The sequence below is a fragment of the Caballeronia zhejiangensis genome (assembly GCF_022879815.1).
Lineage (GTDB): Bacteria > Pseudomonadota > Gammaproteobacteria > Burkholderiales > Burkholderiaceae > Caballeronia > Caballeronia zhejiangensis.
This window is the reverse complement of record NZ_CP084287.1, coordinates 57,672-115,342: the sequence shown is the minus strand read 5'-3', so window position 1 is coordinate 115,342 and position 57,671 is coordinate 57,672. Positions and strand designations below refer to the sequence as shown.

Here is a 57,671-nt window from a genome sequence, read left to right as displayed (position 1 = left end):
GCGCGGTTTCATTACAACCGTCGATCACAAAAAGATCGGCTTGCGCTACATCGTGACAGCCTTCCTGTTTCTTTTGCTGGGCGGAATTGAAGCGCTTGTTATGCGGCTGCAGCTCGCACAGCCCAACCAATCACTGGTGACGCCTGGCCAGTTCGCCGAACTTTTCACGATGCACGGCGTTACGATGATCTTCTTGTACGCGCTTCCGGTGCTCAGCGGCTTCTCGAATTACCTGTGGCCGCTCATGTTGGGATCGCGCGACATGGCGTTTCCCCGTCTGAACGCGCTTTCGTATTGGGTCTTTCTCTTTGCCGGCATCTTCCTTTATGGCAGTTTTCCGTTCGGGCAGGCGCCCAACGCCGGCTGGTTCAACTATGTGCCGCTTTCATCCCTGGAGTACAGCCGGGGAATAAATATCGATGTCTATTCCCTCGGTATGGTGCTTCTGGGCATCTCGACGACCGTTGGGGCAGTGAATTTTGTGGTCACGCTTTTTCGCATGCGCGCGGTCGGCATGTCGGTGGACCGGCTGCCGATTATCGTGTGGGGCACGCTTACCATTTCGTGTGCAAATCTCTTCGCCGTGCCGTCGGTGAGTCTGGCGTTCCTGCTGCTGTGGATGGACCGAAATATCGGTACGCATTTCTTCGACGTGGCGAGCGACGGCCGGCCGCTGCTCTGGCAGCACTTGTTCTGGATGTTCGCGCATCCGTGGGTTTACGTCGTCGTGCTGCCCGCTATGGGCATCGTCTCGGATGCCCTGCCGACCTTCTGCCGTCGTCCCCTCGTCGCGTACGCGGCTGTAGCGATGGCTACTGTCGGCACGATGATTGTCGGTTTCGAAGTGTGGATCCATCACATGTTCGCAACCGGGATCACGCCCCTGGCACTGGCCTTCTTTGGCGCGGCGAGCTTGCTCATTTCGATTCCAAGCGCGGTCGCCGTATTTGCATGGGTCGCGACGATATGGACTGGACGGCCCGTTTTCGCCGTACCGTTCCTCTATTTCGCGAGTTTTGTGCTGATGTTCGTCATTGGCGGCGTCTCCGGCGTGATGACGGCCGCAGTGCCGCTCGACTGGCAGCTTACCGAGACCTACTTTGTCGTGGCGCATCTGCATTATGTGCTGCTGGGGATCAATGTTTTCCCGGTCTTCGGCGGAATCACCTACTGGTTTCCGAAGTTCACCGGACGGATGATGAATGAACGATGGGGCAAGATCGCGTTCTGGATCATCCTCGTGGGCTTCAATCTTGGCTTTTTCCCGATGCACATCTCGGGTTTGCTCGGCATGCCTCGGCGCATCTACACCTATCCTGAAGGCATGGGGTGGGATACGTCGAATCTGATCACGACAATCGGTTCCTTCATTTTTGCGTTAGGCGTGCTGCTCTTTGTGGTGAACGCACTCGTCTCGGCACGCCGCGGACGTGAAGCGCCGAAGAACCCGTGGGACGCGCCTGGGCTCGAATGGTCGACCGAGTCGCCGCCGGCGCCGTACAACTTTGCAGTCTTGCCGGTGATCGAATCGCGGCATCCGATGTGGGAGGATCGCCTTCAGCCGAAGGGGCGGCAGTCGAGCCTGGCATCGGGTTACCTGCTTCATCGGGGACGGGAAGCGCTTGGAGTACACCCTTTCAGCGGCAGCCCCGATGTCATTCTTAAGATGCCCGAAGATGCGTGGTCGCCGTTTTTCCTCGGGCTTTTTGGCGCGCTTGTTTTTCTAGGCGTGCTGCTGCGCTCGCCATCTTTCACCGTTGTGGCACTCGCGGCGGCAGGCGCAACACTCATCGCGTGGATGTGGCCGCGGCGCGCGCTTGGGCAGCGCGAGCCCCCCGAACCCGCGCAGACAGTTCCCGCGAACACAGGCAGAAGCAAGGATGCTCTGCCGGTCGGAAGTGCGGGGGAGCACTCAGGCGGATGGTGGGGTGTCTTGGCACTCGTCGCGACGGAAGCCAGTCTTTTCGGTTATCTGATCTTCTGCTACTTTTACTCGCAATCGCAGACGACCCTCCCGTGGCCGCCGGAGGGCATGCCGAAGATCGGCACCGGCGCGCTGAGCACCGGCACACTCATCTTGAGCAGCGTGTTCGCGTGGCTCTCAGAGCGAACGCTCAAGAAAAGCAAGCGCTGGCAAGCATTCGGTTGGATGTTGGTCGCTATTGCGCTGGGCATCACCTTCGCTGGCATGCAGTGGAAGGAGTGGCACGACCATCCGTACGGTATTACCGCTCATCTCTACGGTTCGCTTTACTTCACTATCACGGGCTTTCATATGGCCCACGTCGCCGTCGGGCTAGTTATTCTGGTTCTGCTCGCCGTATGGATAGCGTTAGGGTACTTCGACGCGGAGCGCAATGCGCCCATGCGAATTGGCGGACTCTACTGGCATTTCGTCGACGTCGTCTGGCTGTTCATCTTTACGTCGTTGTATGTGACGCCGTTCTGGATGCGAGGCCACTGATGCAAACACTCGTCTCCGCGGAGAAGTCTGCGCTCACCGAAAGCGAGAAGCGCCGTCTTGGCCTATGCGCGAGTGGAGGCTTTTTCTTCGCGCCCGGCGCATGGCTGCTTCAAGTGATGATCTCCGAGACGATCTCCGCCCAAGCCTGCTCCGCTGGATCGATCACGCGTGTCAAACCAGTCCTTCCGAATCTCGTCGGATGGTTGTATGGAACGTCGATCGCTGCCTTCGCCGTCGCGGCCATATGCGCCGCACTCGCCGTGTACGGCTTCGTGTTCCTAAGGCACAAGGAAAAGCGGGTCAAAGAACGGCGTTCGGATGCAGAGTCGTCCGAGGAGCCATCGCGCGATGAGGAGGAGGTGAGCCGTAAGCGGTTCGTTGCACTGTGCAGCGCGCTGATCGGCTGCGGATTTGTCGTCGGGCTGTTGTTCACGGTCCTTGCGGAAGTGTTCTTCCAATCTTGTAGCCAGTGGCATTGACATGAACGCGATCAGAACCCGAGATTGGCTTGTCAACGCGCTCATGATTGTGGCGCTAAGCGCATGTGGCGAACGCTCGACGGATCGTTTGTCCGACAACATTTCCGCGCAGTCACCGTCGACGACCGATCCGAATCTGATTGCGCGAGGCGAATATCTTGCAAAAGCCGGCGACTGCAGCGCCTGTCACGACGCTGCGGACCACACGCCGCTGGGCGGCGGCATGCCTGTGAATTCGCCTTTCGGTCCGATCTATGCGACTAATATCACACCGGACCCCGAGTTCGGTATCGGGCGCTATAGCTTGCGAGACTTCGCCGACGCTCTGCGCGAGGGCAAACGCCGCGACGGCAAGCGGCTTTATCCGGCGATGCCATATCCTTCGCTTGCGAACTTGACCGACGATGACGTGACCGCGCTGTATGCGTATTTGATGCACGGCGTCGCATCGGCCGCCAAGCGCGCGCCCGAGACGCACTTGCCGTTTCCATTCAACCAACGTTGGGGCATGCTGTTCTGGAGTCTCGCCTTCGGCAATCACGACCGGTACCAAGAGAATTCCAAACAAACCGCGCAGTGGAACCGAGGCGCATATCTCGTACAAGGACTTGGACACTGCGGTGCGTGTCACACGCCGCGAGGCCCCGCTTACAATGAACTCGGCTATAGCGAAGCGTCACCATGGTATCTGACTGGTGGCGTCAATGATCACTGGCTCGCCCCTAATCTGACCGGCGATCCAAGCAGTGGTCTCGGGCGCTGGTCGGCGGACGACATCGTTAGATTCTTGCGAACCGGCCACGGCGCGGGTGCAATCGCATTTGGCGCCATGGCCCCTGTAGTTGAGGAGAGCACGCAGCATCTGTCCGAAGCGGATCTTTATGCCATCGCACTCTACTTGAAGTCACTTCCGGCTCGACAGACCTACGGCAGTTTCTCAAACAACGCGCACGCGCGGGTGCAAACTGCACGAAGTATTCGGACCGGTGAAGTCGAGCGTCCTGGCGCCGGTGTGTATCTATCGTTTTGCGCACGATGCCACCAGGCGGACGGACGGGGTCAGCCTGGAAAAGCTGCAGCGCTCGCCGGCAATCCGCTTGTGCTAGCCGACGATCCGACATCAGTGATGCGCATCGTCATAGAAGGCAGTAAGAGTCCCAAAACCGACACGGGACCCGAACCTCAGGAGATGCCCGGTTTCCACGGCAAGCTGACGTCCGCAGAAATTGCTCAAGTGGTGAGCTTCATTCGTGGCGCTTGGGGCAATCACGCCGCACCGGTGGCGGATCGGGAAGTAGAGCGCCTGCGATCGGCGATCCACCAGTGAAGGGCGCCTGCAGTGCCGTAGAAATAGCGGAGAAAGGCATTCAAATGCTCATCGAAACATTGCAACTACGGGGGCTCCTCATCGTCCATTTGTTGGTGCGCGAATGAGATGTCTTCAGGGGTCGCAGCGCAGCATCTGGCTATCCGTGGTTGGAGGCATGCTGGCTGGCGGGGGCGTTCTGAACGTGCTGAACGAAGAACTTGCTGAGGACCGACGAAGCCGGGTTGCCTGTTGACGAGCCGCGGCAACAATTGCCTCGCGCCCACGACAACGCGCTCTGGGTTTTGCAGCTTTGCGCACGCCGGGGGGTGGGCGGGCAGAGGCGGCCACCCCTTCCTTAATGTCAACGTGACAAGAGAGCCGCCCCGCCAGCATTTGCCGTCGATATCAAGCAGCGTGGCACGACCATGGCTCAATGAACTGCAACCTTCGACTCAGTATGCTGCTTCGAGTACTTTCATCGGCGCGCCACTCGTCCTGCGCAAAGTTATCGCGGACATTCTGGATCGCCCGCGGACCGATGCGCGGCTACTCTACGCAGTGCCTTCGGACTGCGCTCCCGGTCTTCGGAACTGTCACCGGTCCGTCGGTATCTCGACCAAAACCAACGGGCACCTCGCAACATAATTCGCGATGCTGCATGTCCGGCGGCCCGGCGGGCGGTTCACCCTTGACACTTAAGCACCGACCGCGGCGCACTGTTGCAAGACGTCGAGATACTCTGATCGCCACAACCACGAAGCAATCGACGTCGCTTCGACAGCGTCGGTCACTTCTTGGAGATCGTCCGCGTCGATCCTTTTGTCTCCGTCGACATGGCGTCAGCGCCGCTCTCAAGAGTGTCGGGCGTGCCTTCTAACTGCTTGCGCGCGAGGTCCCAAAACTTTTCAACCCCGCCGGTCCGACCAAGGGCCTTGACGGCCGTATCGGTGTGCCCATTTCGCTGGGTGGCGTTTCAGTCGAGCCGGGCGATCTGGTCATCGGTGACTGTGACGGCGTCGTCGTCATCCCGCGTGCTGATGTGGACAAGGTCCTGAAGGCAGCGGAAAAGAAGCTCGAAGCAGAAGCGCAACGAATCGCCGAAATCCGTGACGGCATTCTGGTTTCGCCGTGGCTCGACGACGCACTGCGCGCCGCAGGCGTGATTGGAAAGGACGAAACACTCGAGTAATCAGCTGCGCGGTTCAAAAAACACATATTTGGAGACGATGCAATGAAACGCCGATATTGGATATACCTGTTCTTATTTTTATTGACGGTCGTGAACTACGTCGACCGCGTCGCGTTATCCATTGCGTCGTCCCAGATAAGCAAGGAGTTGTCCCTGTCGCCGGTCAATCTCGGCTACCTTTTTTCATCGTTTCTTTGGCTGTACGCTGTCGCGCTCATCCCGATGGGCATGCTGGTCGACCGGTTCGGGAGCAAACGCCTTAACGCGTGGGGCATCGGGTTCTGGTCGCTGGCGACTGCATTAACCGCTTTCACGGGCGGGTTCATTTCTTTGCTGGCGACCCGACTTTTGATGGGCCTAGGTGAATCGACTTCGTATCCCGCCGGCGGCCGAGTGATTCGCGAGTGGGCGCCTGCCTCGGAGCGCGGAATCGCAACGTCCATCTTTCACGCGGGCAGTCTCTTGGGACCGGCCATTGGCGCTATCGGACTAGGATGGGTGGTGACGACCTACGGTTGGCGCGCCGCGTTCTTGGTTGCCGCGTCAACTGGGTTTGTCTGGTTGGCCGCACGGCTGTTGTGGTTCAGACAGCCGGAGGACGTGAAGTGGCTGAGCGCGCAGGAGCGTGAGCACATCCTTTCGTCTCGAAACACCGTAGGACCTTCGAGCACGGTAGAGCCGGCGCGGCTCGGTTTCGGCGCGTTGGTTCGTTCGAAAACCATCTGGGCCATCGCTTTCACTCATGGTTGCGCCGTATATGCGACCTATCTCTTTCTCACCTGGATGCCAAGCTACCTGCAGGCGGAAAAAGGCATGAGCATCACGCGAAGCGCCCTTTTCACCGCGCTTCCTTACGCCGGTGCAGCGGTGCTTGGTGTTTTGATCGGCATGTGCAGTGACCGGTATCTGCGCGGTAAGAACATCGCCGGTGGCAGTCGCAGAGCCGTGGTCGCCATATGCTTGCTGATGTCCGCACTCATTCTGTTGGTTCCGATGGCCGACCAGCTGTGGCTCGTGATGCTTCTGCTGACTCTCTCCCTCACTGGCTGCACCGCCGCAGTCGCGTCGAACCTCTCGCTGGTGAATGACTTGTTGCCGTCTAAAAAAGATTCGGGGACGGCCATCGCGATGATTAGCGTAGGCGGCAACGGCTTCGGCCTGATGGCTCCTATCGCAACCGGCTACGTCGTATCGATGACGCATAGCTACCAGGCAGGGTTCGTTATAACTGGAGTTTTGGTGCTGGCGGCCGCTGCTGCAACGCTGGTGCTGACCCGTCGTCCTATCACTGCAACGGAGACTACGAGCGATGTTTGCATTACCCGAAACGCTTGAGGCTCAGCCGTTTGCGTGCTTGCCCGACGAGCTGCGCACCGGTAGTCAAAAAAGTGAATGGAATGCGGGCCAACCGGCTGGCCTGCACGCTTCGAGTTTCCTTGAAGGACCGTCTTTTGACCGCAACGGCGTTCTCTGGTGTGTGGATGTAGTCAACGGGCGACTGCTCAACATCGACCAAGAAGGTCACTTCTCGGTGGCAGTGGAATACGACGGCTGGCCGAACGGTCTCAAGATCCGTGAAGACGGTCTCGTATTCGTTGCCGACTACAAGCACGGCATCATGGTGCATGAGCCGGGCTCGAACGTTGTAAAGCCCTTTTTGGTTCGTGCAGGCATGGAGCGATTCAAGGCCGTCAACGACTTGTTCTTCGCGGCCAATGGGGACCTTTTCTTTACAGATCAAGGACTCACCGGCCTTCATGATCCGACCGGGCGCTTATTCCGCGTAACGCGGGACGGAAAGGTCGACTGCCTGCTGTCGAATGTCCCCAGCCCGAACGGCCTGGTGATGGACCTTGATGAACGTGCGCTGCTACTCGCGGTCACGCGAGCGAATGCGGTGTGGCGGGTGCCGATCCTCAATGGTGGTGTTGCAAAGGTCGGTACCTTCATCCAGCTTTCGGGCGGGGTTGGTCCTGATGGTCTCGCGCTGGATTCCTCGGGCGGTCTCCTGATTGCCCACGCCGGTATGGGAGCCGTCTGGGTTTTCAATGCTCGGGGTGAGCCGACTTACCGGGTAAATACGCCAGCCGGAAATCTTTCCACGAACCTCGCGTTCGGCGGGCCTGAAAACCGAGACATCTTCGTCACGGAGTCTCGAAGCGCCCAGATTTACCGAGCACGCGTCCAGGTTCCGGGCAAGGACATGGTTTCGCATCGGCCCGCGATCTAGCGACGCTGCTGTTCGTCGCGCTGATCATCGGCGGCGGCGCGGGCGCGTACATCGCGGCAAAAGTCGAGATGACGAAGATGCCCGAGCTCGTCGCGGCGATGCACTCGCTGATCGGTCTCGCGGCTGTCTGCATCGCCTATGGTGTCGTGGCGGAGCCCGCCGCGTTCGGGCTCGCACCGCTCGGCGAGCCGATTCCGTATGGCAATCGGGTCGAGTTGTTCATCGGCACGTTTGTCGGCGCGATCACGTTCTCGGGCTCGGTCATCGCGTTCGGGAAGCTCTCGGGCAAGTACAAGTTCCGGCTCTTTCAGGGCGCGCCGGTCACGTACTCGGGACAGCATCTGATCAACCTGCTGCTCGCCATCGCGATGATCGGCTTCGGCGTGATCTTCATGCTCACCGAATCGTGGCTGCCGTTCATCATCATGACGATCATCGCGTTCGCGCTGGGCGTGCTCATCATCATTCCGATCGGCGGCGCGGACATGCCCGTGGTCGTGTCGATGCTGAACTCGTACTCGGGCTGGGCGGCGGCGGGCATCGGCTTCTCGCTGAACAATCCGATGCTGATCATCGCGGGTTCGCTCGTCGGCTCGTCGGGTGCGATTCTGTCGTACATCATGTGCAAGGCAATGAACCGCTCGTTCTTCAACGTGATTCTCGGCGGCTTCGGCGGCGAGGCGGGCGGTGCGGCGGCGGGCGGATCGACGGAGCAGCGCCCCGTCAAATCCGGTTCCGCCGATGACGCCGCGTTCATGCTCGGCAACGCGGAAAGCGTGGTGATCGTGCCGGGTTACGGCCTCGCGGTCGCGCGCGCGCAGCACGCGTTGAAGGAGCTGACCGACAAGCTCGTCGAGAAAGGCATCGATGTGCGGTACGCGATTCACCCCGTCGCGGGGCGGATGCCGGGGCACATGAACGTGCTGCTGGCGGAAGCCGAAGTGCCGTACGAGATGGTTCAGGAGATGGAGGACATCAATAGCGAGTTCGGTCAGACGGACGTGGTGCTCGTGCTCGGCGCGAACGACGTCGTCAACCCGGCCGCGAAGACCGATCCGAAATCGCCGATCGCGGGGATGCCGATTCTCGAAGCGTACAAGGCTCGGACGATCATCGTGAACAAACGGTCGATGGCCGCAGGTTACGCCGGCCTCGACAACGAACTGTTCTATATGGACAAGACGATGATGGTGTTCGGGGACGCGAAGAAGGTCGTCGAGGAGATGATAAAGGCGGTGGAAGTATGATGGCGCGGACGCTTCAGCTACGGTCCTTTCTCCGTCGCGCTTTTCGCCTCCCCACGTGGCGACTTCTTCGCCTCAACGCTGCCTGCGACTTCAACGCCAGTTTACTGGCGTCGAACCTGACTTGAGTTCAGCGATTCACCACTCCGCTGCTGAGAACGGCAAGGACTCGCACATCCAGTCCCGCTCGTAAGAGGGGTCGCTCTTGACTGTCTCGCCGCGCGCGCCGGAAGTCACTAACTCGCCGCCCGTCTTTTGGTCGCGGTGAGGCAGGGCCGGTTCAGGTGCAGAAGAGTTTGCGTCACGGTCCATGATTTTCCTCCAGAAGTTGGATGCATCCAACGGACGTCTTGCGGGTCTGAAGCGCTCAGAGCAACGTATCTCTGAGCGCCAGTTGCTCAGCTAAGTGCTGCGCAAGCTCGGACGATTCGCTTACAGCCTTCGCGAATTGCCTCCTCGGACGTCGCGAACGAAAAGCGAAGGTGCGGGGACAGGCCATAAGCGCTGCCATCGAGTGTGGCGACCTTCGCCTCTTCGATCAGAAACTTGACCACGGCAACATCGCTCGCGACGACTTCGCCGGCGGGCGTAGTCCTCCCAACAAGACCAGCCACTGACGGATAGAGGTAGAACGCGCCCGTCAACTCGCCGACCTCAAACCCTTGAGCGTCCTTCAACAACTCACGCATCAGCTTGCCTCGCTGTTGGAACACTTTTCCTGCGTGATGTGGCGCGTCTTGTATTCCGCCGAACGCCTCCACCGCTGCAGCTTGACTGATTGCGCTGGGGCAAGTCGTGGTCTGCGTTATAAGCTTCGTGATGGCATCCACCAGTTGCGTCGGCCCCGCGCCGTAGCCGAGCCGCCAACCGGTCATCGAATAGCCCTTTGATGCACCGTTCACAATGAGTGAACGCTGCTGAAGGGCGGGAATCGCCGCTACCGGAGAGACGTGCGTCGCACCGTTGTAGACAAAGTGTTCATAGATTTCGTCCGACATGAGCCAGACGTGGGGATGGCGTTCGAGAAACTTGCCGAGTTCGGACAGCTCCCTGCGGCTGTAGACTGCGCCCGTCGGGTTGTTCGGCGTATTCAGAATCAGCCACTTCGTCTTGGGCGTTATCGCGGCCTCCAACTGCTGAGGGGACAGCTTAAAGCCGGACGATGCGTCGCTGGTCACGATGACGGGCACACCGTCATTCACCACGACGATATCGGGATAGGACACCGAGTATGGGGGTGACCTTGATTTCCGTGCAAATTCCGGGTTAGGGCGATCTAGCTCCGACAAGGCTTTGCGTTCTGGCGCCAAAATAAGACCTTTTTAGATCAGGGACTTACTGTCTACCCCCGAGCGTGATCCGGCGCATCGCTATGCGCGCTGAGTGGCTTCACGCGTCGCCGTACTTTGAACCAAGCTTGGAAGGAGTCTGCTTGCGTAGCGCCCAACCGGAAAAATGAAGGTTCCGCGCAGGTTGATGCCCTCCAGATGCGTCGGCGCAATCCTTCTGAGCTGTTCGGCTCCAGGCGATTCGCCTCCGGAGGCTTGCAGCGCCTCGAGCGCATGCTGCATGTGGGTCGTATTCCATGCCATCAGAATGTTCGCAAGCAGCGTCAATGCGGAAGACACGGCTGAGAGCGAATCTTCGCGCCGTGCCAATTCGACGGGGATGCGTCCAACATGAATCGCGCGTTGAACCACATGCACGGCCTCGCCCCGATTCAACACGTGCTGCAGCTCCGTCCGGAATGTCGTGTTCGTGAAGTAATCGATCAGGAAGATGCTACGGAACAGCCGACCGATGTGGACGCCTCCGTCATAGACCGGCTGCCCACGCGCTGCTGAGCCGAAGCGGGTTAGGGCTTCCACTGCAGTACATTTTCCTGAGCGAATCGATGCAGCAATCCTGACAAACTCGTCCCAGACTTCAGCGATGAGGTCAAGTCTGATGTCGCGGTCTGTCACGGCACAAAGCTCTTGCGGCACGTCCTGGCTGCGAGGAACGTGAAGCCGACGATCACGAAGATGCGACAGGCGAGGGCAGAGATCAAATCCAAGCGCGCGGGCCAGGCCCATCGCGAAATCGGTGTACCCATGCGTGTCGACAGCGAGCTGAGCGATGTCTTTCGTGGCACTCTGGCGCACGACACCTTCGATGGCCGCACCTGCTTGCCGCTCATTCAAAACGATCGGCTGATCGTAAAAGATGCCCCAACGATCGAGCACGTGTGTGTACATTCCGATGGATGCCGAGCGGCGCCGCGGATCTGCCCGAGCCTGCCATACCTTTCGTGTGGTTTCGAGTGACATCATGTCGGAAGACGCGAGATCAGAACGGCCCCAGTGAGCAGCGATAGGGTGCTCGTGCATGAACTCAAGAACTGCATCGGCGGCAAGCCCCAGCTTTCTCTCGTCCGCCAAGCGTTTCATCATTTGCCGGATCGCGTCGCCTGACACCTCGGGCACCATCCTAGAGAGTTCCGCGGCCGAGAGAGATGTTCCATGCGCGAGCACGGCGGAATAGACCATCAGCAGTTCCACTCGTGAGCGAGGTTCACGCCCGAGCAAAAGCCAACTGAATCGTGTTGCGCTATCGATCTCGAGGATGATCTCCGGTAGTTGCCCCTGCGGATGCGCCTGGTAGATCGCCTGTCGCAGGCGATCCGCTTCGTTGTCCGCCGGCTGGGCATTGAGCGGACTCAAATGCACGGCCGTATCAACTTGCACATCCCCTTGCTTCACCGCTTCGAGCAAAAGATCAAGCCTTTGATCGAGAAGTGCAAGGATCGGATCGAGAAATTCCTTGGGATCTTGCGGAAGACCCAGTTGCCCGTAAAGATTGTTGCGTTTGGCGATCCACTCGCCCATCGGAATCAACATGCGCGTTCGACTACGGAACGCGAAACTATGCTCCACATAGACGGATCCGTTGCGAAGCGCGACGCGCAGGGCGAACAACGTGGCCCATTCGAACGCCTTCATGGCTTTGATTCGGTCGAATCCGTCGATCGCTTCGCGCCACGCGCGACCCAGACGAATATTCAACCCATCGGGCAGTAAGTAAGCGTGACGGCGATAAAGATCCCGAAGCAGAACGATCGCGTCGAGTACGGGATGAGTGGAATCAGCCTCGAAGGGCAGTTGCACTATCCGCATCAATAGGTTCCGTGCCGAGTGTCGCTTGCCGATTAGATGCTGCCGCATGAGGCTGCGGCGGCTTTGCGGTGGGCAGAGAACTGTGTCGGCCAGTTCACAGAGCGCGCTACCAAGCTGTTCGCGCGACAGGGACTCGTCAATCGCCAACGCCTTCACAGCCAGGGCGAACTCGCGAAGCTGATCGTCAAGCTTGTTCTTCGCCGCGTCGAGCGCGCGAGATGCATCATTCACGACTTTCTGCACCCAGCGCCGGAGCATCGTGAGTACGTGATCGGTCGCCGTGCACAGCGAATAACGCATGAAACAGGCGGCCTCGAGCCTCCGGCTTTGCGGCGCGATCCGTTTGCTGATGGATGGAGAGCGGTTGGCACAGCGACGAGCGTAGTAGCGAACAATGGCATCGTTGCATGCGCTTGGCCATGGGGATGCGACGCCGTGCATGGTAAGGAGATTAATCTTATCCAGCACTTCACCCATCTGCTGAGTCGAACCACGGAGCGGCACAGCCCAAAGCCAGCCCTGCAGGCTCACGTACTCCTTGTGTGGCTGGGGTAAAAGGCGTGCCCAGCTGTCCAATTTCTCCGGGCCGAAGGTTCGCTGAAATTCCTCGTGGAGCGAACTCTCGATATCGCGAACTGCTTGGACGATGAACTGTCGGATTGTCCGTTCGTTGGGTATGACGATCCGATGTTCGTAGAACCATTGCTTCAGGTCGTTGCCCAATTGGCCGCGCTCTGGGCGACCCGTCAATTGTTCTTTCAGCCAACGGATCACGTATCGACGTTGGTGCTCTGAGATCGTGCGGAAGTTCGCGATGATTTGAGCAAATCGTTGATGGTCGGACAGCGTATCGAAGCGTCCGTCGTAGATCGAGCGCAGCGTTCCGAGATCGGGCGGCTGGACATGCAATTGTCGACCGAGGTGCCGCCACAGCATCGCAGGTATCTGGCGATAGGAATCCAGCGATCGGCCGGACATTCGTATGAACCCGACGTGCAACGCAACGGCGAGACGATATAGATCAGATCGCCGCGTCTTGATGAGCGCGATCTCTTGCTTCGAGAACGTGAAGAAAGTGTTGAGTTCAAACTCGCTCAGATCGCGGGGTACTTGACGGATCCCAAGATAGCCTGTTCGCCAGCTTTCCATCGTCTGTGCTCCGCGGCGATCACGAAACGATCCAGCCTAGCGGCGCAAAATCGGCGGCGCTACGGTACAAATCGGGATGCCGACCTGGCATCGGCTGTCCAGCCGACAGCACCTGCGGCGATTCGTTTGAATTGACATAATGTGACGCGTAACGAGGCTAGTCAGCAGACGGTCCTTGACATAAGGCCTCTCGAAATTAAAATGCGATAACTACGGTTATGTAAAATGCCGGGCGTCTCGTAGGTCATTTGCGGGCTGCTACGCAATTCACAAATGAAATGTGCCCCTGAGCCGACCGAAGTAAGCGTCCGCCCCTCACCATCACCCGCGCGACAATTTCAGCGCTGCTTGTACACCGTTCTCAAGGATTTCCTCCGCGAAACGCGGATCAGACACGGCCCGTGCGACTTGAACGGTACCGACCATCAGGGCAAAAATAGCAGCTGCCTGCCGTCGACTTTTGCGGGAACGAGGATCGGGGAGGAAGCTCGCCAGGCCGTCAACATACAAACGATAGGCTTCCTCGTACATCTTTTTTGTGGGCTCGGGCTGGCGGCTGATCTCTGGCAGTAATGCCGCGGACGGACATCCCTCTGCGCATCCGAGCAAATGAGACATGTTTAGATAGCGCCGAATCGCGTCCTCGATGGAAACCGCCCCTGTCTCATCGTCGGTCAACGCGCATTGCTGGTCCTGCAAAGCACTCGAAAGTGCCTCCTTAACCAATGTGTCCTTGGAGTCAAAATGAGGATAGAACGCTCCGTTCGTCAGCCCAGACTCAGCCATGATGCCGGCCAGGCCAGATGCTGCAATCCCGTCCCGCCGGAACCGCTTCGCAGCGACGTCGATGATGCGTCTGCGCGTATTTTCCTTGTGGCCTTTTTCGAAACGCATAAGCTTTATTAAAAATCGAACATTGCAGTAGTGGCGCAGAGGGCTGATTCTGCGCCTTCTGCGCCTAGTCTACGTCACGACGCTGCCTCTTCCAGCACCGCGCGAAGGTCCTTGTCCAGTTGCACGGCAACTTTGTCGATCTCAGCGCTACCGAATTGCCCGAACGTTGACACGGGGCGGTCGTACTCGAAAGACACGACGCCGTCGACATCTTCGCTAAGTAGGACGCGAATTGGGGCGTACAAGCCTGCAGCGATGTCATGTCGTGTCATTTTAGAGGCTGTCAGCGGATTTCCGATGTCATATTGAATCGCATGCCGACGCGGACCCGCAATTCCCAGCAACGCCCCGTGATCTCTGAACCCGAAGATGGATAAAGCAGGCAACGCTTCTAGTTCTTTCAGAGCGCGCACCGTTTCGCCATAACGCAGCAATGTAAAGATGCCGTCGTCAATGCGCGTCACCAATCGCTCAAGTTTGCTTTTCACGGAGGCGAATGCTTGATTGGAACGGATGGTGACGTGCTCGACGGCGATTGTCTTCGTCTCAAAAACCGGATGAACCATTTCTGCTCCCAATATGTATCGCTGTGACGGACTGCGAAGTCGTGAATCGGACTCTCTGAATCTTGCTCAGACGGGTGCACTCAACGTACCCAGCACTCTTTCCACTCGCCGGGCTACATAAAGAAGCGCCCTGTCGCGGCCAAAGGGGCCGTCTAGCTCCAGACCGATAGGAAGGCCTTTATTGGACACGCCCATGGGGAGGCTGATGCCCGGAAGGCCGGCCGCACTGGCGGGGATGGTGTTATTGGCGAGCACGAGTTGGCTCGCCTCATGGTCCCCCAAAAGAATTTTGTCTTCCTGGCCGATCATCGGCGCAACGGATGGCGTAGTCGGGAGGATCAGTGCCTGCGCACCAGTATTTGAAAACGCTTCGGCATACCGACGCTTGATTTCCGCGCGTTCGGCCCACAACGCCTGGTGATAGACGTCGTCGGAGATGTAGCCTTCCCCGGTGGGAAGCACCAGATGACCCCAGACGTTCTTCAGCCCGGGCTTTAAACCCTCCACAATCGACTCGAACGTCGTCGGGACGTTGTTCTGCCTAATAAATTTTTCGACCGCGGCCTTCGTCTCACGAAAGAAAATATTCCATGTCGCAGTCAGCGCGCGGCCTGAAAAATCGTGACCAAGATCCACCTCGACGACGTTTGCGCCGGCGTCGCGGAATCGACGAATAGTTTCGAGGAACCGTGCAGCAACCTCAGGCGCAACCAGTTCCAAATACTGCCGCGGTGCGTAAGCCAACGTGACCCCTCTAAGGCTTGAATCCGCATTGGAGTCTGGGGTTTCGTCTCGTGTAACGACCCGATCGATCAAAATGCAATCGTCGACATTTCGGGCGAAGACCCCCGTTGTGTCCAGCGTGTGAGAGATCGGAGCTACACCGGCGCGCGGCCATCTGCCAGTGGTAGGCTTGAATCCGACAACGCCGCACAGCGATGCAGGCACACGAATCGAACCGATTGTGTCGCCCCCAAGAGATGCGGGCACAAGCCGAGCGGCAACAGACACCCCTCCACCGCCGGAGGAGCCGCCGGAGACGTGGTCCACGTTGTGAGGGTTTTTCGCCTGCCCGAAGGCCTCGTTGTGCCCCGTCAGGCCAAAGGACATTTCGACTAGGTTGTTCTTGCCGAAAATGATGCCGCCGCCGTCTCTGATTGCTTGCACCGAGTCCGCGTCGTGCTCCGGTACAAAGTGGCCCAGCGTCGAGAGACCAATCGTTGAACGAAGCCCCTCGGTCAGATAACTGTCCTTCACAGCAACCGGAACACCAAGAAGCGGGGCGGTTATCCCACTAGCAACTAGTTTGTCCGCAGCGCGAGCGGCTTGCAGCACGGCGTCTTCATCGATTGTGATGAACGAATTAAGATCGGCGTAATCGCGAGCCCGCTGTAGCAAGGCGTTTGCGTAGGACTCAGATGAAATCTCTCGGTTGCGAATGGCCTTGGCGGCTGCGGCGACGCCCAGCGACGCGAGCGCGTCAGACTCACCTTTATTCCCTTCGGCTCTTCCCTGCATGGCACCACCTCCTTGGTTAACGTTCCGACGTGCCGAACGGCCCAATGAATCGAACCCGGCATTGGATTACGGTCGTACGTCTATATTACGAGCATAATGCAATGCTGCGCTCACCGCAAGTGCCTATGCCGCAAACCGGCGGTCAGCCACGTTCCGAAAAGTTGGTCTATCGAGTTGCGCTGTATAGATGGTAGTCCTGCGATGCCGCATCCGGCCGGTGTGGTCGTTATGCCGAGCCGGGGGCCCCGGCATGGCGGCCCCCCTCCGACGCAAAACACAAGCACAGCGTTGAGCGCGCGATTGTCGCCATGAGCGACCTTCGCACCGTCGCTGTGGAGTCAAAGCGTCTCGAGCGCGAGTGCGATACCTTGGCCACCGCCGATGCACAACGTGACTATGCCGCGCTTTAGGCCGTCGCGCACCAAAGAGTGAAGCAGGCGAGTCGTGAGGACGGCGCCAGTCGCGCCGATCGCGTGCCCATGCGCAATCGCCCCACCCTCCACGTTGACTACTTCCTCTGGCAGACCGATTTTCTTCATTACGGCTAGCGGAACAGCGGCGAAAGCTTCGTTGATTTCCACCCTATCGACATCGCTAAGCCGCCATCCAGCGCGCTCAAGGACGCGTTCGACTGCGGGGGCAGGCGCGATACCGAAGATCCCTGGCTCAACTGCAGAAACCGCGAAGGCAACAAGCTTCGCAATGGGCTGAAGGTTGTTTCGGTCGGCAAACGCTCGCGTAGAAACCAGCATGCCTGAGGCTCCAGAATTCAAACCCGGCGCATTGCCCGCAGTGATGGTGCCGTTCGGCCTAAACGCCGGGCGCAGTTTCGATAGCGTTTCGAACGTCGAGTCGGGGCGCGGTTGCTCATCGACCGCAAACTGGACGCGTCGTTTTCCAAGGGTGATGTCGAGAGGGACAATCTCTTCTGTGAACCGCCCATTCGCCTGCGCGCTCGAGAACCGGGACTGGGACCGCTCTGCCCAACGGTCTTGCGCCCCGCGGCTGATATCGTATTCAGCGACTAGATCCTCTGTGTGCCAGCCGGAGTGCTCGTTCGAGAAAGCATCATTCAGCCCATCGCGCAGCATGCCATCAATAACTTGCACGTGCCCCATGCGACTACCCCAACGGCCGTCAGGAAGAAGATATGGCGCGCGGTCCATGTTCTCCATCCCACCGGCAATTACGGCAGCGGCAGTGCCGAGGGCGACTTCCTGAGCGGCCGTTACGATAGCTTGCGCGCCGGAGCCGCATACGCGGTTCACCGTTAGGGCCGGGGTAAAAACGGAAAGTCCGCCGTTGATCGATGCCTGGCGCGCCGGGTTCATTCCATTACCCGCCTGAATTACGTTGCCGAAAACGGCAGACTCCACCTTCGCCGGAGGCAACCCAGTGCGGCGAAGGATCTCTTTCACAACGCAGGCGCCGAGGTCGGTCGCCGGCACGCCTTTGAGAGAGCCGTTGAATGCCCCAATCGCCGTACGGACGGGTGCAGTCAATACAATTTCGGTATCCCTAAACATCTCATTTCTCCGTTTGCAAAAACGTCATGTAACGACAGCGACGCGTGCCTTGAACGCGTCAGATCAGTCGTAGGTGAGAAACAACCGACACGACCGCACTTGTTCATAGTGCGCCAGGCTGAAAATCGTATGCCTGAAGATGCGAATATGCGAGGTCAAGATATGGCGTCTCGATTGCATGAGGCTTGGCCCGTCGAATCATGTCGCCGACGATTGCATCTGCTTCGATCTGCCTCGTCCCGGACTCGATATCGCGCATCATCGAAGCTGCCCACGTGGACCGCGGGTCAAGCAGAGAAGCTTCGATGCTCTCGAGAGCTACTTGGTTGAGTGCGAATCCCGACTGCTGTGCTATTTGCTGACATTCCCTGATTAATGCGCGAATTAAATGCTCACCACTCGCTGTGTGCATAATTCGGCCAATCGTAGAGCGCATTAGACACGTTGCTGCCGCGCCTGCACAAACCATGACCCACTTCTCCCACAGCTGGTGCTCTACCCTTTGCGACAGCGTGCGGTCTCCGGGTGTACGCGAAAAGATTTCGTAAATGTCGCGGGCGGCATCTGCCTGCACTCGGTCGCGCGTCCCGATGATTAATCTGTCAAATTGACTGAGATGCGCTATGTCGCCGTTAGACATCAGTTTCGTCGCAATATATGCAATACCGCCAAGGACGCGGCGCCGACCGAAGCGACGATCGAGATCGTCATAAGCTGAGAGTCCGTTAAGCAACGGAAGGATCATCGTGTGGTCTGCAACAGCAGGAGCAATCGAGGCGATCGCATCGCCGAGGTCGTAAGCCTTGCAGGTAAGGAGCACCATGTCATACAGTGGGCCGACATTTTCCGCCAGTACGGTCTTGACCTCTGACTGGATGTCGCCGAAGGCGCTCTTAATGGCGAGCCCGTTCGCCCGCAGCAATTCTTTGCGTTTGGGCCTGACAAGGAACGTCACATCGCCCCCTACTTGCAGGAGTCGAGCACCGTAATATCCACCTAGAGCGCCCGCTCCGAGTACTAGTATTCTCATTTGCCACCGTTGTTAGGAAGCCTGTCGCCGGCGCGATTTCACGCCGGATAGACGAGCACGCGCGAGGAAGAAGACCTGCCGTGGATGCGTCAGTGGCAGGCGAAGGTGCGTCAGGTACTGGTTATTGAAGCACCGCGTTGCAAAGGCGCGCGAGGCGTTCGTCAAGTGACCGGCCCTGTACATCAATTGCGGCGCTATGGTATTGACTCAGCAGCGTCGAGGGCTTGTCGTACTCGATAGTCGTACCACCCTGGGCGTTTTCATAGACAATGATACGCAACGGTGCATAAAGACCCGCCCCCATATGTTGGTTCGTCATCTCGACGGCGGTCAGAATGTTGCCGGTGAAATATTCCGTTCCACGTTTTTGAACGCCTTTCAAAGCCGCCAACCACGTAGTGAATGCACCCGTGTAATGGATCATCAGACCGTACTTTCCCGCGGCCTTTTGAAGGTCCGCCTGCAGTTCGTCCGTACGCTTTTCTTTCGCCAGCTGGCGAAACCGATCATCGAGCTTTGCGAGATTGCTCTCAATATCCGCAATTACGGCGGGGTAAGCCTTGCTTGAAGAAACAGTCACGTGTTGCACGACCATCGCTGTTTCAGAAACTTCCACTGTCGCTGCGCGTAAAGACGTGGTAATCAAAAGCGGTGCCGTGAATGAAAGGACGCGCAATATGCGTAAGTTGTTGAAGGCTGGCTTCATGATATGTCTCCTTGTTGATTGACCTTAAGCTGTTCGCTATCTCGCTGCCGGACAGGTGCATCGCTAAAAGCTAACGTTATCCGCGCCCTTGAGTTGCAACATCGCCCTCGCCTCGTCCGGGGTCGCGATATCGAGGGAAAGCTCGCTCAGCATCCCTTTGATCTTCCGAACTTGCTCTGCATTACTTTTTGCTAGTTGCCCCCGCCCGATATATAGGCTGTCTTCAAGCCCAACGCGAACGTTTCCACCCATTAGCGCAGACTGCGTCGCCACTGGCATCTGGTGGCGCCCAGCGGCAAGGACTGACCAAACGTAGTCGTCACCGAACAAGCGGTCGGCAGTTCGCCGCATGAACACGACGTTGTCGGCCTCCGGGCCGATTCCTCCAAGGATTCCGAACACGCTCTGAATGAATAGCGGTGGCTTGACTAGCCCCTTGTCGAGGAAATACGCAAGGTTATACAGATGTCCAATGTCATAGCACTCGTGTTCGAAACGGGTGCCGTATTGCGTCATCAGTTGATAGATCCTGGAGATGTCTCGGAACGTGTTGCGGAAAATGAATGCCTCACTATTCAAGAGATACTCCCTCTCCCAAGGGAACTTCCATTCCGATACCTTCTCGACTAAGGGGTGCATCGAAAAGTTTATGGAGCCCATGTTCAGGGAACACATTTCTGGACGAAATTTCAGCGCCGCCGCCAACCTTTCCTCTACCGTCATTTCTGGACTTCCGCCCGTTGTGAGGTTAATTACGGCGTTCGTACGTTCCTTAATAACGGGAAGAAACTTTGCGAAGATCTCCGGGCTGCCTGTCGGAGCACCTGTCTCCGGATCGCGAGCATGAAGATGGAGAATCGACGCGCCGGCCTGTGCCGCAGCAATCGCCTGCTCAGCGATATCCCCGGGTCGGTACGGCAAATAGGCCGAAAGTGTGGGCGTGTGAATCGCTCCCGTCACTGCACAAGTGACGATGACCTTACGTTGCTTCCTCATGGCGGCTCCTTTTGATTCAGCCTGACGGCGTGGCTCTTGTTGGTGTTTACACCAAGCAATGCAAATTGCTTTGATGCGGCGATATTGCGTGTATATACTCCCATTGTCAACGGTGTTTACGCGAGTGCCGCGCGGACACTTGCGACTTAGCATATGTAGTCAGCATGTCACGAAAACATTGAGGCAAGGAGGCGGAGATGCACCCGACAGAGTTTGGAAATGTTGAATTTGACCGACTGGAAGCTGCCGAAACGGCGGACGAGTCAACCGAGATTGTTGCTAAAACGTGGGAATTAGCTAAGGCCCGGAACCGTTTCGTATGGCCGCTACTTGCAAGCTCGCTTGCTATCTACTTCGGCTTGCTGATCATTGTGCTGTCATCACCCGATGCAATGAGCCAGTCTCTGTACGGTGAAGTCAACGTCGGGCTCGCAGCAGTCGGCGCGCAGCTGCTTGTAACGGTGGTGGCATTTTGGGCCTACTGTACGTGGGCGGCAGCCAAGTTCGATGCACGCGCGACGTCTCTCCGGCTGAATGCTCAGCGAGCTAACCGTGGAGGTCAACATGTCTAATTTCATGTCCGGAGGCGGGGTTCGGATAGCAGCGTTCTCCGCTTTCATTCTTCTTAGCCTCGTACTGACACGCTGGGCATCGCGTCGCTCAAAGGGAGCGGCGGGGTTCTTTGTTGCCGGACGCAATCTCACGCCGATGCAGAACGGACTTGCGATTTCCGGGGATTTCATGTCTGCCGCGTCCTTCCTTGGTGTAACCGGGCTCGTGGCGCTCTTCGGATTTGACGGCCTCGTTTATCAAGTTGGATTCATCGTGGGTTGGCTGATGATCATGCTGATCGTTGCGGAGCCGGTCCGCAATTGTGGGAAGTACACGCTATCTGATGTCGTGGCTCTTCGGCTGCCGTCTGCGCCTGTTCGTGGAGCAACCGCTTTTTCGTCGCTGCTGATCGCATTGGCATATCTGCTTGCTCAACTAGTGGGCGCCGGCGCGCTTGCGAGTCTCCTGTTACCGATCGGCACGGACGCTGCGGTCATTCTGATTGGCATCCTCATGATCGCCTACGTACTCTTTGGCGGCATGGTGGGCGCAACGTACGTTCAGATCGTTAAGGCGATTCTTGTATGGTCAGCTGCCGCATTGCTGCTGGCGATGGCGCTTGCACATTTCTCGTTCGACGTTGGCGCAATGTTCACCAAGGCGAAAGCCTCCTCTTTGCATCCTGACCGTTATTTAATTCCTGGCGCATATCTCAAAAATCCGTTGGATACCGTATCGCTGGCAATAGCCCTCGCGCTGGGAACTGCCGGCTTGCCACACGTCATGACACGTTTTTATACCGTGCCGTCGGCAGTCGATGCGCGCCACTCCGCAAAGGTTGCGCTGATTGTTATGACTTCGTTTGCAATCATGGTATGTCTCCTTGGCTTTGCGGCATCGGCGATCGTCGGCCCCCAGTCAATCCTCCAGTCAAACAAGGCCGGCAATAGCGCGATCACGTTACTTGCCGTCACACTGGGCGGAGGTGTCGGTTCGTTCGGAGGCGAGATGTTGCTCGCCTGTGTTTCTGCGGTTGCGTTTGCAACGATCCTGGCAGTTGTTTCTGGCATCATGATTTCGTCCGCATCGACGATAGCTCATGACGTCTTTGCGATGTTGGTGTTCCGAACTGACGCCCAGGATAGGCGCCAAGTGCGGGTCGCGAAGGTGGCCACTGTGATTTTCGGGGTGGTCGCAATATGTCTCGCGCTCGCAGTGAAGTCGTTGAACGTCGCGTTCCTCGTAGGACTTGCTTTTGCAATTGCAGCGAGCGCAAATCTGCCGGTGATTCTAATGACGCTCTATTGGCGTCGTTTCACCGATGCAGGAGCCGTCGCGGCGGTGGCCGTAGGTGTTCTGTCTTCCATCGGGCTTGTCCTTGTCGGGCCGGCCGTTATCGGGCCGCAGGGGCTCGTGCTCAAAGCCACTGCTCCGTTAATTAGTCTTGCCAATCCAGGCATTATTAGTATTCCGTGCGGCTTTCTAGCGGGCTGGCTCGTCTCGTTGATGACATCGCGAGAAACACCCGATACGCGTTTTGAAGAGCAGCAACTTCGAATGCTTAGCGGATACGGTGCTGAGCAAGCAGTCGAGCACTGACGTCAAACCATTTGGCCCTCCCAACCACACGTTACCTAACCAGGGGAACAAAATGACCTCATCTACCACAGGACCAATCCAGTTCGCGAAGGACGGGGATGTCGCTCTCATCACCATGCAGTTCGCCCCGCACAATCTTGTCGGCAAAACGCTGTCAGAAGCGTTGGTCGTGAATCTGAAGCGTGCGGAGACAGAAAAAGCGCGGGCGGTTGTCATTCGGAGTGGACTGCGACATTTTTCGGCAGGAGCGGAAATGTCCCTTTTCGAGAACGCAGGTGCGCGTCGTAACGACGTTGACTTTGTAGGCGTTCTTCGTGCCTTCGATGAGCTTCCAATTCCAATTATCGCGTCGGTCCATGGCATTGCCGTTGGCGGAGGTTTCGAGATTGCTCTTGCGTCGGATCTGATCGTCGCCGCAGCATCTGCCAAGATGGGCCTGGTCGAAGCGACGCTAGGGCTGCACCCTCTCATGGGCGGGGTGCAGCGTCTCATCGACCGTGTCGGCCTTGCCAGAGCAAAAGAAATGGTCCTGCTTGCTCGCAGGCACGACGCTGCGACGCTCGAACGTTGGAACGTGATTAATCGCGTCGTTCCGGACACCGAGCTCGATACGGTGACGATGTCCCTTGCTCGAGAGATCGCCGCTGGTCCGACCGTCGCTCACGGGGCCACCAAGCGACTCGCGTCGCTCTACAGCAACAATGGGATGCGCGCAGCCGACGAAGCAATGGCCGATATTTCGGATCCAATTTATCGAACGGCCGACCTTAAACGAGGTTTGGAAGCTTTCGCGGCAACGGGGCCCGGCAGCGCGGTCTTTGAAGGAAACTGAAAACGAGGATGACATGAGCAAGGGGCCACTTTCAGGCATCAAGGTAATTGATTTCTCGCGCGTGCTCGCGGGACCGCACTGTGCGAAGACTCTGCATGACCTCGGTGCCGACGTTATAAAGATCGAACCGCCGCGGCCGGACATATCGCGTTCCGCGCTGCCTCAGAACAATTCGATCTCGTATTACTACATTCAGCAGAATTCAGGCAAACGCAACGTGAGCCTCGATTTGAATTACCCAGAGGCGCGTGAGATTGCGAAAAAACTAATCGCTGAAGCCGACATTCTCGTTGAGAACTTTAGAGCCGGTACGCTGGCGTTCTTTGGTCTTGATTACGAGTCCGTCCGCGACATTAATCCAAGACTTATCTATGTGTCGATCAGTGGATACGGTCAAGGTGGGCCGCTTTCTCACCGTGCCGCCTATGCGCCGACTGTGCATGCAGAGTCGGGTTTCACGTCAACCTTTCTCTCCCATCTCGGAGATGACCTAGCGAGTGACCGTCACGACCCATATTCACATGCTGACATATACACCGGCCTCGAAGCGACGATTGGCGTGCTTGCCGCACTGCATCGCCGCAGCGTCACCGGTGAGGGGCAGCATATTGACGTTGCAATGGCCGCGACCATGCTGGCCATAAATGAGCGGGTGCACGTGGACTTGTCCGATGCTGATCTCGGAGCCGAGCCCCCGGCGCTGGGTCCATCGTTCTCGCCATTCTTCCGAACCAGCACCGGAGAAAAGATCACCATCGCGACCAGCGTCGTTGCGAGCCTCTCGTTCCCGCTCTACATCGGCGCGATGCGGCGTGCGGACCTCGCGCGCGATCCGCGTTTCTTGACGCCGGAACTCCGTAAGAAGAATCTCGCGGACTTTCATCAGATCGTCCAGGACTGGATCCTAACCTTTGATAGCCTTGCAGCACTCGACGCCCAACTCGACGAGGCCAAACTCGCCTTCGGTGTCGTAAGAGATATCAAAGATTTCGCCGAATCCGAATGGGCGCAATGGTGGGGGGCGACGGAAAGCATCGATGATCGAGCGGGCGGTACTGCTCGTGTGCCAGGTAAGCCTTGGCGTTTTTCGGCCAATGAGCTTGAGCACCCCGGCCTGCCAGCTTTTCGCGGGGAGCACAACGGCGAAGTGCTTCGAGAACTGGGCTACAGCATCGAAGAGATTGACGAACTGACTATCCGGAACGTCATGACGAAGGACCCAGCTTTCCTGCAGTGATTGCTCAATGATGGGACCTCTGCGCCGCGACGCAGAGACTCCCAAGCACTGTCTTCCTTAAAACTGCCGATAGAAAAGCCGCAAACGCCTAACCGAGCCATGACCCTTGCTTTTGAGAGGCCCCTATGGAATTGCTGCAATGTAACTGCTCGTTTTTGCGTAGCGCGACTCGTGCCCTTTCGCTAGCGTACGACGAGGTGCTAAGGCCAAGCGGACTGCGTATCACCCAATTTTCCATGCTCGCGCGCGCGTCGGCAGTCGGAGAGATGCCCTTGAGTGAATTGGCAGACTTGATGGCAATGGATCGAACCACGTTAGCCCGCAACCTCCAACCGCTTGAACGCGAGGGTCTTGTAGAGATCAAGGTCGGCCGGGACCGGCGCGCGAGACTTGTCAGTGTTACCGCTGCCGGCCAGAAGGTTTTGACAAATGCGATGCCTCTCTGGGAGAGCGTGCACCAACGATTCGAACAGAAGTTTGGGAAAAGAGAATCTAAGGATCTACGCCATACGCTCAAGCGGATTGTGACGGTGGGGCGCGAACTGTCAGCGGAAAACGAGACAGTCATTGAGTGAAGGTCTCTTGCTGCCTCATTTGCCTCTCATGTTCATTAATGGCATAAGCTTTCGCTCCCATAGAAGAACCGCTGGCGACACACGGTCTGAAGCCACCAAGCTCTCACAGCGCTAGCAGTAAATTAATCGCCGAAACTCAACCTAGCATTCTAGCGGCCCCCTTTGCCAGCCGCTCTGACGTGCACGGCCTGCTTGCTAGATCGCTTCGCCAAATGCTTAAGGAAGTAGAGGCCGTTGGCATCTGAGCTTTTGCTATCGCGACGCGCTCACGACAAAGAAGTGTCGCGTTGCCAGGCAGCCATCGATGTGGCCCGTCCGCGCAGGCCGGATCTCGTTGTCACAGACTTGGCTGTCTGTCATGCTCTGGCATCTTGAATACCGACACAATGTCGCGTAAAGAACGCGACTGCTCCGCCATCGACTGAGCAGCTGCGGAAACCTCCTCTACCAGCGCCGCATTGCGCTGCGTCACCTCGTCAATTTGCGAAATGGCAGCTGTCGCTTGTGCGATTCCCAAGTGCTGTTGGGCGGAAACAGCGCTGATTTTCTCGTTAAGGTCGGCAGCCCGCTGCACCGATTCAAGTATCTCACGCATGGTATGTCCCGCATCCTCAACCAAGGCGTGGCCATCGCGGACTGTTGAGACAGCCTTATTTATCAAGTTTTTGACCTCCTTGGCAGCCGAAGCGCTCCGCTGCGCTAGCGTGCGTACTTCACTGGCCACTACAGCGAATCCTCTTCCCTGCTCTCCCGCGCGCGCGGCCTCGACCGCAGCGTTGATCGCCAGGATGTTGGTCTGAAGGGCAATTCCTTCTATAACCGAAATTATCTGCGTTACTTTTTCGGAACTGTCCGAGATCTCACTCATGGTCGCGACGACCCGCCCTACTATGGCCTCTCCACGGCCAGCAGTCTGGCAAGCCGCCCATGCGAGGGAATTCCCTTTCGCTGAATCGTCAGCGTTGCGCTGCACGGTCGCCGCCAATTGCTCCATGCTGGCAGCCGTTTCTTGTAAGGATGCCGCCTGCTCTTCGGTACGCTGACTCAAGTCCGCGTTCCCCGTCGCGATCTCCGTGGCACTAATTGTGATGCTTCCGCTGCCAGAAAGCACGCGTGCCACGGTCTCGCGGAGCCCTTCGTTCATGCGCTGGAGCGACGCGAGCAGAAGACTAATTTCATCGGTTCCTTTCGCTTCTACAGTTGACGTCAGATCACCTCGTGCGACCTTCTCCGCCACACGCACCGACTCCTGCAGTGGAACAGTAATCGACCGAGTTATGAAAAAAGCGGTCAATATTCCTGCAATCAACGCAGCGATCATTAGGGAGAGTGTCCATCGGCGTGCGCTGAGAAAAGCCGCGCTTGCAGCTTGGACTTCCCTCGCCGAGCCCTCGTGGTTCAGCTTGGTGTCCGCGTCGATGAATGACAGCATAGCCGCAAAGCGCGAAACCCCTTCGCCGGCCGCGAGCTGCCGGGCGTTGGACAGATTGACGTCGGTTGAACCCATCAACGCTTCGATCCGGTCACTCGTCTCAAGATAACGCGCCCAAGACGAACGGATGGCCTCGAGAAGCCTCCTTTCGTCATCTGACGAAAGGTACTTCTCATACTCCTTCAATGCGGCCGCTAAGCCGGTCACTCCCTCGGCGCGCCTTGCACGCAGCTCGCTCATCCCTTTTTCATCCACCGGGAGTAACTCCCGCAGAGAGACACGGCGCACGTCATCGGCCCGGCGCCGAATCTCGCTCAGCGCTTCTACGCTGGGCAACCAGTCTTCCGAGATCGCGCGGGTCCCGTCATAGATTCTGGACGACTGAACGAGGCTGATGCATCCGACAGCACACATTAGCAGCAGTACGAGTGCGAAGCCGACACCGAGGCGTCGGCCAATCTTCATGCTTGTTATAAAGGCCATGGTGGCAACCCCTAAGTTAAACCCATCGCCCAAGACCTGCGATTCGGGCTTCAATTTGTTGAGCTAACGCGGCCTCGGCGAATCGCTGATTACGCGGACGGGGCACGGTGCAGCCCGCGAGAATTGATACATCGGTGGTCGAGAGCGCCGCTATAAGGTCGTCCAAGAGAAAACGATCCGGCTGCAAAAAGCCATCGGTGCCGCGCACAGTCACTGCTCCATGTACAGTGCCGCAATAGGCGCACATCCAAGGTGCGTGTATATACGCCTATTATAACGTGGTGAGATGCGATTGTCGGGCCACTTCGCTATGTTAGTGTTGTTGGTCGGTGCTTCGCGTATGAATCGCCCTGGCCGGGCGTTTCGGTCAAGGGCGTCGGCTGCATCCAGCGTCATTAGCACCCCCCATGCCAGCCGCCGAATTAGATGACCATGGTCCGGTTGAACAGGATGGCTGCTGCGATCACTTCGGTCCCGAACGCGGCCTGCAGGCCCAGTTAGTCGGTACGCCTAGAGCCGCCCGCGGAGTAAGCTAGCGCGCAGACCGTGCGGCGGATTCGACGCAGATCACGGCCGGTTCAACTCTCAGTAAGCCCACGAGTCCTCGGGAACGACATCCTTTATTAGAGGATAAAGTAAGTCACGGAACAATTCGACAGCGGGTAGAGGACGATACGCGATCGTCCGCTCTACTAATAGACCATTCGTGTCGTCGACTAGAATCTCAATGCTTTCTAGAGAATGGCCTTGAATTGCGCCTTGCCATCTCAAAATGGTCGTCCTTGAGTCAAGGCGGTGTTCAAAGACATACTTTCCCCCGACGCCTCTGGCGAGCGCTGACGCAGCGAGGACCGTGGAGACAATGTCTGCGCCGACCAACGGTCGCGTCAGTACAGGCGAATTGAAGACTATGTCTTCTGCAAGTATTGCCCTAATATCCTTCGGGCTGTGCGCCCCGGATTCTCTGAGCGCTCTCAATGGATGCATCTTTGGTCTCCCTTCGGTTGGTCTCAAGGCGCGCCTCCTCCCGCGCGATGCTTGGATCGCGCGCCCCCAAAAGATCGCCGGGAGTACGCATGCCGTCAATCCGTTTCGTCACCTATCTGTAAGGTGCAAAGCAATCTTTCTACGCGCGCACCAGGCCGGTATTAACTTCTTCCCCGGGGATAAACAGTGTCCGCTCACATATGCCAGCCCCGAAAAGAGCGATGGCGCACCCGGACTGCACGCAGTCGCGGGTTGCGTTGAGAACGCCAGTCGCGCTGTGATATCGGCGACGAGTACAACGCAACTGCCTAGCGGCGAACGTGCATCAGATGCGCGCACGACGGCGGCCGACCCAGCTGCCGAGACGCTGAAATGACCGAATCACCGCCCGTACGGTTCTCCTTCATTGAGCCTGGCGCGCGTTTTCTTCCGACAATTCCCGTCCTATGCTTACCAGATGTTTGAGAGTCATGCGCAGTTCTTTCGCTTCACGCTTACCAACCTTCCCTTCGAAACGTCGATGCACTTCCTCCCACAGCGGCAACGCAGCGGCTAAAACTTTCGCGCCAGTTGACGTCACGGTGACCAATCGTTCGCGCCTATCTGATCCAACGTCAACCCGCACGAGACCGTCACGCTCGAGCGGGCGCAGGTTTCGCCCGAGAGTGGTGCGGTCCATCGCCATCAGATCGGCAAGTTCGCTTACCGAAATTTCACCGACGGCCGACGCTCGGGATAGCATCGAGAACTGGGTCATGCGCAGACCGCTCGGCCTCAATACCTCATCATATGCCTGCGTTAGCGCGCGTGTCGCGCTGCGTAAAAACGAGCAGTTACATTGAAGCAATTCCACGGAACGCCCCCAATTTATTGTGGCAACCGGGCTAGTATACGCGTATATGCATCCAGTTTCCGAGCGTTCTGAAGGAAATGCTTAATTTGCTTACATGGTGACGACAATCACCGCTGGCGTTATATCTCGGATAGGTTCGTCGCACGGGCTGACCTTTCTATCGGGCTACGTTCAACCTTCACGAGGCGCAACGGGCGTGCGGCGCTTCGACGTATTGAACGTCGCCACCACGCGTTCTGCAACGCGCAGGGCTTTCGGGACGAGCAACGGACGCGAATCCTTCACCGCTTTCACCTAGCAAAGTGCAGAGATCGCAGCGCACAGCGGCCGGAACGACATCTCGTCGCCTGGGACAACGGCAATGCCGCGTAGTGGTCTAAGAACCCTTAACAAAATGAAGAAAAGGGGCTGTTAACCCTCGATGAATGCTGTTAACCTGTTCATTGTTTCGGCGATGAAAGGAACATGGCTAAACCTATACTCGACGACGAACTCTGGGCACTCATCGAACCGTTACTGCCCCCTCCAAAACTACGACGCCACCGTTACCCAGGGCGCAAACCGCTCGACAATCGTGCGGTGCTCACAGGCATCCTCTTCGTCTTGCAGACTGGCCTGCGCTGGGACCTTCTTCCTCGCGAGATGGGTTGCGGCAGTGGCATGAGTTGCTGGCGTCGCCTGCGTGACTGGCAGGAGGCAGGCGTCTGGGACGAGTTGCACGAGTTGCTCCTTGCGCGGCTTCGGGCCGCCGACCAAATCGACTGGTCTCGAGTCATCGTCGACTCCTCTTCAATCCGTGCTATGGGCGCGGGTCAAAAACGGGACCGAATCCCACAGACCGCGCGCGACCCGGTTCAAAGCACCACCTCATCACCGAAGCGCAGGGCATTCCGCTCGCGGTGATACTGACCGGCGCCAACCGCAACGACGTCACTCAACTTCAAGCACTGGTCGAGGCTATTCCGCCCATCAGCGGCAAGCCTGGCAGACCACTATCGAAGCCTCGGGTCGTTCAAGGCGACAGAGGCTACGACCACGACAAACATCGACGTCCGTTGCACGCAGCGGGCATTGCCACGGAAATTGCTCGGCGCGGCCAGCCTCACGGCAGCGGATTGGGTAAAACACGCTGGGTCGTGGAGCGGACCATTTCGTGGCTTCACAACTTCCGCCGACTGCGCATCCGCTTCGAACGGCTCGCGTTTATCCACGAAGCCTTCATGAAAATCGCTTGCTGCATCATATGCTGGCGACAACTGCGAACGTCATTTTGTTAACGCCTCTAAGGGTACTCTCGCACCGCTCAACGAGCTGCTATACTATGTGCATATACACGCTTCGACCAACCGCGCAAAAATCGGTGATGCACGCCGCGACTATCTCGAAATATGCTTCACGTTCTTTAGCACTCCGACCGCACTCTTAAAGCATTTTTCGCTTCTGTATGTTTAACCGTTTTCAGGCGATGCTTGTCTTCACCCGGATCGTAGAGACAAATAGCTTTTCTCGCGCCGCGGACTCTTTAAATCTTCCTCGATCATCAGCATCAGTCATCATCAAGGGCCTCGAGGCTCATCTCAGAGTTCGGCTCCTGTACCGTACCACACGACGCATCAACCTGACCGCAGAGGGCGCTCAGTACTATGAGCTCTGCGTTAGGATCTTGGCAGAGCTTGAGGAAACCGAAGGTTCGCTGAGCAATGGGACCGGCGGAATTCACGGGACGCTCAGGATCAACCTGCCGCCGGGCATTGGTCGCATTGTCGTCGTGCCGCGTATTCATAAATTTTGCGATATGCACCCCAAGGTCGATCTGAGAATCGGCTTCAGTGACAGACGTGTCGACCTTGTTCGAGAAGGAGTGGACTGCGCGATACGCGTAGGGTTACTCGAGGACTCGAGTCTGATAGCACGGCAGTACGGACGCATGGAAATGGTGACTCTGGCGAGCCCGCGATACATACAACGGCACGGCTGTCCGTACGAAGTTGCCGATCTTTCCAAGCACTTCGCCGTCCATCTGCTTTCCGGGTCTAGAAGAAACCTCGACTTCAATTTCGTCAATAAGGGGCAAGTTACTGGGTTCCGCATGCCTGGAACCGTTGCGGTCAGCGACATAGATGCGTATATCAGGTGCGGCCTCGACGGGATAGGACTGATCCAGGCCCCTTTCCTTCTTGTTGAGGAACTCTTGCGCCGCGGCGAGCTCGTCGAAGTCATGAGCCACCAAAGGCCCCCACCAATCCCCGTTTCAGCGATATACCCGGCAAATCGGCACCTGTCATCCCGAGTCCGCGCATTTGTAGAGTGGGCCGGAGGTCTCTTTGAAGACTGTTTAATCTCGCCGGGCAACTCCAATCGCCAACCTGGCGCCGAGGTCTTACACCTGCCTGACTCGATAAAGGTGCCATCACGGTAAGCCGAGACGAGAAGACTCACCACCCCGTAGAGTTCTGCAACCTTTGCCCTTTAGTGAATCATCCATGTCGAAAAACGGCCGAAGGCGGCAGGCAACGCCACCTCCTTTGCCGTTATCGCCCGCTGGGAGCCGACATTCATCCCTGGCATTAAACGTTGCGGTCCCCATCGTGCCCGGGGACCGCGTTACGTGCATGCGGCTGTCAAAACGCTCCGTCCATCTGGGTAGCGACGATTAGGTGGCAACCTGGGGCGGCGGCAAGAAGCCGATAACTTGTTCGACCCGCCGCGCAAGCGCTAACAGCGCTCGGTCGTTTCCGCTGCTTCCATCCAGTTCCAGCCCGAGAGGCAGACCGTTTTTCGTCAGCCCCATCGGAATAGATATCCCGGGTAATCCGGCAAAGCTGGCCGGGTACGTGTTCCGCGACAGGAAGACGTCGTTCACCGTGCGGCCTGCGACGGAAAATTGCCACTGCTCGGCAATGGTCGGCGCTGCACACAGCGTGGTTGGAAACACGATCGCATCTGCACGAGAAAATACTTCACGGACAAAGCGACGCTGAACTTCCGGCCGGCGCACGGCGACCGCTTCTTGGTATGCGGCTTTGCGCGTGTAGTCGGGTCCCGTCTCGAGAACGAACCGTTGCCAGCGCGCCTTGATGTGCGGCTCCAGACCCTCATAGATCTCTTCAAACGTAACGGGAACTTTCTGGTCTCGAAGAAACGCGGTAACGTCCGGCTGGGTGTCATGAAAGAAGAGCGCCCAGTTCGCCTCCTCGACCAACGGGCCGAAATCCCCGCCTAGGTCCACCTCCACGACGCTAGCTCCGGCATCCTTCAATTTGGAGATCGTCTCGTTGAAAATCTTTTCAACTTCCGGGTCAGCGCCGTCAAGGTAATATCGTCGTGCGACCGCTAGTCTTGTACCTCGCAATCCAGCGGGAATACGCTGCAACGACGGCGACCCGCCAGTGGCGATTGCGTCCAACAATTCGCAGTCTGAAACGCGGCGTGCGATAGGGCCGGTCGTATCCAGCGTGTTCGAGATAGGCGCGACCCCACTTCCCGACCAGCGACCGGGCGTCGGCTTGAACCCAACGACCCCGCATAGCGCTGAAGGAACCCGAATTGACCCAACAGTGTCGCCCCCAAGGGCGGCCGGAACCAGCCGTGCCGCAACGCTGGCAGCCCCGCCGCACGAGGAACCGCCTGTAACGTGAAGTGCGTTGTACGGGTTCTTCGCCTGTCCGTAGTGAGCATTCAGACCGGTGAGGCCATACGACATTTCCACAAGGTTGTTCTTCCCAAGCACAATGCAACCCGCTCCTTTGACGGCGCTAACAACCTTTGCGTCCGTCGCCGGCCGAAAGCCGCGAGCCACTTGTGTCCCAAAGCTCGTAGGCAGATCCTTAGTCAAGTAACTATCTTTCACGCCAATCGGCAGTCCGGGCAGTACGTGTCTCTTACCTGCAAGACGCTCCTTATCCGCAACCCGGGCTGCGCTCAGCGCCTTTTCGTCGTCCACTGTGATGAACGAATTCAAAAATGCAAGGTCGTGAGTTCGTTTCAGTAAAACCTCGCTATAGCGCTCCGACGTGATCCTCTTCGCTGTGATCGCTTGCGCTGCTTCGATCAAGCTAAGCTCGTGCGCTTGAGGCAAGTCGACCGCCGACGCTGGAGTCGCTACCGCTGCGCCAGCAGCGTAGGACATGCTCGGAGCAACCGCTGTACCGAGCAATATGGCCGATGAATCTATTACGAATCGACGGCGAGCAGGCGAGTCGACTGCGCGAAGCTCATTAGAACCGCCTGGAGTTGATTGTGACGTTATCCGGATCATTTTCATGGTGATGGCCCGTAAGTTGACGAAAGAAAAGAGATGCAGGGTACTTCGGTAAATGCCTTACTTTGATCGACCTGAGTGCGACGACGTCAAGATCGATCTCGCCAATGGGCCTCAAAAGAGCGAATGGCCCAACGAAATAGCCAGGTGCATCGGCGACGCTTGCTTCTTTTATCTTGCTGACTCGTGTGCCGCAGTCGCGCGTTGCATCGGAGTTCACCTCAGCTCCTGCTCTGCGTGGGAATATCGACTTCAGGGCCCTGCAAGTCCTGCGCTGCTCGGCGGCAGAAACTGGGTGCACACTGGTGGTTAATACCTGAGCCCCGCGACACGGGCTGCTTGCCGTCGACCATTGATGTGGCGCTCGGCAACGATCCGATCGATCTCAGCTACCAAGGTGGAAGCCGCAACCGGCTTGTGAAGAATGGCATCGCAGTAGAGGAACGCGGGTGGACTTGGATCGCCTGAAACGAGGATAAAGACTAGCTCTGCAAGCCGTCTATCATTCCGGACGTAGTAGCACAAGTCACATCCCGACCTGTCCTGCAACTTCCGATCAGCTACCACCACATCAACTTCGGTACTGCGCAAAACATCCAACGCTGATCCGCCATTGGCAGCGGAAAACGTTGCATAGCCTTGCATCTCGCAAACCGACCGCCACGAACTGTAGACGCCCTCCTCATCTTCCACAACCAGCACTGAAATCACGACATCCTCCATACATCACACCGGAGCGCCCATAGCCTCGAAAACGAGAGAGAACGCAGCTCGGCGGCACGCAACGCCGAGTACGTACCTTTTGCAGCGCATCTGCTGCACAGGCACCGACCAGGGTGCGGCGAAGGTATCGTGCAGGCTCGTGCTAACAGTCGGGGCGAAGTCGAATCTTTGGTCGAACAGGTCGCGACTTACCGACCGGGCAGGGTTCTTGCAAGAACTGCGATCCCACCGACACGAGCCACGCAAGCCGGGTGTTATTGACAGACGGCGCCGCTGTTGCACGATCGACGCATATGTTTCGCATTACGTATATTTAAATGAGACGTCTGTCCGCTATTGCAGTGTGGAAGATCTGGCTTCGCTATCTAGGTGGCCCGGCTTTAAATCGTTCAACCCACTAAGCCTCGGTCGGTGACAAGAACGGATAGTCTGTGTAGCCTGCAGCGTGACCGCCGTAGAACGTGCCCCTGTTATAAGTGTTCAGGGGAGCGTTAGACCTGAGTCGCAATGGCAAATCGGGATTGGCGATAAACAACCTGCCGAACGCTATTGCGTCTGCGCGACCTTCGGCGATAGCCGATAACGCACCATCACGCGTGTAGTTGCCGGCGGCGATCAGCGCTCGAGGCCAAATTGGGCGGAACGATTCAGACGCCGAAGGCAAGTCCACATGATTGACCTCAGCCTGCCCCGCACCACTGGCTCTTGGCTCGATCAAATGCAGGTAAGCGAGGTTGAGACTTGCGAGCCGCCGAATTAGGTAATCATATAAAGGCCAAGGATCAGCCTCGCCACTGTCGTTAGCGGTTCCGAACGGCGATAGCCTTATCCCGACCCTGTCCTCGCCCCAAACTCCGGTTACCGCTTCCGCGACTTCCATGGCGAAGCGACATCGATTCTCCAATGACCCACCATAGTCGTCTGTGCGTTGATTGGTTCTCTCATGGAGAAATTGTTCTATCAGATACCCGTTCGCCCCATGGATCTCGACTCCATCAAAGCCAGCCGCCATAGCATTTTTCGCCGCACGGACGAAATCTTGAACGGTAGCAACAACTTCTTTCGTCGATAGTGCACGCGGCTCTCCATATGGTACTCGTTGGAAATCGGCGGTGGTTGCGTAGCCACAAGGGGAGACCGCAGAAGGCGCTACTGGGCGACAGTTTCGGGGCAGGTGCGACGGGTGCGATATCCGACCGACATGCCACAGTTGCAAAAATATGCGGCCATCCCGCTGATGAACAGCGTCCGTAATCGTCTGCCAGCCAGCTATCTGCTCGTCATTGTGAATGCCTGGGGTCGCCGGCAATCCGTGCGCGAACTCCGAAACCGGCGCGCCTTCGGAGATAATGAGTCCTCCTTTAGACGCCCGCTGCTCATAATAGTCGGCGTTAAGTTGATGCGGTGTGCGCCCTAAGCCCCGAGCGCGCATTCGCGTCAAAGGTGCCATGACGACTCGATGCTCGAGTTCGATGTTGCCGATCCTGATCGGAGAGAACAGCGTTGCAGGCATCTTAGGACTCCATTGAATCTCGACGAAGTTCGTTGCTATTCGGGACCACCGTTTCTCCGACGCAAACCGGTGATGCGAGTATATACGTGCATTATCTACGTCACAAGTCAATATTTGAGACGCGCGACAGCCCCCGGTCGACTCGCTTCTGGCGGCATGCGAGACGGGTAAGCGGCCGGCGCGCTGCGCTGGACATCGCCGCCTATTTGACACAGGCGCAAGGCATCCGAGCGCCGACTGGACGCCCGATGCAGCGAGAGCCGACACTTAGCGAGCTCTCAGCGCATCATCGCGCCCACCGGTCTCGTTCGATTGCCCGGCAAGAATTGGCGCGCCGCGCACCGACTCCTTCAAGTATCCGCTCAACCCCTTCGATGCTCAGGACCGCGCGCGCTAGTCGGAGCGTCCAAATCGTCAGACTCAACGTGTCGTGCTCATAATTCCGAAGTCGGGTCATGCTGCCGAGCGGTGGGTACTCCCGAACTCGATTGACAGCTTCGGACGACATCGTCATTGGATTATGACAATAATATAGACGTATGGTCGTAATGCCAAGATGTTTCTCAAGCGACACACGGCTTCGTCGTGACATTCGTCAGCGGGACTGCCGTTGGCGAATGCCAAGCGATGCGCAGGTCCCTAACAGCGGAATCGTTAACACCCGCGCGGGCGAAGAAGATCAGAAGAGACGACGCAGTAGGATTCCGGTGCGCACGCCAATTCTTGCAGTGACGGACTGTCGAAAGGCCGCTCGTTTGTGGGCGAGTTCTTTTTCAAGGATGCCTCACGCGGGGCGGCGGGTGTCGCGTTGGTGCATCAATTCGCGTCAACGGCATCACCAAGCGACAGCGAGTGACACGCAGCTAAAACAGATCGTATCTTCCTCCGCTCTACTCCGTCTTCGTTGACAATAGTCTTATTGCCCGTAAAGTCGAATCGTTGGGCGCGGCTCCTTATGAAACAGCACTCGTTATGAATCCAGGCATTTGCAACAACACAGCGATACGCAAGGCAGCTCGACGGTTAACCCGCTTCTACGATTCCTGCATGGCAGAAACAGGGCTTCGCACGACGCAGTACACGATCTTGAATTTGCTTGCGTCTCACGGTGCCACGACGATGGCCGTGCTCGCCGACTTGCTAGCAATGGATCGGGCTACCATGGGCCACAATCTGCGGCCACTGGAACGAGACGGCCTAATCACTATATGTGTTGGTCGCAACGACAGACGCGAGCGTGAAGTGTCGCTTTCGTGCGCCGGCAAGGCTGCCGAGGCAAAATGCAGACCCCTGTGGCTAAAAGCACAAGCTCGTTTCGAAAATGAATTCGGCGAAGACGATGCCTTGGCGATGCGTAGGCTGATGGCACGTATTACTGTATTAGACCTGGCGACATAACCTTCGCCGTTATGAAGTCCATCGCTACGGTAGAAGCGTAACCACCTCGAGTATTTACGACGCCCCAATACGGGCATATGAGGATATTTTTATGCAGACTTTGAGCCGACGCCGCGCCATTGCCGGTGCTATTACCTTTTTGTCGCTGGTCGCCATGGCCCCGGCACACGCAGCGTCAGTCAGCCCTGGGGATCTAAGTGAGATCCGCAACCTGTTTGCGAGACAGACCAAAGCGGAGACCGACCACAACATCGCCGCATTGAAGGAAATGTTCGCGCCCGGCTATCCGGGAGAGCCCGACCCGGTGTCCTTCGTGGCCCGCGCGTATCGGTTCTGGGGCAAGGACGCCGTTATTTCGCATTTTAAAGAAACGTTCGATGGAACATGGGCAGTCGAGCCTGATGAAACCGCTATCCGCCTAATTCCGCTCAACGGTGAGACAGTGCAGATCTACGCGCCAACCCGAGTGACGATAGGAGCACCGGGCGAAGCCGCCATAACGTCGTTGTTTCTGATCAACGAGTTTGCGGTTCGCACGCCATCAGGGTGGAAGATCGCCGCAGTGATTCCCGTGCCAGCGAAATAATGGAAGACGATCATGAGATTCGAAAAGTTAGTCGGTCCTCTAGTTTTACCCGTTCTGTGGTGCGCCGTTAATAGCTCGGCTTTCGCAGCGCCCTTGCCGGACTTCACCGACGCTGATCGGGCAGCCGTTGAGGATGTCCTCCTCCGGCAGGCAGCTGCGGCATCTGCGCACGACATTGTTGCATTCGAGCAGGTCCTGGTTCCGAACGTTCCAGGCCAGCAAGACCCCGTTGCCATGGTTGCTCGCGCGTACCAGTTCTGGGGTAGAGCCGCCCTCATCGATCATTTCAAGGAGGTATTCAAGGGCGTGTGGAAGTTTGAGCCCGACATACACGGCATTAAGGTCGTTCCTCTGACGCCCGACGTTGCACAGATCTACGCTCCCACGAAGATCACATTTGGCACATCCGATACAACTGCGACGACCGCACCTTTTCTAATGTACGAAGTCGCGATCAGGACACCCGGAGGATGGCGGATCGCCTCCATAGTGCCGGTGCCCGCCCGCTAAACACCGCGTACGGCTCGACAGCGCGCCGTGTATTTACGAAGCCTTCCGCTGCGAAGACGCGGCGGACGGATCAACGTATCCGAGCGATGCGTCCAGACCGGTGGTAGCCGCCCTACCGCTTGCGCGTCGCACGCGGGGGATAGTCCAAGATGGCCTCGCCAGAATGCTACCGCAGCGATTTCCATCTGAAGCGGAGCCGCGCATGGATGCTGCAGCTGCGTCCCGAAAAGTCAGTTCGACCGACGACGGGTCCTTCACCCCTTGGCAACGTCAGGACGGTGGCGATCCCACCGGGCAATGGGCGCTCCTCCGCGCCGCTTGTCGCCGCCGCGCCTATTCTGCGACCCCAACCACGCCAAAGTAGGCTGCGCCTAAAAAACCTGCAAGCGTTGACCGACTACTCGTAGCAGACGGATGTTCGAAAGTGAAATCGTTTACTAGGTGTATATACGCCTATTTGACGTATAATTCTCCCATGACTCGCACCGTTCTCTCAGGGCTCCCCACCCGAGCCTTTTCGCCGACGCGCAATGCGTCGGCTTTTTTTTGGTGCGCCCGGCGGGGCGCACTCACTTGGAGGTGAGAGCCCTCTACACACCCGGCAAGGGGAAGTGTTAGGCAGAGGCAAGGGTTTCGTGGGCGACTGCGAGTCTGGAGGAAGCCCGAGGCAAAGCGCTGGCCTGACGAACAGGAAGCGGATACGAGGCGGCGCATCGGGGTAAGACAGCCAAAAAGGTCAAAGCCCGAAACTTGCACGGAGCGATGCGACGTATATCCGACAGGCATAAGCGTGAAGGTGGGTGCGTCATACCCAATGCGATGGACGCCCCCACTCGTCACGGCATCGATGTGCCAACGTGGAAGTGTCAAGCAACCACTTGAACCGAGGGGAGCGTCATCATGCAGATTACGACGATTGGCATTGATCTGGCGAAGAAACGTATTCCAAGTTCACGGTGTGGACGTACACGGAAAGGTCGCTCTCAAGAAGCAATTAAGGCGCAGTCAAAATGCTGGAATTCTTCGCCAATCTGCCCGCGTGCCTAATCGGCATGGAGGCCTGCGCCAGCGCCCACTATTGGGCACGTAAGCTCCAGGCGCTCGGGCACACCGTCAAGCTGATGGCGCCACAATTCGTGAAGCCCTACGTCAAGACAAACAAACATGACGCGGCCGATGCTGAAGCCATCTGTGAAGCGGTCACACGGCCGAGCACGCGATTTGTCCCTCTCAAACACGTTGATCAGCAAGCTGTAGTAGTCCAGCATCGGGTTCGGCAGGGGACACACAGCAACGCCTCCAGCGTTCTTGATGAACCGCCGTATGCGAAACCGCACGTACGGTGGTGTGGGAGCGCTGAGGGGGTAACCCCTCACCCTACCCAATGCGCACACCCAGAACCACTTTGGCCGCGGGGCGTTCGTTACTGCAGCTTTGAACCGTCCCACGAGGCCATGGAACGGTTCAGCACTGTTCATCGCGTGGACAAATTCCAAGCTTCATACGTCGGCGATCGGCCATCTTCGCATCTTCGCGTCTAGCGTAAGCATTCTTCCGCATTCAGGCTTGCGGCAGCAGTGCGTGTGGCGAACAGTTCGCTAATCGTATGCAGGACCGTACATAGCCAGTTTCCCCGGGGAAACTCGCTAACTTCCAGCCGTTTCTCGAATAGCACGAGCGTTCGATATTGTTAGTTATGTCAAATATTAGATCGTTGGGTTGCTGCTGCGACCGTTTAACGCGCTAGTACGCTCATCACTGTTCGTCATCAGAGGTCAACGCTGCTTCATAATCTTGGCCGCCATAGAAGACACCAATGATCGAAACGACGTCAGTCTCCACGGTATAGGCGATGATCGATCGCTTGCGGAAATGAGTGACGCAAAGTCCTGGCAGCAGATCGTCGCGTGCGACTCCACGTGCTGGGAACGTCTGGAGTGTCATACAAAAATCAACGATCGAATCGACATATCTTTCAGCCGTTATTGGAGCGCCGGCGTTTGCGATGCGTGCTTCAAGTCTACGCAGCTGATCGAGCGCCTCGGGCGCGAACTGGATCCGCCAATTCATTCGTGACGCGTGCGAGATTTTTTCAGCGCAGCGCGTACCTGATCGACAGACAGTGCGCGGTTGGGATCGTCCCGAAGCGCTTGTGCTGCCGGAACGACATCGTTGCGCAACCATGCCTCGACGGCACGGTCACGCTCGCGAAGCGCACGAAGTGCGTCTCGCAGCACTTCGCTGTCAGATGCGTAGTCGCCGCTTGCCACCTTCGTGCGCACGAATTCGGCCATCTCGTTGGGTAACGTAATGCTCATTTGCTGGGTCGTTCTCATACCAGCCTCCGCTTAGTAGGATTTAATCCTACTCGCATCCGACTTACCGTGCAACTCGGTCCGACAGCCCTACCTCCCATTATTCAACCACAAAAAGCGGACTGAAACTGGGGGCAATTGAGTTATGTCCAATCATGGTCCACGCGCGTTTGACAGCAGCATCACCGGCGTTACATCTTTTTGGTTGGTTACGCTAAGACGTCGACAGCTGAGGACCTCACGTCATGAAGTTCGACGAAGACCAAGCGCCAAAAGCAACGGACGACCTATATAGGCCCGCTGGCGAACCTATGTCGATCTGATCGTCGCTTTCTTTGCCGGGATGGCCCTTATTATCGGGGCGATCGGATTGGCCTTCCGCTGGCTTCCCATTTGACGCCTGTGCTTACCCTCTGATCTTCTGCCAACAGCCACGATCGAGGTTTTCGCCCAACGTCTAGGCTTTCATGTGCCTTAAATCGCCGGTTGAGTGCGTCACGGCTATGAAGGTCATGCCCCTCTAGCCAAAGATGAGCGCATTTACAACGTTGGGTATTGGAGGCGACGCCGCCAGAGTCAGGTAGGATCCCCGTACGACTTCCTAAACAGCCACATGCCAATCGAGTCGGAACGGCTACTCTTGCGACCTCGGAAAAATGCGGACAGGCAGCCTTTCGCGGATATGTCGGCCAACAAAAGCGTCATGGAGCACGACTCACCGCCCGAACAAGCCAAAACAGTCTTGCGGCACGCTACCTCGCTACCGGGAGAGACCGTCGAAGTGGTGCGCGAGGCTCATGGGCACCAAGTCATGATCCGCTCGTGCACCCCGACGAACTTGAACGCCTAACGGCACGCCGTTCCAAGCTCGGACGTTGGCCTGGCGCGCCGGTATCGATCGGCCGAATGATAACCAGATCGATATTTCTCTCGACTTTGCGACTCTGCTCGGCAATCGTGCCTCAACGCGCATCATGGCTGCAGCTGTTCACCGACAAACACGACAGCTTGCGCGGGCCCGTCCGCGGCAGTAAAGGCGACGCCTTCGCAATCCGGCCGGCCATGAAACACCGGAATTGCGGGACCGTCGGGGCCAAAGCGCTGACCCAGGTACTCGATCCCGCCACTGATCGGTAGGAGGAACAGTGTCTGATCGGACAGAAGCGGAATCGCAATTTCGGCACCGGCCGCGAGCGATACATCGAGAATCGTCACAGGCGTCGGCGGTATCGCGGGCGAAACCACACCGCCGAAGTTACCGACCGGGACCCTGATGGTCACGCCCGCCTGTGTCACGACCGGCACTTCTTCGGGCTCGACGATCAACGGAGACGGCGCGATGCTTTTCTTCTCGCGCGACAGGTCTACGAAGATCTGTAGCGAGTGAACGGTCTTGCCGGATTCAGCCGGAACTTCATCGTGAACGATGCCGGACCCGGCCGTCGTCCAGTGCAGTCCACCGGGTCGGATCAGGTTTCGCGTTCCGATCGAATCCCGGTTGAGCACGCCCGTCTCCGAGTCGAGGAAGATGTACGACACGGCGCACATGCCGGCGTGACGATGTGGCGGAAACGTCGGCGCACCCATCCAGGCGTGATCGACTCCGAGGAAGGGATCAAGCATGCCTTCCGGGTTGCGCACGGCAAGCGCGCGAAAGTGCTCACCGTGCGTGAATGCTTTGACTGGTGCGAGAGAGAACATCGCTTGCCTCACGCGACCGACGCTTCGTCGAGGGAAGGATAGTCCGTGTAACCGACCTCCGTTCCGCCGTAAAAGGTGGCAGGATCCGGCACGTTCATCGGCGCATTGAGCTTCAACCGCTCGGGGAAGTCGGGGTTCGCCAGCACCAGCTGACCAAAGGACTCGAGATCGGCCAGGCCCGAGCCGACGTCCCTCCCGGCATCCGCAGGTGCGCGGCCCGGACGATTCAAGATCAGCGCATTCGTCCACAGTTGCCGCAGTTCCGCGAGTAAGGCGTCGTTGCCCTTTTGCGTGATGTGCAGATACGCCAGTTCGAGCTTGTCGAGTTCGGATACGAGATAGCGGTACAGGGCCGGCCCCTCGTCACCTTCGTCGATTCCCCAGATCGAAAGACCCGGCGACAAACGGATGGCTGTCCTGTCAGCGCCAATCTCCTCTGCGATCGCGCGCGCTACATCGAGCGCGAACCGGCTGCGATTTTCGATCGAGCCGCCATATTGGTCCGTGCGCGTATTGGCGCTGGGTGCGAGAAACTGATGCACGAGATAGGCGTTCGCGCCATGAATCTCGACGCCGTCTGCGCCGGCTTCGATGGCGCGTCGCGCAGCGAGTCGGAACTCGTCGACGATACTGGCGATCTCGTCCGTCTGCAACGCTCGCGGCACCGGAATATCCTGCATACCGGTCGCGGTGAACATTCCGGTTCCCGGAGCAATGGCGGACGGGGCTACGCCTTGGCGATGATGGGGCGTATTATCCGGATGGGACATGCGACCGACGTGCATCAATTGAATGAACATGCGGCTGCCTTTTGCATGTACAGCTTCTATGACAGTTCGCCAGCCTGCCACATGCCTATCGGTATAGATGCCGGGTGTCGCCAGATAGCCCTGGCCTTCGTCGGACGGCTGAGCGCCCTCCGCCACGATCAGACCGACACCCGCGCGCTGTGCGTAGTATTGCGCTGCAAGCGGGCCGGGCGTTCCATCGCCAAGCGCTCGCGAGCGCGTCATCGGTGCCATGACCATTCGATTCGACAGCTGATTCCGGCCAATGCGCACCGGGCAAAACAATTGATTCATGATGGGTACTCCAGGGTTGCTCTAAGCGTCCGCAGTCGGCACAGTGAGGAGAGCCGGCGAAGATAGTTGTTTAGTGGTAGTTCAGAATGCCGACAAGTTGCTGGCCTACAGGACTAGTCCAATCGACAGCAAGTTCGGCGATGATCTGGTCGACCGTCGTAATGACAGCGCCGGCCCTTTCCATGCGGCGCAGCGCGATCTCATTACCGAACTTGGTGTTCGATGCCGAGGCGTCCGCCGAAACCTGGACTTCATAGCCTTCATCGAGCATCTGTAGGACCGGAAAGTTGACACAGATGTCCGTCGTCACACCCGCGACAATTAGGTTCTTGCGGCCGGTAGCGACGACCGCTTGGTTGAACCCGTCGTGGTGCATCGCGTTCACGATGCCCGGCCGCTTGATACGGGCGGCGAACGCTTCCGGAAGGATCTCCTGTAGCTCAGGGAGCAAAGGCCCCTGAACACGGTCTTCCATGCTCGAGGTGAGCACTACAGGAATTTTGGCCGCTTTTGCGATCCGCGCCAGCTTGAAGGTATTTTCCCGCACCAGATTCAAGTCGTGCGAATGCGTCCAAGCAAGAGTTCCGACTTGGTGATCGATCAACAGAATTGCGGCATTTTCGGGGGTGAAGGCTTTCTTATGCATGGCTAATCCTATCGTTTGAGATTTTTTGCCAAGGCGCTTCTCGCCTAAGCACGCTTCAAATTTATCCTTGATCGCGTTTTCTAAATAGCCGTAAAATGCCGTCCATGTTGTTCAACAATTTTGAATACGATGATCGTAGGCACGCCCACGATTGACCAGCTTCGGGTCTTCGTTACGGTAGTGGACGAGGGTAGTTTCGCTGCTGCGGGGCGGCGACTTAGCCGCGCTACCTCGGCAATTAGCTACTCGGTGGCGGCACTTGAGGAGCAGCTTGGGATCGAACTGTTTGATCGAACCAATCCGAGACGACTGACTCTGAGCGATAACGGAAAGATCGTGCTTGGACAGGCGCGCAGTGTTGCAGGCGGAGTAGACGACTTAAAAGCACGCGTCGCGGGCATTCTTGAAGGCTTAGAACCCGAACTAACGCTGGTCGTTGATGTCATGCTCCCGACTGAGAGGCTGATTGACGCCATCCGAGCCTTCGAAGAAGAATTCCCTACTGTCACGATACGGCTCAATGTCGAGGCCCTAAGTGCTGTATCGCGGCTGGTCCAGCAAGGGGCGGCACGGTTAGGTATTGGCGGTTTGCTGCATAGTGACGAAACCGATCTGGAGCGCGTAGCGATCGGAGCCGTCGAGATGATGCCGGTCGCCGTTCCGTCTCATCCTCTGGCTGGGCCTGAACGCGGTGTAGTGGGCGCGTCAAAGCATCATCGGCAACTGCTACTTACCGTGCGGAGCGCCTTTGAAGACAAGACGAAAATGGCGGTGTTCGCTCCTGAGACGTGGTCGCTTTCCGATCTTGGAGCCAAGCGTGCATTGCTGAACGCCGGCTTAGGGTGGGGTTATATGCCCGAACACTCTGTGCGCGATGACCTTACGGCAGGTCGTTTAGTCCGCCTCAATATTCCGGAGCTTCCCGGCGGCATGTATCCGTTACAAATTATGTACCGCACGGATGCGCCGCCGGGACCGGCCGGTTCGTGGCTTATTAAGCGGCTCGCTGCGCAATCGTAACTTGCTCAGGATTGATTTAGCCGAGAAGTTCGACGGTAACACTTGCGGAGTCTATCGATCCGGCTGGCCCAGTGAGTGTGGCGCGGTCGTTCAGATATGACGTCCGTCTTGCGCCAGTTCCACAGGAAGCTACCCGCAAGCCTTGCATCTGCGAGCCGAGGCTCATGGCTTTGCCGTCTGTTCTGGCTTATGGGTTTGCATCCACGTACGCATAAAATTAAGCTGCGCTTGCTGCGAATACACAATGCCCTGAGCCACCTTGCGGAGCTCCGGATCCGTTCCATACTGGAGCTCCACCTTCGCTAAATCTACGGCCACCTGGGTATGTGGCGCCATCTGAGCCACGAAATCGAAGTCCGCATCTCCAGTATATTTGGAGTTCGTCTTGCCTTGAATCATGGTACGGTTGGCAACCCTATAAGCGTCGGTCGACGGAGCGTTCGATTCTCGCGCAGCAGGTGCCGGTTGACTCGGAGACGTCTGGGCCCAAGCGTCTCCGACCAATGCAGCGGCGAGAAGTACTACTGAGGAAAAATGCGCTGTAAGATTGGCCATTGTGTTCTCAAAGATGTGCGCTCAGTGCTCGCGTTCGCGTCGATGACACAGACGAGGGAGCAGGCACTCTGCGGTGTATCAGCTAGTAAGAAGGCTAAGAAAGAGCCTCCCCGCCTCCCCCATCCCGACTAGACGGTGCATTAGAGGTAGGTCGAACGGTTTACACACAAGTGAGTAGCGGCGGGATCGATCACCGAATAGGTGCCCTTGTGACATCGGACCGGTCGGGAGTCTGCACCTCTTTCCCGCTTGTTTCGATCTTCGCGTGCGCAGCTTGAAGGTTCTCTGAAAAATGCATCCAATCGGCTGGGTTATACCCAGCCTGTTCGTACCGAGCGAGCTCTGAGCGCACTTCAGCGCGGGTCCGTTCCCCCGCAGCTTGCGCCGAAGCACCGAGCGAGAAAGAGGAAAAAGAAATAGCCAAAACGATTCCAGCGAGCGCCTTCATGAAACCTCCGTAATTCGAGTGGCAGCAATTTCTTCTTTTTAAATGCTGCCCTCGGAATTCTACGGGTTTGTCTCATGAGGGAAAATACGAATTTGCGAGACAGTTTGTCGCTGGAAATGAGAGAATCGCGCGCCGCGCCACGTGCGCTTCAGGAACGGCCCGAGGCCTGATCTGAGGCTCGCACCGCCTTACTTGAGTGTTACTAGGTATCGCGCGACGGCCTGCACATCCGCCTCGGTCAAAATTTTCGGGAAAAGTTTGGGCATGGCGCCTGACGGATTGCGCACGAATGACTCGACGCCTGACACACCCCGTCGCTCGGCGACACCGATGAGCGACGGCCCCACTTCGCCGCCTCCCGTTGCGCCATGACAGGACGCGCATCGTGCAACGTACACCTGCTGTCCACGTCCGGAGTCGTCTTTCGAAGACGACGACGTCTCGACGGCCGCGCCAAGTAGTCCGATACGGTCCGCGTCAGGGGACGCCGGAATCGCCATGAGATACGCATGAATCTGTATCAGCTCGCGATCAGACAGGATTTTGCTGCTGTAGAGAGGCATTTGCCCTTTCGGCGAGCGCACGTAGGCCGTCATCGCCTCTACCGGCAATGGCGCCGGTGCGAGCGCGGGTCCCGACATGATGCTTCCCTGACCAACGGGTCCATGGCATTCGTAACAGCCCTTTCTCGTATACAGCGCCTGTCCGGCTTCAACGTCCGTCTGTCCAGCCATCGCAGGCGGCGACGTCATATCGATTAGGCAGGCAAGCGCACTCGCGGCCATCCCGACCATGCGTATCGGCTTCATTTGCGCTCCTAGCGAGGTTGCGTGAGGACGTCGAGAAAGGCCGGTTCGCCCGCCTTCACTCGCTGCATCGCGCGCGCGAGAGCGGGTCCGAGGTCGGCCGGGTTTGAGATTGGTCCCTCGGCCCACATACCCATGCTTCTGGCGAGTCCGGCATAGTCGATCGGTGGATCGTTGATAAGCGTGCCTGCCGTGCCGTTTTCAGGTTTTCGATCGCGCCAGTTGGCCATGCGCTGTATATGCATCGATTCCTGGTGGTAGGCGCGGTTGTTATGCATCACGGTGAGCAAAGGAATCTTGTGATGCGCTGCCGTCCACAGCACGCCAGGCAGCACCATCAGATCGCCGTCGGTCTGGATATTGACAGGGATGCGCCTCGCATCTCGATGCGCAATCGCGGCGCCCACGGCGGCCGGCGCGCCGTAGCCCACGCCATAGCCACCTTCGCCGCCGATGTACTGCCAAGTCTTGTCGAAATCCCACAACCGCTGCGGCCACTGGCTAATAAACAATGAAGACGACACCAGCGCCCAGTTTTCATGCCGGATCACATTCCAGACTTCCTGCGAGAGCCTTGCCGTGCTGATTGGACTTGCATCCCAGGCGCGAGTCGCGTCGTGTCGCGCCTTCTCTCGCATCAGCGAATGAGCCTGACGCAGTGCAGGCGCGCGGTTTCTAATCGTCTCCCGCTGCTTGTCCGTGCATACAACCTTCACCGCTTCGAGCAACGGTCCGAGTGAGGCCTCCGCATCTCCGCCGACCGCAAGTGTCGGCGCGATGAAACGCTCCGCGTCTTGCATGTTCGACTTAGAGTAGAGATACGACGTCGACACGCTCACGAGATCAACACCGGGCTTGGTGAACTTCCTGGTCGGCCGCCCTATCACGTCCGCTACCGTTCCCGTCAGCCCCCACAGATCCGACACTTCGAGCGCAAGAATGACATCCGCTCGCGATATTAATTCTGACTTTAGATAGGTATGGTTCAGATAATGCCCGGTCGGGAAATTGAGCCTTCCGAGCAAGTCGACGACAGGAGCGTTCACCGCTTCCGCAAGCGCAACCAGCGCATCCATCCCAGCCTGAGAACGGACCGCGCGGTCCGCGACGATGATCGGATTAGTCGAGCCGCACAGCATGCGCGCAGTCTCTTCCAACGCAGCGCGGCCCGCAACGGGCGGCGAGACTGGACGAAACGGCGGCACCGAGATCTCCGTCGGGTTCTCGATGGGGCGCTCCTGCAACTCGCCGTCGGCGATTAGCAGCACCGGCTCCATCGGCGGCGTCATCGAGAGAGTATAGGCGCGCACGAACGACTCCGCGTAGTGCTGAAGAGACACAGGTGCATCGTCATACTTCGTGAAGTCGCGCACCAGCGCACCAAGATCCAGCGCCGTGTGATACCACTCGACGCCAGGACGGCGCTTCGTCGCGTCCGCGATGTTCCCCGCGATGACGATCATCGGCACGCGGTCGCACCACGCGTTGAAGATCGCCATCGAGGCATGTTGCAGCCCCACGGTGCTGTGGACGAGGCAGGCCATCGGCTTGCCCGCGACCTTCGCATATCCATGTGCGATCGCCGCCGAAGCCTCTTCGTGCGTACAGATAATGAGCGCGGGCTGCTGGTCTCCCGCATAACTCACGATCGATTCGTGAATGCCGCGAAATGTGGAGCCGGGCATGGCGGCGACATAATCGATGCCAGCCATGCGCAGCAGATCCACCATGAAGTCGGAGCCCGGATTACCGATGTGGACCGGGTCTAACGCAGGCGCTTCCTGAAGTGACGGCGCCTGGGTCTCGGCGGCAACCAGACGCGCACCGGGCTTTCCGACCGAGGGTGCTTTCTTGACAGGCTGCGCCACGCCAGTGTTCGGCTTCATGAGCGCGGTTGATGCTCCGGCGGCGATCGCTTCCTTGAGGAAGGTTCTTCGAGCCGTCATGGTGTCTCCTCCCGTTCATTCTCTGTAGTTGTGGCCAATGCCATGCCTGAATCGCGGGCCGATGCGAAGCCAAAGGTAAGGTTTACGGTCGGGTTGATCAAGATTGATTGTTGAATCAATGCGCTGACACGGCATTATCGAATCGATAGACTATGTGCACGTCTCGCCGTAGAGTTCGTATTGATCCATATCGACAGTAAATCAACGTGTCCGACATCATCACGAATGGTCCTGTACTTCGGAAAACGAAAGACGCGCCCTCGGCGGCGCAGTCCGACCACGCGGACTATGTGACCGCGGCCGAAGCAATGAAGATCCTGAACGTACGGCAACAGACGCTGTATGCCTACGTGAGCCGCGGTCTGATCCGTAGCATCGGACAGGCGGGACACAAAGGACGGCTCTACTGGCGCGACGACCTGAGGCGTCTCGAATCGCGTTCACTCGCGCGGCACGGGCACGGCGCGGTCGCGGCATCGGCCATGAATTTCGGCGAGCCGATCATCCCTACTTCGGTGACCGAGATCACGCCCGAAGGGCCGCGCTATCGAGGCAGGCTGGCGACCGATTTGGCGCGTGCACGACTTCCATTTGAGGCCGTCGCACAGTTGCTTTGGACTGGAATGCTCAACGATAGCATCGTCGAACTCGAATGGCCGAAGCGAAAGCCATGGGCCGAACTCAGCACGCTCATCGAAGCATCGTGGCGCATGCAACCCGGCAATCTTCTCGACATGTTCTCCATCGTTACGCTGCACCTCGGCGGCGGCATGCAGCCATCACTGCGCCGTGGCAGGAAGGCGGCGGTCGAGCCGGCCGACCTTGACATGGCATCCGCCGGGATCGATATCATCCAGACGCTGGTCGGATGTTGCGGACTGATGTCGCCCCGCAGCCACTTCAAGCCGATGGAGACCGGTCAGTCGGTGGCGCAAGGCATCCTCTCTTCGCTGGCGGTCGAATCGACCGAGATCAACCGCGAGTCGATCGAAGCGTTACTGATTCTCCTCGCCGATCACGAACTTTCACCCGCCACGGTCGCAGCCCGCGTGTCGGCATCGACGGGCTGCACGCTGCACCGTTGCGTGGTATCCGGCATCGCTGCGAGCACGGGTTCGCTGACCGGCCAGTTGTACGACCGCGTCGAGGAATTCTTCGACAGCGCCAGCACGATGCAAGCACTGATGCGCCGCGCCAATACGCTGCTCGAACGCGGCGTCGCAGTTCCCGGTTTTGGGCATCCGATCTACCCCAGAGGCGATCCGCGCGCCCGCTACATGCTCGATCTCGCACGCCGTCGGACCGACAACAGCCGCCAGATGAACGCGATCTACCAGTTCGTCGACCAGATCGCCAAGGAGCACGGCTTGCTTCCGCGTCAAGAATTCGGCACCGTGGTGCTGACTCGGGCCATGGGTCTGCCGCGACGCACGAGCGGCGCAATCTCCGCGCTCGCGCGCGTGGCCGGATGGCTCGCCCACGTGCAGGAACAGCGCATGTACGGAAGTGTCCTTCGTCCGCGCGCGCAGTTCGTCGGCTCATCTGCTTCCAACCGCAAGTGAGCCGACCGCGAACGCCTTCGTCAGAACAGATGGCGAATGCCGAATGACACTTCCACCTGGGACCTGGTGCTCGACGGCTGCATGAAGAAAATGGCGGCATTGCTCGCCGAGCCGACCGCGCGCTGATAAATCGCGAAGGCGTACAGATCCGTGCGTTTCGATAGCAGATAGTCGATCCCCAGATCGACCTGATGCCACTTCGGCGACTGATTCAGTTCCTCATAGTGACCGAAGGTGAACATGTAGCCGAGGCCGGTATAGAAGTCTGGCGTGATGTGCCAGGTTCCGTTCAATTCTGCATTGTCGAGTCGTAGATGGCTACCGTCGAAATAGCGGTATTTGGCGTGCGAGTACACGAGATTGTCCTGCGTCGGCCCGATGGCATACGAGGCCGTTGCGGCAATCACCTGCTGCTCGTCCACCGGCGCGGTTCGCGTTCCTAATGCGCTAGTCTTGAACAGACTGAACGGTGCTGGATAGTCGCTACCGGCGGCGCCGTTGGGATTGTCTGTCGCATTGGGGTGGTTCATCTGCAGATAACCGACCGCAAGCTTCAGGCTACCATTGCGATATGCCGCCGTCGCGCTGTAGGCGCGATTATTCGCGAAGTCGCCCGCAGCGTTGCTCATCGCATACATGGCAGCGAAGCTGAAGCCGCCCCAGCTCGGGCTCGTGTACTTGACCGAGTTCTGGAAGCGCACGGTGCCGAACAGGTTGTCGTTATCGGATACATGCGCGCCATTGCCGCCGAACAGTTTTGCCGCGCCCGTATCGGCCATGAAATCGTACTTGGTATCGTACTGACGACCCAAGGTCAGCTTGCCGTATCGTTCCGTGGCAAGACCCACGAATGCCTGCCGTCCGAACATGCGCCCGCCTTGCCCCAGCGCACCGGTGTTGCCGTCGAAGCCATTCTCCAGGGTGAAGATGGCCGACATGCCTCCGCCGAGATCCTCGCGCCCCTTCAAACCGAAACGATTACCCTGAATCAGGCCGCTTGCGGATTCGAACAAATGACTGCCCTTTACATTGTTGACGTACGCGGGCCCAGTACCGATGAGGCCATAGAGCGTCACGCTGCTGTCCGCGTGTGCGGCGCCGGCGCCGAACGCAAGCACGCCCAGGAGAAGCCTGTTCTTCTTCATGATGATGTTTTTAGAGAGTGAGAGACGAACAAAAGCCGCGCCGGGTGCGCCTCCAGCGAGGCACACGACGCTCGTCCAATGGCTACGTGAGAAACGAGGGTTGCTAGACGGTGATGTCGTCGTGCCGCGTTTCGCGCACGCGCAGCACCACGCACAGCGCGACGAAGGCGAGGCAGAGATAGTAGAGACCGATAGCGGAGGGGTCTCCGTGATTGCGCGCGGCGAGCGAGGCCGCGATCATCGGCGCGATGCCGCCGCCGAGCACCGTGCCGAACGCCTTGCCCATCGAGAAGCCCGTGAACCGCACTCGCGTGGGAAACAGTTCGCCATAGAAGCTGCCGAACATGGCGTACATCGGTGCATGAATCACGCCGACCGCTGCCACGACGGCGAGCACCACGACCATCGCCGAACGGCCGTCGAGCATCGTAAAGAAGAAGTTCAGGTAAATCGCCGACGCCACGATGCCGAGCAAATACACGCCCTTGCGCCCGAGGCGGTCGGAGAGCGCGCCATAGAGCGGTACCGACACGAGGGCAAAAGCGTTAGCACAGGCGATCGCGCCGATCGCGACCGACCCCGGCATATGAAGCGTCTTGGTGACGTAGGAGATGGAATAGACGCCGGTCAGATAGTAGAACGTGCTCTCCATGATGCTGACTACCAGCACGACGAAGACAGGCCACTTGTAGCTGCGCAACGTTTCCCACGCCGGGATGCGGGTTAGTTCGTGCTTACTCTGCTGCTTGCGGAACGCGACCGTTTCCTCGACTCGCAAACGGATATACAGACCGATCACCACCAGCACGGCGCTCACAAGGAACGGCACGCGCCAGCCCCAGGCAAGCAAGGCGTCGTGCGGCAGACGCGACACGACGAATACCGCCAGCGAGGCCAGCAGCACGCCCAGCGGTCCTGCCGCCTGAAGCGCTGCCCCAAGCAGGCCCCGGCGACGTTGTTGCGCGCTCTCGAGCACCATCAGGCTGGCAGCAGCCGACTCACCCCCTAGCGCGAAGCCCTGGACGAAGCGCAGCGCGACGAGCAGACAGGTCGCGGTCATGCCGATTTGCGCGACGCTCGGCAAGAGCCCGATGGCCGCAGTACCGATACCCATCATCAGCAGTGTGACGAGCATCATTGATTTGCGGCCGATTTTGTCACCGAAATGACCGAACACGAGTCCCCCGAGGGGCCGGCTCGCATAGCCAACGGCGAAGGTCGCATACACGGCGATGGTGCCGCTAAGTGCGTTCAGCTTCGGGAAGAACAACTCTTCAAAAACGAGCGGCGCGATAAAGCCGTAAAGAAAAAAGTCGTACCACTCGACCATTGTGCCGAGAAAGCTGGCAAAGAACAGTCGTCGTGATCCCGATTCCGTTGTGTTCGCGCCGGAAGCGGATTCCGTGCTCGTGACTGCGCCGTGCCACTCCTGCGAGGTTTCAAAAGCTTTCACGCCTGTCTCCTTTTGGCGTGGACGGTCAGCCGCACGACTGGTACCGCCCCGCTCTGATGTGCTCTGTCGATGTGAATGCAAAAGTCCGATGCCTGATGCGCTTCTAAGTGTTCGCACCTCCATTCCTCGCGGCGCCCGCGGACCGCTGCAGAAGGCTCTTGAGACTGACCTCCTGCACGGCGAGCGTCTTTCGGTCGACGCGCACGCCCTTCTGCCACATGCGGCGCAGTATCGGCATGTCGGCGGGCGCGTTGATGCATACCGCCGCGACGATTTGCGCGGGCTCGTCCGCTGCGTGCTCCTCCAGCCAGACCAACGTCGCCTTGCCGTCGCCTTCCCGCACGACCGGTGTGGCCGTCGCATTCGGGAAGCCGAGGATCTGGATATTCACGTCGCCCTGATCGGACCAGAACCAAGGCAACGGATGCGCCGCCGCCCGCTTGCCGAGGATGGCGCGGGCACACGCCGCACCCTGCTGCTGCGCGTTGTCCCACGACTCCAGCCGCCGCATCCCGATGGGTCCGGAAGGATGCTCGAACGACGCCACATCGCCGCACGCGAACACGTGGGGATCGACCGTGCGGCCTTCAACGTCGCATAACACGCCGCCCGCACAAGGGAGACCTGCTTCAGCCGCGAGTTCGTCGTTCGCCACCATGCCCACCCCCGCAACCACCAGGTCGAATTCTTCGCGAACGCCCGATAGCGAAGCGGCATAACGTCCGCCGGGCAGCTTCGACAGTTGCTCGATGCCGGCGCCAAGGCGCACGTCGACGCCAAGCGAACGCTGAATCCCGAGCAGACGCTCACCCACGATCGCCGGGACGGTCCGTTCGCATAACCGCTGCGCCGCTTCGACCAGCACCACGTCGACGCCCAGCTTCCGGGCGCTGCACGCGGTTTCCAATCCGATCCATCCGCCCCCGATGAGCAGCAGCCGCTTGCCTGCTTTCAATCCGCGGCGGATATGCAGAGCGTCGTCGATCGTACGCAGATAGGCGATCTGGTCGCTCGCGTCGCCAGGCACCGCCAGCCGCCGGGCGCGTCCGCCCGTTGCGATCACGAGACGATCGAAGCAAATCTCCGATCCATCGTCGACGTGCACGGTGCATGAGGGGCGGTCGATCCGCGTAACGTTCACCCCGGTCCGCAAGTCGACATCGGACTGCCCCGCTTCAGACTTTTCGAGCAGAGCGGCTATTTCGGGCACGTTTTCCGCGCTCAGCCACGCTTTCGACAAGGGCGGCCGCTCATACGGACCCACGCGTTCAGCGCCGAGCATCATAATCTCGCCGCGATGTCCCTCCGCACGCAAGGTCTTCGCCACTGCCGCGGCGGCCTGCCCCGCTCCGACGATCACCACGCGTGAAAGTAACGGATTGGTTGAGTGGTACGCCATGCCGCCGACTCCTTATTGTTCGTTCAGGAAGCCGCGCTTCGTGGCAAGCGCCGCCGCCGTCCTCAACGCGGCGACCATGCTGTGATGCTGCGCCAGGTTCCGTCCCGCGATACCCATTGCAGTCCCGTGAGGAACGGTCGCGCGCACGTAGGGCACCCCAAGATAGAGCGTGCAGGCCCCTTCGAACGCAGCCGACTTTAGTGCGATCTGCCCCTGGTCGTGATACATGCTGACGACCGCGTCATAGCGCCCGTCGAGTCCATGACGAAATACCGAGTCGGGCGAAACAGGCCCCCGCACGTCGATACCCTGCGCTCTGGCTTGTTCGACCGCAGGACCGATGATTCGCTCTTCCTCCTCGAACATGGCGTGCGGGTTGAGTCCCGCAACGCCGATGCGCGGCGCCTCGATTCCCCAGTCCTTCAAACGCTCATTGACCAGCGTGACCAGGTTGAGCACCGCATCGAAAGTCACGGTGGCGGGCACGTCGCGCAGCGGGATGTGCTCCGTCAACGGCACCACGCGCAGTCTGCCGCTCATGCGAAACATGAAGGTATGCTCGGGCTGGAGTTCGTCGATGCTTGCCACTTCCCCCGCGAGCTTGAGCGACGTCGAATCGATCGGCCCCATGATCCATCCGCCGATCAGTCCGTCATGCGCGATCCGGTCCGCGAGCGCCATCCAGCGGACGACGGCTCGTCCCGCCGCGGCGGAAGGCTGGCCCGTGACATACTCGTGCGGCGCAAGATCGAGCGGATCCAGCACCACGATGCGCCCCGACGCGAAAGCTTCCTCGTCGTACGACTCCATGACTTCGGCCTCATCGCCGAGTGGCACCGCTCGGGCGGCAGCCTGGATTGACGCGATATCACCGATCAGCATGGGACGGCATACCGCGCGCACCGATGCGTCCGACGCCGCCTTCACCGCGACCTCCGGACCGATGCCTGCCGGGTCACCGACCATCACTGCGATGATCGGCAGCGAAGCCGCAGGCGTTGTTGTCTCTATCATTTCTGCGCCCTTTCAGTCATCGTCAGTCGGCGAGTCGCGCGAGCACGACGCCATCGCGCACTATAGCGGCGTAACTGCGTATCGGTTTGCTGCACGGTGCCGCGCGGACTTCCCCAGTGCGAATATCGAACTCACCCTGATGCAATCCGCAGACGATCGAAAAACCGTCGAGCATGCCGGTCAACACGAGCGATGCATCGCCATGAGTGCAGGTGTCGTCCGTGACGAAGGCGAGATCGTCCACGCGCCATACCGCGAGCGTCCTCTCGCCGAACTTCACCTGAAGGCCGTCACCATCGGTCACGTCGTCGAACGGGCAGAGAGGCGTCCATCCGCTTGTGTCGCTCGATGTTCTGCTTTCCATCGCGTGTGCTTCCATGTCGGCCTCAGATCAAGAATGTGAGGTTGTTCATCGGCGTGTCGTTGTTCAGCAGAAAAACCTTTTTCTCGCGAATCAGCATTGCGCCTTCGTCCAGTGCCAGCACATGGCGGCAGCGTCCGAACAGGGTCTCCTGGCGATCGCTTCGCACCTCGCCGAGCACGAAGTTCGAATGCACAATCAAGGCCTCCTCGCTCGCGCTTTCGATAGTCACGTTCGATACGACGCGCAGCAATCTCGAGCGCGGACTCTGCGCATGAGCATGACGACCCTTTAGCCGAAAGATACGATCGTCGAGCTGCCGCCGGCTTTCGTAGATGAGCGAGATCGATTTGTCCGGTTCGAGGTCTTCGGTATTGCATGGCACCCAATAGAAGCCGTCTGCGTGCCACAGTGCGAGCCAGTCTTCGAAGCGGTGCGCGTCCATCAACGCGGCCTCGTGATAGAGAAACTGCGAAGCCCGCTCGATCGGCGAAACACCCACTTCCGACGAGAGCCATTGAGGATGAACGACGTTATTCAAGTTCGGCTCCCTTGGTCATGAGTTCCAGCCAGTAGCGCATCTGCCCCCGCTGCGGTACCTCATCGGAGATGTGTCCGGTGATGGTGCCGTCGGCGTGGGTCTGCTCACGTGTCATGCCGCGGGAAATGTCGATCCACGGATTGACCTGCGCGTTCATCCCGCGCTGCGCCCGCTCGAAAATCTCGGCGTCGTCAGGCGAGCCCGCCCCCGCCGGTCCATAGAAGGACTCGTGCTGACGCAGGCGCATTGTATTGATCGCATCGTCCACGCCGTCGAACAGCACCGGGAACATCAACACTTCGGTGCGTCCCGGTTCCAGCGGTATCATGATGCGGACCTGGTTATTGATGATCTGCATATTCGGGAACACGCCGATATGCGGATCGCCGGCGATCGCGACGAGCAACTTGGATTGCTCGGCGCCGTCGCGCGCGGCGAGCGCCTCGATATATTCCGCGCCGCCCTGCACGCCCTTGAGATAGGCTTCATAGTCAGCGTAGTGCTCGACGCGGTGCTCGCGCATGTCGAGCATCGCATGACCGTTTCCGAGATCCCGCGTGTAGGTCTTTGCCTTGCCATCGAACGGGTCGGCACGATGCGTGGCACCGATGCCGCTGTCCGCCTGACGCTGCCACATCGACACGACAGACGCGTGCACGTAATGCGGGTGATAGCCGTCCATGCCGACCATCTTCCAGTTGCCGTTGTAGACGGTCTTGTGCACGCCTGCCGACAGTTTGATCTGGCGCGTCGGTGATGCATCGACAAGCAGGTCGATCATCTGCGCGGCCGGCCCGAGATACTCGGCAAGCGAGCCGACCTCCGGCGACAGCGAGGCGAACACGAAGTCCCGATAAATCTCGACGCGCGGTGCGCTTGTGAGCGAATACTCTTCCATGGGGAAGTCGTCGCCATAGCCGGCCGGGTCGGTCACATTGATGAGCTTGCCGGTATTGTCATAGGTCCAGCCATGGAACCAGCAGCGAAAGACCTTCTCACGTCCCGCTTCCTGCTCGCAGACGGCCGCGCCCCGATGCCGGCAGCGGTTCATCAGGACACGCACGACATCGTCATGACCGCGCACCATGATGACCGGCTGGCGTCCAAGGCGCCGTACCCGGTAGTCACCTTTTTGTGGCACTTCGCTGGCGTGACCCACATAAAGCCACGAACCATGGAAAATGCGCTCAATTTCCGCCTCGAAGATATCGGGCGAGGTATAGACGGCCGAGTGGACACGACCGGGCTGCACTAGCTGGCGCAGCGTCGCGGCATCGACCGATTGCGCGTTACGCACAAAACGCACGGGGCTTCCGGCACTGCCGCCCTCGAAATGCGTACATCCTTTTTCCATGTTGCCTCCGGCTTATCCTTCAATCGGCGTTAATGGGTGCTCGCGTCTTCGGCGGACCTCGACAACAGATCGAGCGCTGCATCGACAATCATGTCCTCCTGACCGCCGACCATCCGGCGCCGGCCCAACTCGACGAGAATGTCGACGGTCTTGAGGCCATAGTGCTGTGCCGCGCGTTCGGCATGCCGCAGGAAGCTCGAGTAAACGCCTGCATAGCCGAGCGCGAGCGTTTCGCGATCCACGCGTACCGGTCGTTCCTGTAACGGCCGCACGATGTCATCCGCCGCATCCATCAGGCGGTACAGGTCGCAGTCGTGCAACCAGCCA

At 58.5% G+C, this 57,671-nt stretch carries 50 protein-coding genes and 2 pseudogenes (2 of these 52 cut by a window edge); 20 read left to right on the top strand and 32 right to left on the bottom strand.

The genetic code is table 11. From position 1 onward, the window contains the following. The 7 genes and pseudogenes from ctaD to LDZ23_RS30085 all read left to right on the top strand — a co-directional run. Nucleotides 1-2,464, top strand: the 3' portion of a protein-coding gene (gene ctaD / locus LDZ23_RS30115) for a cytochrome c oxidase subunit I (RefSeq protein WP_244808652.1). 137 nt of this gene lie to the left of the window's left edge; only the last 2,464 of its 2,601 coding nucleotides appear in the window; its start codon lies off the left edge, out of view; it ends in the stop codon at nt 2,462-2,464. Beyond that, entirely contained in the window at nt 2,464-2,943 is a 480-nt protein-coding gene (locus LDZ23_RS30110; protein WP_244808651.1) for a hypothetical protein, read from the top strand. The genes ctaD and LDZ23_RS30110 overlap by 1 nt, the downstream gene beginning before the upstream one ends. A 1-nt stretch (nt 2,944) precedes the next feature. Continuing rightward, complete coding sequence (locus LDZ23_RS30105; RefSeq protein ID WP_425306913.1) at nt 2,945-4,270, top strand: c-type cytochrome; 1,326 nt, start codon at nt 2,945-2,947, stop codon at nt 4,268-4,270. 931 nt (nt 4,271-5,201) lie between these two features. After that, nucleotides 5,202-5,441: an RraA family protein gene (locus tag LDZ23_RS30100; RefSeq protein ID WP_244808650.1), complete on the top strand. Its 240-nt coding sequence runs from the start codon at nt 5,202-5,204 to the stop codon at nt 5,439-5,441. 42 nt (nt 5,442-5,483) lie between these two features. After that, entirely contained in the window at nt 5,484-6,776 is a 1,293-nt protein-coding gene (locus LDZ23_RS30095) for an MFS transporter (RefSeq protein ID WP_244808649.1), read from the top strand. Continuing rightward, nucleotides 6,751-7,671: an SMP-30/gluconolactonase/LRE family protein gene (locus LDZ23_RS30090; protein ID WP_244808648.1), complete on the top strand. Its 921-nt coding sequence runs from the start codon at nt 6,751-6,753 to the stop codon at nt 7,669-7,671. The genes LDZ23_RS30095 and LDZ23_RS30090 overlap by 26 nt, the downstream gene beginning before the upstream one ends. Nucleotides 7,672-7,676: 5 nt before the next feature. Further along, a pseudogene (locus LDZ23_RS30085) lies at nt 7,677-8,918 on the top strand (NAD(P)(+) transhydrogenase (Re/Si-specific) subunit beta); the annotation flags it as partial. A 395-nt stretch (nt 8,919-9,313) separates the two neighbouring features. On the opposite strand, the gene LDZ23_RS30080 reads toward LDZ23_RS30085, so the two are convergent. The 9 genes from LDZ23_RS30080 to kce form a co-directional block, all read right to left on the bottom strand. Further along, entirely contained in the window at nt 9,314-10,141 is an 828-nt protein-coding gene (locus LDZ23_RS30080) for an aminotransferase class I/II-fold pyridoxal phosphate-dependent enzyme (protein WP_244808647.1), read from the bottom strand. Between the two features lie 144 nt (nt 10,142-10,285). Continuing rightward, nucleotides 10,286-13,219 (bottom strand): Tn3 family transposase, encoded by a 2,934-nt coding sequence (locus tag LDZ23_RS30075; RefSeq protein WP_244808646.1) that lies wholly within the window; start codon nt 13,217-13,219, stop codon nt 10,286-10,288. A 321-nt stretch (nt 13,220-13,540) separates the two neighbouring features. Further along, the gene (locus tag LDZ23_RS30070) at nt 13,541-14,113 is read right to left on the bottom strand and encodes a TetR/AcrR family transcriptional regulator (protein WP_244808645.1); all 573 of its coding nucleotides are present in this window, start codon (nt 14,111-14,113) and stop codon (nt 13,541-13,543) included. Between the two features lie 74 nt (nt 14,114-14,187). Then, nucleotides 14,188-14,679, bottom strand: coding sequence for a DUF302 domain-containing protein (locus LDZ23_RS30065; RefSeq protein ID WP_244808644.1), 492 nt, complete (start codon nt 14,677-14,679; stop codon nt 14,188-14,190). A gap of 66 nt (nt 14,680-14,745) precedes the next feature. Next, nucleotides 14,746-16,197: an amidase family protein gene (locus LDZ23_RS30060; RefSeq protein WP_244808643.1), complete on the bottom strand. Its 1,452-nt coding sequence runs from the start codon at nt 16,195-16,197 to the stop codon at nt 14,746-14,748. A gap of 338 nt (nt 16,198-16,535) precedes the next feature. Continuing rightward, nucleotides 16,536-17,723 carry a thiolase family protein gene (locus LDZ23_RS30055; protein ID WP_244808642.1) on the bottom strand — a complete coding sequence of 396 codons (1,188 nt, stop codon included), beginning with the start codon at nt 17,721-17,723 and terminating at the stop codon, nt 16,536-16,538. A gap of 103 nt (nt 17,724-17,826) precedes the next feature. Further along, a complete protein-coding gene (locus tag LDZ23_RS30050; protein ID WP_244808641.1) occupies nt 17,827-18,753 on the bottom strand; it encodes a 2-dehydropantoate 2-reductase in 927 nt (308 codons plus the stop codon). A 121-nt stretch (nt 18,754-18,874) separates the two neighbouring features. Next, entirely contained in the window at nt 18,875-19,459 is a 585-nt protein-coding gene (locus LDZ23_RS30045; RefSeq protein WP_244808640.1) for a DUF302 domain-containing protein, read from the bottom strand. A gap of 63 nt (nt 19,460-19,522) precedes the next feature. Beyond that, entirely contained in the window at nt 19,523-20,455 is a 933-nt protein-coding gene (gene kce, locus LDZ23_RS30040) for a 3,5-dioxohexanoate:acetyl-CoA acetone transferase (protein ID WP_244808639.1), read from the bottom strand. Nucleotides 20,456-20,652: 197 nt separating this feature from the next. On the opposite strand from kce, the gene LDZ23_RS30035 reads away from it, so the two are divergent. From LDZ23_RS30035 to LDZ23_RS30015, 5 genes are all read left to right on the top strand, one after another. Next, nucleotides 20,653-21,027 carry a DUF485 domain-containing protein gene (locus LDZ23_RS30035; protein WP_244808638.1) on the top strand — a complete coding sequence of 125 codons (375 nt, stop codon included), beginning with the start codon at nt 20,653-20,655 and terminating at the stop codon, nt 21,025-21,027. Continuing rightward, nucleotides 21,020-22,606 (top strand): solute symporter family protein, encoded by a 1,587-nt coding sequence (locus tag LDZ23_RS30030; protein ID WP_244808637.1) that lies wholly within the window; start codon nt 21,020-21,022, stop codon nt 22,604-22,606. The genes LDZ23_RS30035 and LDZ23_RS30030 overlap by 8 nt, the downstream gene beginning before the upstream one ends. Before the next feature lie 52 nt (nt 22,607-22,658). Continuing rightward, complete coding sequence (locus LDZ23_RS30025; RefSeq protein WP_244808636.1) at nt 22,659-23,438, top strand: enoyl-CoA hydratase/isomerase family protein; 780 nt, start codon at nt 22,659-22,661, stop codon at nt 23,436-23,438. Nucleotides 23,439-23,451: 13 nt separating this feature from the next. Next, on the top strand, nt 23,452-24,675 hold the full coding sequence (locus LDZ23_RS30020; protein ID WP_244808635.1) for a CaiB/BaiF CoA transferase family protein: 1,224 nt from the start codon (nt 23,452-23,454) through the stop codon (nt 24,673-24,675). A 125-nt stretch (nt 24,676-24,800) separates the two neighbouring features. Continuing rightward, nucleotides 24,801-25,250, top strand: coding sequence for a MarR family winged helix-turn-helix transcriptional regulator (locus LDZ23_RS30015; protein WP_244808634.1), 450 nt, complete (start codon nt 24,801-24,803; stop codon nt 25,248-25,250). A gap of 337 nt (nt 25,251-25,587) precedes the next feature. Here LDZ23_RS30015 and LDZ23_RS30010 read toward each other — a convergent pair whose 3' ends face one another. Both LDZ23_RS30010 and LDZ23_RS30005 read right to left on the bottom strand, forming a co-directional pair. Then, nucleotides 25,588-27,165 carry a methyl-accepting chemotaxis protein gene (locus LDZ23_RS30010; RefSeq protein ID WP_483299597.1) on the bottom strand — a complete coding sequence of 526 codons (1,578 nt, stop codon included), beginning with the start codon at nt 27,163-27,165 and terminating at the stop codon, nt 25,588-25,590. A 1,390-nt stretch (nt 27,166-28,555) separates the two neighbouring features. After that, entirely contained in the window at nt 28,556-28,909 is a 354-nt protein-coding gene (locus tag LDZ23_RS30005; protein ID WP_244808632.1) for a MarR family winged helix-turn-helix transcriptional regulator, read from the bottom strand. A 561-nt stretch (nt 28,910-29,470) separates the two neighbouring features. Between LDZ23_RS30005 and LDZ23_RS30000 the strand changes: the two genes are divergently transcribed. Beyond that, a protein-coding gene (locus LDZ23_RS30000; RefSeq protein WP_244808631.1) for an IS5 family transposase occupies nt 29,471-30,282 on the top strand; the annotation gives its coding sequence in 2 pieces (ribosomal slippage) (nt 29,471-29,819 and nt 29,819-30,282; 813 coding nt in all). Nucleotides 30,283-30,449: 167 nt separating this feature from the next. Next, complete coding sequence (locus LDZ23_RS29995; protein WP_342346287.1) at nt 30,450-31,424, top strand: LysR family transcriptional regulator; 975 nt, start codon at nt 30,450-30,452, stop codon at nt 31,422-31,424. Nucleotides 31,425-31,658: 234 nt separating this feature from the next. On the opposite strand, the gene LDZ23_RS29990 is transcribed toward LDZ23_RS29995, so the two are convergent. From LDZ23_RS29990 to LDZ23_RS29975, 4 genes are all read right to left on the bottom strand, one after another. Beyond that, the gene (locus LDZ23_RS29990; protein WP_425306912.1) at nt 31,659-33,134 is read right to left on the bottom strand and encodes an amidase family protein; all 1,476 of its coding nucleotides are present in this window, start codon (nt 33,132-33,134) and stop codon (nt 31,659-31,661) included. A gap of 88 nt (nt 33,135-33,222) precedes the next feature. Continuing rightward, a complete protein-coding gene (locus LDZ23_RS29985; protein ID WP_244808628.1) occupies nt 33,223-33,486 on the bottom strand; it encodes a hypothetical protein in 264 nt (87 codons plus the stop codon). An 89-nt stretch (nt 33,487-33,575) separates the two neighbouring features. Next, nucleotides 33,576-33,977, bottom strand: a complete 402-nt coding sequence (locus tag LDZ23_RS29980; protein WP_244808627.1) for a response regulator — start codon at nt 33,975-33,977, stop codon at nt 33,576-33,578. A gap of 409 nt (nt 33,978-34,386) precedes the next feature. After that, nucleotides 34,387-35,502, bottom strand: a complete 1,116-nt coding sequence (locus tag LDZ23_RS29975; RefSeq protein ID WP_244808626.1) for an alkene reductase — start codon at nt 35,500-35,502, stop codon at nt 34,387-34,389. 1,047 nt (nt 35,503-36,549) lie between these two features. On the opposite strand from LDZ23_RS29975, the gene LDZ23_RS29970 reads away from it, so the two are divergent. The 4 genes and pseudogenes from LDZ23_RS29970 to LDZ23_RS29955 form a co-directional block, all read left to right on the top strand. After that, nucleotides 36,550-36,900 carry a MarR family winged helix-turn-helix transcriptional regulator gene (locus LDZ23_RS29970; protein WP_244808625.1) on the top strand — a complete coding sequence of 117 codons (351 nt, stop codon included), beginning with the start codon at nt 36,550-36,552 and terminating at the stop codon, nt 36,898-36,900. Nucleotides 36,901-36,991: 91 nt separating this feature from the next. Continuing rightward, entirely contained in the window at nt 36,992-37,486 is a 495-nt protein-coding gene (locus LDZ23_RS29965; RefSeq protein ID WP_244808624.1) for a nuclear transport factor 2 family protein, read from the top strand. 93 nt (nt 37,487-37,579) lie between these two features. Further along, entirely contained in the window at nt 37,580-37,996 is a 417-nt protein-coding gene (locus tag LDZ23_RS29960) for a YybH family protein (RefSeq protein ID WP_250480989.1), read from the top strand. A gap of 900 nt (nt 37,997-38,896) precedes the next feature. Continuing rightward, nucleotides 38,897-39,276 (top strand): annotated as a pseudogene (locus LDZ23_RS29955) (IS110 family transposase); the annotation flags it as partial. A gap of 475 nt (nt 39,277-39,751) precedes the next feature. On the opposite strand, the gene LDZ23_RS29950 reads toward LDZ23_RS29955, so the two are convergent. From LDZ23_RS29950 to LDZ23_RS29930, 5 genes are all read right to left on the bottom strand, one after another. After that, entirely contained in the window at nt 39,752-40,066 is a 315-nt protein-coding gene (locus LDZ23_RS29950; RefSeq protein ID WP_244808622.1) for a type II toxin-antitoxin system RelE/ParE family toxin, read from the bottom strand. Beyond that, nucleotides 40,063-40,332, bottom strand: a complete 270-nt coding sequence (locus LDZ23_RS29945) for a type II toxin-antitoxin system ParD family antitoxin (RefSeq protein WP_244808621.1) — start codon at nt 40,330-40,332, stop codon at nt 40,063-40,065. The genes LDZ23_RS29950 and LDZ23_RS29945 overlap by 4 nt, the downstream gene beginning before the upstream one ends. Before the next feature lie 951 nt (nt 40,333-41,283). After that, nucleotides 41,284-42,012: a pirin family protein gene (locus tag LDZ23_RS29940; protein ID WP_244808620.1), complete on the bottom strand. Its 729-nt coding sequence runs from the start codon at nt 42,010-42,012 to the stop codon at nt 41,284-41,286. A gap of 8 nt (nt 42,013-42,020) precedes the next feature. Then, entirely contained in the window at nt 42,021-43,094 is a 1,074-nt protein-coding gene (locus LDZ23_RS29935) for an alkene reductase (protein WP_244808619.1), read from the bottom strand. A gap of 70 nt (nt 43,095-43,164) precedes the next feature. Next, nucleotides 43,165-43,740 carry an isochorismatase family protein gene (locus tag LDZ23_RS29930; protein ID WP_244808618.1) on the bottom strand — a complete coding sequence of 192 codons (576 nt, stop codon included), beginning with the start codon at nt 43,738-43,740 and terminating at the stop codon, nt 43,165-43,167. A gap of 129 nt (nt 43,741-43,869) precedes the next feature. Here LDZ23_RS29930 and LDZ23_RS29925 point away from each other — a divergent pair, with 129 nt between their 5' ends. After that, nucleotides 43,870-44,760: a LysR family transcriptional regulator gene (locus tag LDZ23_RS29925; RefSeq protein ID WP_244808617.1), complete on the top strand. Its 891-nt coding sequence runs from the start codon at nt 43,870-43,872 to the stop codon at nt 44,758-44,760. A gap of 162 nt (nt 44,761-44,922) precedes the next feature. Here the strand turns inward: LDZ23_RS29925 and LDZ23_RS29920 are convergent, their stop codons facing one another. From LDZ23_RS29920 to LDZ23_RS29905, 4 genes are all read right to left on the bottom strand, one after another. After that, nucleotides 44,923-45,315, bottom strand: a complete 393-nt coding sequence (locus LDZ23_RS29920; RefSeq protein ID WP_244808616.1) for a DUF305 domain-containing protein — start codon at nt 45,313-45,315, stop codon at nt 44,923-44,925. A gap of 190 nt (nt 45,316-45,505) precedes the next feature. Continuing rightward, nucleotides 45,506-45,763 carry a DUF4148 domain-containing protein gene (locus LDZ23_RS29915; RefSeq protein ID WP_244808615.1) on the bottom strand — a complete coding sequence of 86 codons (258 nt, stop codon included), beginning with the start codon at nt 45,761-45,763 and terminating at the stop codon, nt 45,506-45,508. A gap of 188 nt (nt 45,764-45,951) precedes the next feature. Then, nucleotides 45,952-46,572: a c-type cytochrome gene (locus tag LDZ23_RS29910; RefSeq protein ID WP_244808614.1), complete on the bottom strand. Its 621-nt coding sequence runs from the start codon at nt 46,570-46,572 to the stop codon at nt 45,952-45,954. An 8-nt stretch (nt 46,573-46,580) separates the two neighbouring features. Beyond that, nucleotides 46,581-48,515, bottom strand: coding sequence for a thiamine pyrophosphate-binding protein (locus tag LDZ23_RS29905; protein ID WP_244808613.1), 1,935 nt, complete (start codon nt 48,513-48,515; stop codon nt 46,581-46,583). A gap of 206 nt (nt 48,516-48,721) precedes the next feature. On the opposite strand from LDZ23_RS29905, the gene LDZ23_RS29900 reads away from it, so the two are divergent. Next, on the top strand, nt 48,722-50,077 hold the full coding sequence (locus LDZ23_RS29900) for a citrate synthase (protein WP_244808612.1): 1,356 nt from the start codon (nt 48,722-48,724) through the stop codon (nt 50,075-50,077). Nucleotides 50,078-50,097: 20 nt separating this feature from the next. On the opposite strand, the gene LDZ23_RS29895 is transcribed toward LDZ23_RS29900, so the two are convergent. The 8 genes from LDZ23_RS29895 to dmpG all read right to left on the bottom strand — a co-directional run. Beyond that, entirely contained in the window at nt 50,098-51,222 is a 1,125-nt protein-coding gene (locus LDZ23_RS29895) for a porin (RefSeq protein ID WP_244808611.1), read from the bottom strand. A 103-nt stretch (nt 51,223-51,325) separates the two neighbouring features. Then, the gene (locus LDZ23_RS29890; RefSeq protein WP_244808610.1) at nt 51,326-52,798 is read right to left on the bottom strand and encodes an MHS family MFS transporter; all 1,473 of its coding nucleotides are present in this window, start codon (nt 52,796-52,798) and stop codon (nt 51,326-51,328) included. Then, the gene (locus LDZ23_RS29885) at nt 52,779-54,074 is read right to left on the bottom strand and encodes an NAD(P)/FAD-dependent oxidoreductase (protein ID WP_032488745.1); all 1,296 of its coding nucleotides are present in this window, start codon (nt 54,072-54,074) and stop codon (nt 52,779-52,781) included. Before LDZ23_RS29885 ends, LDZ23_RS29890 begins: the two co-directional genes overlap by 20 nt. A gap of 12 nt (nt 54,075-54,086) precedes the next feature. Next, entirely contained in the window at nt 54,087-55,040 is a 954-nt protein-coding gene (locus LDZ23_RS29880) for a PdxA family dehydrogenase (protein ID WP_244808844.1), read from the bottom strand. Between the two features lie 70 nt (nt 55,041-55,110). Then, nucleotides 55,111-55,452: a non-heme iron oxygenase ferredoxin subunit gene (locus LDZ23_RS29875; RefSeq protein ID WP_244808609.1), complete on the bottom strand. Its 342-nt coding sequence runs from the start codon at nt 55,450-55,452 to the stop codon at nt 55,111-55,113. Nucleotides 55,453-55,474: 22 nt separating this feature from the next. Next, nucleotides 55,475-55,990, bottom strand: a complete 516-nt coding sequence (locus LDZ23_RS29870; RefSeq protein ID WP_244808608.1) for an aromatic-ring-hydroxylating dioxygenase subunit beta — start codon at nt 55,988-55,990, stop codon at nt 55,475-55,477. Continuing rightward, nucleotides 55,983-57,344: an aromatic ring-hydroxylating oxygenase subunit alpha gene (locus LDZ23_RS29865; RefSeq protein ID WP_244808607.1), complete on the bottom strand. Its 1,362-nt coding sequence runs from the start codon at nt 57,342-57,344 to the stop codon at nt 55,983-55,985. Before LDZ23_RS29865 ends, LDZ23_RS29870 begins: the two co-directional genes overlap by 8 nt. Before the next feature lie 29 nt (nt 57,345-57,373). Then, on the bottom strand, nt 57,374-57,671 hold the final stretch of the coding sequence (gene dmpG, locus LDZ23_RS29860) for a 4-hydroxy-2-oxovalerate aldolase (RefSeq protein WP_244808606.1). It continues 734 nt past the right edge of the window; only the last 298 of its 1,032 coding nucleotides appear in the window; the start codon falls outside the window, past its right edge; the stop codon is at nt 57,374-57,376.

Coding starts and splice junctions, on each gene's coding strand:
- LDZ23_RS29945 (WP_244808621.1), bottom strand. CDS start 40,332: ATGAGAACGACCCAGCAAATGAGCATTACGTTACCCAACGAGATGGCC.
- LDZ23_RS30070 (WP_244808645.1), bottom strand. CDS start 14,113: ATGCGTTTCGAAAAAGGCCACAAGGAAAATACGCGCAGACGCATCATC.
- LDZ23_RS29880 (WP_244808844.1), bottom strand. CDS start 55,040: ATGGTCGGTGACCCGGCAGGCATCGGTCCGGAGGTCGCGGTGAAGGCG.
- LDZ23_RS30035 (WP_244808638.1), top strand. CDS start 20,653: ATGCACCCGACAGAGTTTGGAAATGTTGAATTTGACCGACTGGAAGCT.
- LDZ23_RS30075 (WP_244808646.1), bottom strand. CDS start 13,219: ATGGAAAGCTGGCGAACAGGCTATCTTGGGATCCGTCAAGTACCCCGC.
- LDZ23_RS29915 (WP_244808615.1), bottom strand. CDS start 45,763: ATGAAGGCGCTCGCTGGAATCGTTTTGGCTATTTCTTTTTCCTCTTTC.
- LDZ23_RS30105 (WP_425306913.1), top strand. CDS start 2,945: ATGAACGCGATCAGAACCCGAGATTGGCTTGTCAACGCGCTCATGATT.
- LDZ23_RS30090 (WP_244808648.1), top strand. CDS start 6,751: ATGTTTGCATTACCCGAAACGCTTGAGGCTCAGCCGTTTGCGTGCTTG.
- LDZ23_RS30050 (WP_244808641.1), bottom strand. CDS start 18,753: ATGAGAATACTAGTACTCGGAGCGGGCGCTCTAGGTGGATATTACGGT.
- LDZ23_RS29975 (WP_244808626.1), bottom strand. CDS start 35,502: ATGCCTGCAACGCTGTTCTCTCCGATCAGGATCGGCAACATCGAACTC.
- LDZ23_RS30025 (WP_244808636.1), top strand. CDS start 22,659: ATGACCTCATCTACCACAGGACCAATCCAGTTCGCGAAGGACGGGGAT.
- LDZ23_RS29865 (WP_244808607.1), bottom strand. CDS start 57,344: ATGGAAAAAGGATGTACGCATTTCGAGGGCGGCAGTGCCGGAAGCCCC.
- LDZ23_RS30020 (WP_244808635.1), top strand. CDS start 23,452: ATGAGCAAGGGGCCACTTTCAGGCATCAAGGTAATTGATTTCTCGCGC.
- LDZ23_RS29995 (WP_342346287.1), top strand. CDS start 30,450: ATGTTTAACCGTTTTCAGGCGATGCTTGTCTTCACCCGGATCGTAGAG.
- LDZ23_RS29895 (WP_244808611.1), bottom strand. CDS start 51,222: ATGAAGAAGAACAGGCTTCTCCTGGGCGTGCTTGCGTTCGGCGCCGGC.
- LDZ23_RS30045 (WP_244808640.1), bottom strand. CDS start 19,459: ATGAAGCCAGCCTTCAACAACTTACGCATATTGCGCGTCCTTTCATTC.
- LDZ23_RS29935 (WP_244808619.1), bottom strand. CDS start 43,094: ATGAATCAATTGTTTTGCCCGGTGCGCATTGGCCGGAATCAGCTGTCG.
- LDZ23_RS30015 (WP_244808634.1), top strand. CDS start 24,801: ATGGAATTGCTGCAATGTAACTGCTCGTTTTTGCGTAGCGCGACTCGT.
- LDZ23_RS29970 (WP_244808625.1), top strand. CDS start 36,550: ATGGCAGAAACAGGGCTTCGCACGACGCAGTACACGATCTTGAATTTG.
- LDZ23_RS30005 (WP_244808632.1), bottom strand. CDS start 28,909: ATGACCCAGTTCTCGATGCTATCCCGAGCGTCGGCCGTCGGTGAAATT.
- LDZ23_RS30065 (WP_244808644.1), bottom strand. CDS start 14,679: ATGGTTCATCCGGTTTTTGAGACGAAGACAATCGCCGTCGAGCACGTC.
- LDZ23_RS30095 (WP_244808649.1), top strand. CDS start 5,484: ATGAAACGCCGATATTGGATATACCTGTTCTTATTTTTATTGACGGTC.
- LDZ23_RS30010 (WP_483299597.1), bottom strand. CDS start 27,165: ATGGCCTTTATAACAAGCATGAAGATTGGCCGACGCCTCGGTGTCGGC.
- LDZ23_RS29940 (WP_244808620.1), bottom strand. CDS start 42,012: ATGTTCTCTCTCGCACCAGTCAAAGCATTCACGCACGGTGAGCACTTT.
- LDZ23_RS30030 (WP_244808637.1), top strand. CDS start 21,020: ATGTCTAATTTCATGTCCGGAGGCGGGGTTCGGATAGCAGCGTTCTCC.
- LDZ23_RS29990 (WP_425306912.1), bottom strand. CDS start 33,134: ATGTCCTACGCTGCTGGCGCAGCGGTAGCGACTCCAGCGTCGGCGGTC.
- LDZ23_RS29905 (WP_244808613.1), bottom strand. CDS start 48,515: ATGACGGCTCGAAGAACCTTCCTCAAGGAAGCGATCGCCGCCGGAGCA.
- LDZ23_RS29920 (WP_244808616.1), bottom strand. CDS start 45,315: ATGGCCAATCTTACAGCGCATTTTTCCTCAGTAGTACTTCTCGCCGCT.
- LDZ23_RS30055 (WP_244808642.1), bottom strand. CDS start 17,723: ATGTTTAGGGATACCGAAATTGTATTGACTGCACCCGTCCGTACGGCG.
- LDZ23_RS29930 (WP_244808618.1), bottom strand. CDS start 43,740: ATGCATAAGAAAGCCTTCACCCCCGAAAATGCCGCAATTCTGTTGATC.
- LDZ23_RS29925 (WP_244808617.1), top strand. CDS start 43,870: ATGATCGTAGGCACGCCCACGATTGACCAGCTTCGGGTCTTCGTTACG.
- LDZ23_RS29910 (WP_244808614.1), bottom strand. CDS start 46,572: ATGAAGCCGATACGCATGGTCGGGATGGCCGCGAGTGCGCTTGCCTGC.
- LDZ23_RS29965 (WP_244808624.1), top strand. CDS start 36,992: ATGCAGACTTTGAGCCGACGCCGCGCCATTGCCGGTGCTATTACCTTT.
- LDZ23_RS30060 (WP_244808643.1), bottom strand. CDS start 16,197: ATGCAGGGAAGAGCCGAAGGGAATAAAGGTGAGTCTGACGCGCTCGCG.
- LDZ23_RS30110 (WP_244808651.1), top strand. CDS start 2,464: ATGCAAACACTCGTCTCCGCGGAGAAGTCTGCGCTCACCGAAAGCGAG.
- LDZ23_RS29950 (WP_244808622.1), bottom strand. CDS start 40,066: ATGAATTGGCGGATCCAGTTCGCGCCCGAGGCGCTCGATCAGCTGCGT.
- LDZ23_RS29890 (WP_244808610.1), bottom strand. CDS start 52,798: ATGGAGGTGCGAACACTTAGAAGCGCATCAGGCATCGGACTTTTGCAT.
- LDZ23_RS29875 (WP_244808609.1), bottom strand. CDS start 55,452: ATGGAAAGCAGAACATCGAGCGACACAAGCGGATGGACGCCTCTCTGC.
- LDZ23_RS29885 (WP_032488745.1), bottom strand. CDS start 54,074: ATGGCGTACCACTCAACCAATCCGTTACTTTCACGCGTGGTGATCGTC.
- kce (WP_244808639.1), bottom strand. CDS start 20,455: ATGAGGAAGCAACGTAAGGTCATCGTCACTTGTGCAGTGACGGGAGCG.